The sequence below is a fragment of the Marinovum algicola genome (assembly GCF_900109145.1).
Taxonomy (GTDB): domain Bacteria; phylum Pseudomonadota; class Alphaproteobacteria; order Rhodobacterales; family Rhodobacteraceae; genus Marinovum; species Marinovum algicola.
In genome coordinates, this window is the sequence record NZ_FNYY01000025.1 from 1 (window position 1) to 57,245 (window position 57,245).

Genomic DNA, 57,245 nt, shown 5'->3' on the forward strand with positions numbered 1-57,245 from the left:
GCTCGGTCTGCCCGCACTTTCGTGCTCCCGGCGCCCCAAATCCCGGATGGTGCTACCCTATCTCCGATCTGCACAGACTGGCAGGGTTTCGAAGCGCCGATTCTATCATGCCGGATAAGGCGAAGGTCGAGGTCGCCGTTCAGGTCTCGCAGCGCTGGATCCTGGCGCGGCTGCGGAACCGGCGGTTCTTCTCTCTGGCTGAGTTGAACGCGGCGATCCGGCCCTTGCTCGACGATCTGAACACGCGGATCATGCGCGACTACGGGGCCAGCCGCGCCGATCTCTTTGCCACGCTGGATCGCCCGAACCTGATACCCCTCCCGGCGGCCCCATACGTCTTTGCCCGCTGGAAACGGGCCCGTGTCGCGCCGGACTATCACATCGAGGCGGATGGCTGCTGGTACTCGGTCCCCTTCGGCCTGATCCGGCAGCTGGTGGATCTGCGCATGACCCAGACGACCGTGGAAATCTTCCATCGCGGCAAGCGCGTGGCCAGCCATGCCCGCAATCCCGGACGGCGCAGTCATGTCACGGTGCCCGATCACATGCCGTCCTCGCATCGCCGTTATGCCGAATGGACTCCGTCCCGCATCCTGGCCAGCGCCGAAAAGCTCGGCCCATCGGTCGCCGCGTTTTGCCAGATCGTCATGGAGAACCGACCGCATCCGGAACAGGGGTTCCGCACCTGTCTGGGCGTGTTGTCATTGGCAAAGAGTTATGAGCCGGAACGGCTCGACGCTGCCTGCCGCCGTGGCGTCACGATCAAGGCGCGTTCGGTGTCCTCAATCCGGTCGATCCTGAAGACCGGTTTGGATCAGGCCTTTCTGGAGCCCGAACCCGAAGAGCTTCCGCTGCAGCACCCCAATATCCGGGGTCGAAATTACTACCACTGAGAAGGAGACAACATTGCTGACACATCCCACATCCGACCGGCTCGAAGCCCTTGGCTTTACCGGCATGGCCAAGGCACTGGACGAACAGCGCCGCGCCAGTGACGCGTTCGAAAACCTCAGTTTTGAAGAGCGGTTGGGCTTGCTCGTGGATCGAGAGGCGACCGAGCGCGATGCCAAAAGGCTGGCGACACGGCTGAGGTTCGCCGCGCTCCGGCAGGCCGCATGCGTCGAGGACATCGACATGCGCAGCCCGCGCGGCATCGACAAATCGGTCATGGCCCATCTCATCGATGGCGGTTGGATCAATCGACACGAGAACTTGCTGGTTACCGGCCCAACAGGCCTGGGGAAGAGTTGGATTGCCTGCGCGCTCGGTCACAAGGCCTGCCGTGACGATCGCCGGGTCATGTATCACCGCGTGCCTCGGCTCTTCCAGGCGCTGGCCATCGCCCGGGGCGACGGGCGCCATGCCCGCGTCCTGAAATCCATCGAACGCACCGAGCTTCTGATCCTGGACGATTGGGGCCTGTCGGTGCTCACCGCCGCGTTTTGGACGGGCCATCGCGGGGCGTAGTTCCTCTTCGGTTCAACCGAAGGAGACCCAATGTCCAGACCATCCGAATACCGCTGCGAAGAGAAGGTAGTGACGCTACTCGAGCAGGCCAAGCTGAGCTTGAATGCGCTCCGCTTCGTCCATGCGACCTATCACCATCTCGATAATAATCCTGGGTGGACTCCCTCCCACATGTCCCTCAAGCCAACCCCCACAGATGACCGCATCTGCACAGTGCTCGCGGCAGAGCTCTGCGCCGCCACGGCCACCCCCGGTGCCAACGATATCTCGATGATACATGAGGGGATCAATGGCGTGGCGGAGCACAACCTGTTTCAGCACCTACAGCTCGATGGAAGGAAGGTCCGATTCCGCTATTCGAAGCATATGGCCGAGGCAGCGCAGCCCCTCATGAAGAGCAGGTTCGTCTTTCTCGATTGCGACCTTATCGCCAGGATGCGGAGTCCATGGCAGGTGTTGTTTTACACTCGGGCCGCCATGGTCACCCGACAGGATCGTCCGATCTTCTACATTCCTCGAGTATGTCCGGTCTCTGAACCATGGAGCGATACAAAAAGAACCTGGCTCGCGGCCGCAGCTCGTGTCGGGCAGATGCTGGACCAGAAATACGTTATCATCCCGGAGTTGGATGCTCGCCGGGAGAAAGTGACTGGCGTGCGCGTGAAGATCGTCCATGGAGCCACCAAGTGGTCCAAGGGCAAGTTGTTCCCGCGCTATGCCACCGAGCCAGTCTGCGTGGTGGCGCACGGAAAGGCGTGCACCCTTTCTCGCGGAGAGCTGAAACAGCGCATTGACTGGACCAGAGCGACAGGGCCATGACCCCGCGTCTCACGCTGGAGCGCGGGAGCCGGGAGGCAGATCGTCCTGATCGGACGTCCGATCTGATTCCAACGACAGAGTGGCCCGGGAACATGCCTCCCGGGCGGAAGTCCTACTACGCGGCTTCCGACATGATGCGGGCAAGCTCGCTGTTCATGTTCGCGCCGGCCGCGATCTGCCTCTCGAGCTCAAGCACAATGGGGAGGAAGTCGGCCCCATCCGTCCTGGTCTGCACGATGCGAACCATGGCCTTCCGGGCCGCCTGAAGCTTTTCGATCGATCCTTCCATGTCCTTCTCCATCGAGGATTGCGATGGAGGGGACTTCGGTCCGAATGAATCGGTCCGGAAATCATGCTGGGGAACGAGATGCTGGGAGCGCTACCCGCGATCAGGACGGGCACGGTGAGGTGTGGGGCACTTTGTGGGGCAGATTTCGGCCAAAAGGCCCGTAAAAACGCAAAAAACCCAGCCAGGCTGGGTTTTTTAGCTTGATATTGGTGCCCAGGAGAGGACTCGAACCTCCACGTCCATACGGACACTAGCACCTGAAGCTAGCGCGTCTACCATTCCGCCACCTGGGCAGGTGTCGTGAGGCAGGCGTTTAAATCGAGCCAGGGGGAGTGTCAACGCGGAATCTGAAAGAAATGCCACAGACGCGACCGCATATCGTCTTGTCACACCAAAGAGCCGGTTATATTCCCTGTAAGCATCGAAAAACGCGAGGCTCCGATGTCCAGACTGGTGACGATCTACGGCGGCTCCGGCTTTCTCGGCCGGTACATTGCACGGCACATGGCCAAGGAAGGCTGGCGCGTGCGTGTCGCCTGTCGGCGCCCGAACGAGGCCCATTTCGTGCGCACCTATGGCGTTGTCGGTCAGGTCGAACCGGTGTTCTGCAACATCCGCGACGACAACAGCGTGCGGCAGGTGATGCAGGGCGCAGCGGCGGTGATCAACTGCGTCGGCACCTTCGACGCCCGCGGCAAGAACAACTTTGATGCCGTGCAGGCCGAAGGCGCGGGCCGCGTGGCCCGGATTGCCGCGGAAAGCGGCGTGGCGCGCATGGTGCAGATCTCGGCGATCGGGGCCGATGCCGCATCGGACAGCGATTACCAGCGGACCAAGGCCGAGGGCGAAGCCAATGTGCTGGCGCATATGCCGGACGCGATGATCCTGCGACCCTCGGTGATTTTTGGCCCCGAAGACAATTTCTTCAACCGGTTCGCCGGGATGTCGCGGATGGGACCGGTGCTTCCCGTGGTCGGCGCGGATACGAAATTCCAACCGGTCTATGTTAACGACGTCGCCCGGGCCGCCGCGATGGGCGCCATGGGCACCGCCCCGGGGGGTGTCTATGAACTGGGTGGGCCCGATGTCGGCAGCTTCCGCGAGCTGATGCAGGACATGCTCAAGGTGATCCGCCGCCGCCGGCTGGTGTTGAACATGCCGTTCTGGGCCGCCGGCCTGATGGCGCGCGGTTTCGATCTTTTGTCGACGCTGACCTTCGGGTTGTTCAGCAATGGCATCCTGACCCGCGATCAGGTGCGCTCGCTCGGCCGCGACAACGTGGTGAGCGACGGCGCGCGCGGGTTGGCCGACCTCGGCATTCGCCCGACCGCGATGGAAGCGGTGCTGCCGGATTACCTCTGGCGTTTCCGCCCCGCCGGACAATACGACGCGATCAAGGAATCCGCCGGCCGTCTGGGGGCCAAATAGGCCCGAATCGCCCGACCGGACGCAGGCGCCCCGCCAGAGGAGAGCGCGGTTGACGAGGAAAACCTGCCCCGGACAAGAAGCTGCGCGCTGCCCCCTTGCGTCAGCGGGCGGCAGCGCGTATATCGCCCTTCAACAGCGGCGCGCCGGGCCTCACCCGAAGCTCCACCGGATAAGTTCGACGGGCCGCGCGCCCGTTTTTTTGTGCCCGTCCGCCGGGCCGAACCCGCAGGAAGCCGTATGAGTGATATTCTGTCAAATACCCTGATTGCCAAAGCCGCGATCGACCGTCGTCTGGCCGAAATTATCGGTCCCGTGATTGAGGATATGGGTTTTGAACTGGTCCGCATCCGGCTGATGAGCGGCAAGACCCAGACGCTTCAGATCATGGCCGAGCGCCCCGGCGGCGGCATCGAGGTCGACGAATGCGCCGCCATCTCCAACGCGGTGAGCGCCACGCTGGACGTCGAAGACCCGATTCTCGACACCTATACGCTCGAAGTCTCCAGCCCCGGCATCGATCGGCCGCTGACCCGGCTCAAGGATTTCGAGACATTCGAGGGATATGAGGCCAAGATCGAGACCACCGAGCTGATCGACGGCCGCCGGCGCTTCAAGGGCGTGCTGGCCGGCATCGAGGGCGAGGAGGTGCTGATCAACGTCGATGGCTCCAGCCAAGGCGAGGAAACCGTGACCCTGGGCCTGAACTTTGACTGGCTGAGCGATGCCAAGCTGGTCATGACCGACGAGTTGATCCGAGAAATGCTGCGCCAGCGCAAGGCGGCGGACGTGGACGAAACCAAGTTTGACGAGATCGAGACCGAAGAAGCGGCGTCTCAAGAGGAGAAAGAATAATGGCAATCACCTCAGCCAACCAGCTTGAGCTTTTGCAGACCGCCGAGGCGGTGGCGCGCGAAAAGATGATCGACCCCGGTCTCGTGGTCGAAGCGATGGAGGAATCCCTCGCCCGCGCCGCCAAGTCGCGTTACGGCTCCGAGATGGACATCCGGGTCTCGATCGACCGCCGCACCGGCCGCGCCACCTTTACCCGCGTGCGCACCGTGGTCGAGGAGGAAGAGCTCGAGAACTATCAGGCCGAGATGACCGTCGAGCAGGCCAAACAATACATGGCCGAGCCCAAGGTGGGCGATCAATATGTCGAGGAAGTGCCGCCGGTGGAAATGGGCCGGATCGCGGCACAATCGGCCAAACAGGTGATCCTGCAAAAGGTCCGCGAAGCCGAGCGCGACCGCCAGTACGAAGAATTCAAGGACCGCGCCGGCACCATCATCAACGGCCAGGTCAAGCGCGAGGAATATGGCAACGTCATCGTCGACGTGGGCCGGGGCGAGGCGATCCTGCGCCGCAACGAAAAGATCGGCCGCGAGAGCTATCGCCCCAACGACCGCATCCGCTGCTACATCAAGGATGTACGCCGCGAGGCCCGTGGCCCGCAGATTTTCCTGTCGCGCACCGCACCGGAATTCATGGCCGAGCTGTTCAAGATGGAAGTGCCCGAGATCTACGACGGCATCATCGAAATCAAGGCCGTCGCTCGCGACCCCGGCTCGCGCGCCAAGATCGCCGTGATTTCCTATGACGGCTCGATCGACCCCGTGGGCGCCTGCGTCGGTATGCGCGGCAGCCGCGTGCAGGCAGTGGTCAACGAGTTGCAAGGCGAAAAGATCGACATCATCCCGTGGAACGAGGACCAGCCCACCTTCCTGGTGAACGCGCTGCAACCGGCCGAGGTCACCAAGGTGGTTCTCGACGAGGAAGCCGAGCGCATCGAGGTTGTGGTGCCGGAAGAGCAACTGTCGCTGGCCATCGGCCGTCGCGGTCAGAACGTGCGGCTGGCGTCGCAGCTCACCGGGCTCGATATCGACATCATGACCGAGGCCGAGGAATCGGCGCGCCGCCAGAAGGAATTCGAAGAGCGCACCCAGCTCTTCATGGACACGCTCGACCTTGACGAATTCTTCGCCCAGTTGCTGGTGTCGGAAGGGTTCACCAATCTCGAAGAGGTGGCCTATGTCGAGCAGGACGAGCTGCTGGTGATCGACGGCGTCGACGAAGGCACCGCCGAAGAGCTTCAAACCCGGGCCCGCGAGCACCTGGAAGAGCAGGCCAAGAAGGCGCTGGCCAATGCCCGCGAGCTGGGCGCCGAGGACAGCCTTATTGACTTTGACGGCCTGACACCCCAAATGATCGAGGTTCTCGCCAAGGATGGCATCAAGACCCTCGAGGATTTCGCCACCTGCGCCGATTGGGAACTGGCCGGCGGCTGGACCACCGCGAATGGCGAACGCGTCAAGGACGACGGCCTGCTCGAGCCCTTTGAAGTCTCGCTCGAGGAAGCACAGGGCCTGGTGATGACCGCACGGGTCGAGCTTGGCTGGGTGGATCCGGCCGATCTGGAAACCGCGGAAGACGACAGCGAAGACGAAGACGGTGACGACCTCATTGCCGAAGAGGACGCGGAAGCGGCCGAAGAGGCACGGGACTGAACGGTCGCGGAGGCGAGGCAATGACACGCGGCGGCAAGGACAAGGACCGGGGCGACACCGGACCGGAGCGCAAATGCATCGCCACCGGAGAGGTGTTGCCGGTGGCGCGGATGATCCGCTTTGTGGTCGGCCCCGAGGGTCAGGCGGTGCCGGATGTCCTGGGCAAGCTGCCCGGGCGCGGCATCTGGGTGTCGTCGGATCGCGCGGCGCTGGACAAGGCGGTGTCGAAAAAGCTGTTTGCCCGCAGCGCCAAGCAACCGGTCACCGTCCCCGATGGGCTGGTGGCCGAGATCGAAAGGCAAATCGCGCGCCGCGTGGTGGATCTGATTTCGCTCGCCCGCAAGGGCGGGCAGGCGGTCGCCGGCTATGAAAAGGTCAAGGACTGGCTTCAGAAGGAAGAGGCCCGCGTCCTGATCCAGGCCAGCGATGGCTCCGAAAGGGGCAAGTCGAAACTGAGCACGCCGTATGGCGGATCATTCATCGGCTGGCTGACCGCAGACGAGTTAGGATTGGCATTCGGCCGACAAACTGTGATACATGGCGCGCTGGCGTCTGGTGGACTCACGGAACGTGTAGTAGAGGAAGCCGCAAGATTGAAAAATCTGCGCGCGCATGACGACGGCGGCAACGGTCGCCGGAAAGGAAAATAGAGCTTTGAGCGATAATGACGGCAAAAAGACCCTTGGTTTACGTGGCGGCGCCCGTCCGGGCAATGTGAAGCAGAGCTTCAGCCATGGGCGGACCAAGAACGTCGTGGTGGAAACCAAACGCAAACGCGTGGTCGTGCCCAAGCCGGGCGGGGCCAAGTCCGGCTCCGGCGGGGCTGGCGGTGGCGTGGGCGGTGCTGGCAAACGGCCCGCCGGGATCACTGATGCCGAGATGGAACGCCGGCTGAAGGCGGTTCAGGCCGCCAAGGCGCGCGAAGCCGAAGAGGCGGCGAACCGCAAGGCCGAGGAAGAGGCGCGCGCCGAGGAGCGCGAGCGCCGCCGGGCCGAGATGGAGGCCAAGGAGCGCGAACAGCGCGAGGCCGAAGAGAAAGCCAAGGCCAAGGCCGAGGAAGAAGAGCGCAAGCGTCGCGCCGCCGAGGACAAGGCCAAGGCCGCAGCCGCCAAGGCCGCAGCCCCCGCCGCCGAGGCCGATCAGCCGCGCGGCGGTGCCAAGCAGGCGCCGGCCAAGAAGCCCGACCGCGAACAGGATCGTCAGAACCGTGGCAAGGGTGGGCGCGACGGCGGCCGCCGCTCCGGCAAGCTGACCGTGAACCAGGCGCTGACCGGCGGCGAAGGCGGGCGGCAACGCTCGATGGCCGCGATGAAGCGCAAGCAGGAACGCGCCCGGCAGAAAGCCATGGGTGGCCCGGTCGAACGGGAAAAGGTTGTCCGCGAGGTCAAGCTGCCCGAGGCGATCGTCGTCTCCGAGCTGGCCAACCGGATGGCGGAACGCGTGGCTGACGTGGTCAAATCGCTCATGCAGATGGGCATGATGGTCACCCAGAACCAGACGATCGACGCCGACACCGCCGAACTCATCATCGAGGAATTCGGCCACAAGGTGACGCGCGTGTCCGACTCCGACGTCGAGGACGTCATCAAGGAGGTCGAGGACAAGGAAGAGGATCTGCAACCGCGTCCGCCGGTCATCACCATCATGGGCCACGTCGACCACGGCAAGACCTCGCTCCTGGATGCGATCCGCGATGCCAAGGTTGTCGCCGGCGAAGCCGGCGGGATCACCCAGCACATCGGCGCCTATCAGGTGGAGACCGACAGCGGTGCGGTCCTGTCCTTCCTCGACACGCCGGGCCACGCCGCCTTTACCTCGATGCGCTCGCGCGGGGCACAGGTGACGGATATCGTCGTGCTCGTGGTTGCCGCCGATGACGCGGTGATGCCGCAGACCATCGAGGCGATTGCCCATGCCAAGGCGGCCGAGGTGCCGATGATCGTGGCGATCAACAAATGCGACAAGCCCGCCGCCAACCCCGACAAGGTGCGGACCGACCTGCTTCAGCACGAAGTCATCGTCGAGAAGCTCTCGGGCGATGTGCAGGATATCGAAGTGTCGGCGATCACCGGCAAGGGCCTCGACGAGCTGCTTGAAGCGATTGCGCTTCAGGCCGAGATCCTCGAGCTCAAGGCCAACCCCGACCGCGCCGCCCATGGCGCCGTGATCGAGGCTCAGCTCGACGTCGGCCGCGGCCCGGTGGCCACGGTTCTGGTGCAGAACGGCACGCTGAAACAGGGCGATATCTTCGTCGTGGGCGAGCAATGGGGCAAGGTGCGGGCGCTGATCTCGGACACCGGTGAACGGGTCGAAGAGGCCGGGCCGTCGGTGCCGGTCGAGGTGCTGGGCCTGAACGGCACGCCGGAAGCCGGTGACGTGCTCAACGTGGTGTCGACCGAGGCGCAGGCGCGCGAGATCGCGGAATACCGCGAGCAGGCCGCCAAGGACAAACGCGCCGCCGCCGGTGCCGCCACCACGCTCGATCAGCTTCTGGCCAAGGCCAAGGAAGACGAGAACGTCGCCGAGCTGCCGATCCTGGTCAAGGCCGACGTGCAGGGCTCTGCCGAGGCCATCGTCCAGGCGATGGAGAAGATCGGCAACGAAGAGGTGCGCGTGCGCGTGCTGCATTACGGTGTCGGCGCGATCACCGAGACCGACGTGGGCCTGGCGGAGGCGTCCAATGCGCCGATCCTCGGCTTCAACGTCCGGGCCAATGCCTCGGCGCGGAACTCGGCCAACCAGAAAGGCGTGGAAATCCGCTATTACAGCGTGATCTACGACCTGGTGGATGACGTGAAAGCCGCGGCCTCGGGCCTGCTGTCCGCCGAAGTGCGCGAAAACTTCATCGGCTATGCCGAGATCAAGGAGGTCTTCAAGGTCTCCAACGTCGGCAAGGTCGCCGGCTGTCTGGTCACCGAAGGGGTGGCGCGCCGCTCCGCCGGTGTCCGCCTGCTGCGTGACGACGTGGTGATCCACGAAGGCACGCTGAAGACGCTCAAGCGCTTCAAGGACGAGGTCTCCGAGGTGCAATCCGGCCAGGAATGCGGCATGGCCTTCGAGAACTACGACGATATCCGCCCCGGCGATGTCATCGAGATCTTCGAGCGCACGGAAGTCGAGCGCAAGCTCGACTGATCCGGCGCCGGATACAGAATCGACACAGGGGACAGAGCGATCTGTCCCCTTTTTTGTGCTTGGGAATTGCTTGGGAATTGGAAGGCGAAGCCCCGGCGCCGGTGTCTGCGGCTCAGAGCCAGTCGCGCAGGATCGGGATCAGCGGGATATCGGCGGGCGGCATCGGGTAATCGCGCAGCCGGTTGGGCTTGACCCAGGCCAGGGTCTGGCCCTCCTGCGCCTGCGGCACCCCCTGCCATTTGCGGCAGGCAAAGAGCGGCATCAGCAGATGGAAATTCTCGTAGGCGTGGCTGGCGAAAGTCAGCGGCGCCAGACAGGAGGCCCAGGTGTCGATGCCCAGCTCTTCCTGCAACTCCCGGATCAGCGCCGCTTCCGGTGTCTCGCGCGGCTCGACCTTGCCGCCGGGAAATTCCCAGAGGCCGGCCATGCTCTTGCCCTCGGGCCGCTGGGCCAGCAGAACGCGGCCGTCACGGTCGATCAGGGCAACGGCGGAGACAAGGATCACTTTGGTCATGGCATCGGTGTGGCTGCGGAAAGATGGGGCGGATTTGGCCCAGGGATCGGCGGAGTGCAATACCCCGCCGTCGGGTTGCCGGTGGGTCGGTCTCAGCCAGGCACCGGGTGTTCATGATCCTCAGGAGCGGTAATCGGCGTTGATGTCGATGTAGCCGTGGGTCAGATCGCAGGTCCAGACGCGTTTCTTGCCATCGCCGATGCCAAGATCGACCGCGATGGCGATGTGGTCGCCTTCCATGTGGGCGGCGGCGTCGGCCTCCTGATAGTCGGGATGCACCCAGCCGTTTTCGGCCACCAGCGTGTCACCGAAACGGATGGTGATACGGTCGCGGTCGGCCTGGGCCCCGCTCTTGCCGATCGCCATGACCACGCGGCCCCAGTTCGGATCTTCGCCGGCGATGGCGGTCTTGACCAGCGGCGAATTGGCGATTGCCATGGCATGGGTATGCGCTTCGGCATCGCTGGCGGCGCCGGTGACGTCGATCTGGACGAACTTGGTGGCGCCTTCGCCGTCGCGGACGACCTGATGGGCGAGATCCATCATCACCTCGAACAGCGCCTCTTCGAACGCCGCATTGTCGGCGACGTCGACGCCAGAGGCGCCGGTGGCGACCAGCAGCAGGGTATCCGAGGTCGAGGTGTCGCTGTCGACGGTGATGCAGTTGAAGGTCAGGTCGGTGAGATCAGCAAGCATCGCCTGCAACTTAGGTTGGGCGCAGGCGGCATCGGTAAAGATATAGACCAGCATCGTTGCCATGTCCGGCGCGATCATGCCCGAGCCCTTGGCGAAACCGGCGATCTGCACCGTCCTGCCGTCGATCTCGAGGCTGCGGGCAGCGCCCTTGGGATAGGTGTCGGTGGTCATGATGGCACGGGCGGCATCGTTGATGGCGCCCGCGTCCTGGCCCGCGATCAGCTGGTCGATCACGTCGATGATCCGGTCATGCGGCAGCGGTTCGCCGATCACTCCGGTGGAGGAGGTGAAGACCCGATCCTGCGGCAGCCCGGCGGCGCGGGCCACGGCCTCGGTGATCGCCGCGACCGAAGCATCGCCACGCTTGCCGGTGAAGGCGTTGGAATTGCCGGCGTTGACCAGGATCGCCGCGGCCTCGTCCCCGGCGCCGCCGAGTTTCTTCTGGCAGTCGAGCACCGGCGCCGAGCGGGTTGCCGACCGGGTGAAGACCCCTGCCACGGCGCTGCCCGGAGCGAGCAGCGCCAGCATCACGTCCTTGCGGCCCGCATAGCGCACCCCCGCCTCGACCGAGGCAAAGGTGACACCCTCGATCACCGGCATCTCGGGGAATTGCGCGGGCGCCAGAGGCGAAACAGGCAGGGGTTTGGCCATGTTATTGTCCGATCAGGTCGATGTTTTGCAGGACCGAGGTGTCGACATCGGCCTTGTCGGTGCGGGTGATCTCGGCCGATTCGGTCAGCTCGCCGAGCACGCCTTCGAGCGCCGCATTGCGAACCGCCTGTTCCAGCTCGGGGCGGACTTCCTCCATCTCGGGCGCTTCGGCGACGCGGGTCTCATTGAGCTTGATCACGTGCCAGCCGAACTGGGTCTGCACCGGATCGGAGATCTCGCCTTCGCCCAGCTCCTGCACCGCCGCCTCGAATTCGGCAACCATCATGCCGGCACCGAACCAGCCCAGCTCGCCGCCATTGGGGCCGGAGGGACCGGTCGAGTTTTCCTTGGCCAGCTCGGCGAAATCCTCGCCTTCGCGGGCGCGTTCGGCCAGGGCCGCGGCCTTTTCCTCGGTCTCGACGAGGATATGCGAGGCATTGAATTCCATGCCGCGATTCTCGCTTTCGTAAGCCTCGGCATAGGCGTCGGTCAGCGCCGCTTCGGTCACCGCTTCATCCATCGCCGACTGCGCCTGCTCGGCGGCGCGCAGGGCGCGCTCTTCGTTGTCGAGCGACAGTGCCACACGTTGCGACACCTCGTCGGGGCCGGCCTGCACCAGCAGGGTCTGCTGGATCAGCTGGTCCATGATGCCGTCCCAGAGCACGTCGTCGGGCAGTTGACGCAGCTGATCGGGCAGCGAAGCGCGGATCATGATCATGTGGCCGAGGGTGATCTCGGTGCCGTTGACCGTGGCCACAACCTCGTTCACATCCACCTGCTCATGCTGTTCAGCCAGGGCGGGGACGGCCAGAAAGGCCATGAGAGCGGCGGTTTTCACGCTTTTCAACATCAAGTGTTCCTTCATTCATTGCCGCGCACGAGGGCGGCGTTGACACTGGTAGGGGCGACCCTTACATCGCTTTTGTCCCGTTGGGCGCCCCGTTCCCGAAAGGCATATGGGTTGCGATGCGGACGGGCAAGGCGCGGACACAAAGATGTGCGCATTATTCGACGGAGAGAGTATGCTGGGCTTTGGAAAAATCGCCAGATCGGTGTTCGGAACACCGAACGACCGAAAGATCAAGGCGACGCGCCCGCTGGTCGAACAGATCAATGCCCTGGAAACCGAGTTCGAAGCGCTCAGCGACGAAGGGTTGAAGGACAAGACCAAGGCGCTGGCCGACCGCGCCAAGGGCGGCGAGAGCCTGGACGCGATTCTGCCGGAAGCCTTTGCCAACTGCCGCGAGGCCGCCAAGCGGGCGCTGGGCCTGCGCGCCTTCGACGTGCAGCTGATGGGCGGGATCTTCCTGCACCAGGGCAATATCGCCGAGATGAAGACCGGCGAGGGCAAGACGCTTGTCGCCACCTTCCCGGCCTATCTGAACGCGCTGACCGGCAAGGGCGTGCATATCGTCACGGTCAACGACTACCTGGCGAAACGCGACGCCGAGTGGATGAGCAAGGTCTACGGCGCCCTGGGGCTGACCACCGGCGTGGTCTATCCCTGGCAATCCGAGCAGGAAAAGCACGACGCCTACAATTGCGACATCACCTATGCGACGAACAACGAGCTGGGTTTCGACTATCTGCGCGACAACATGAAATCCGAGCTCAAGGACATGTTCCAGCGCGGCCACAACTTCGCGATCGTCGACGAGGTCGACAGCATCCTGATCGATGAGGCGCGGACGCCACTGATCATCTCCGGCCCAGCCGAGGACCGCTCGGATCTCTACCAGACCATCGACAAGCTGATCCCGCATTTGCAGGAAGATCACTACACGCTCGATGAGAAAACCCGCAACGTCACCTTTACCGACGACGGCAACGAATTTCTCGAAGCGCAGCTGCGGGCGCATGATCTGCTGCCCGAGGGCCAATCGCTTTACGACCCCGAAAGCACCACCGTGGTGCACCACGTCAACCAGGGTCTGCGGGCGCACAAGCTGTTCCTCAAGGACAAGGATTATATCGTCCGCGACAACGAGGTTGTCCTGATCGACGAATTCACCGGGCGGATGATGGCCGGCCGGCGCCTGTCCGACGGGCTGCACCAGGCGATCGAGGCCAAGGAAGGCTGCGAGATCAAGCCCGAGAACGTGACGCTGGCGTCGGTCACCTTCCAGAACTACTTCCGCCTGTATGACAAGCTGGGCGGAATGACCGGCACCGCGGCAACCGAGGCCGAGGAATTCCAGGAGATCTACGGGCTGGGCGTGGTCGAAGTGCCGACCAACAAGCCGATCGAGCGGATCGACGACGATGACAAGGTGTTCCGCACCAACGACGAGAAGTACAAGGCGATCATCGACGAGATCCAGAAGGCGCATGACAAGGGCCAACCGGTGCTTGTCGGCACCACCTCGATCGAGAAATCCGAAATGCTCAGCCAGGCGCTGACCCAGGCCAAGCTGCCGCATAACGTCCTGAACGCGCGCCAGCACGAGCAGGAGGCACAGATTGTCGCCGATGCCGGCAAGCTGGGTGCGGTGACCATCGCCACCAACATGGCCGGCCGCGGCACCGACATCAAACTGGGCGGCAACGTCGACTTTCAGATCATGGAAGCCATCGCCGCCGCCCCCGACAGCGACCCCGAGGAGATCCGCAAACGGATCGAGGCGGAACATGCCGCCGACGAAGAGGCAGTCAAAAAGGCCGGCGGGCTCTACGTGCTGGCCACCGAACGCCACGAGAGCCGCCGGATCGACAACCAGCTGCGCGGCCGCTCGGGCCGTCAGGGCGACCCGGGGCGGTCCTCGTTCTTCCTGTCGCTCGACGATGACCTGATGCGCATTTTCGGCTCCGAACGGCTCGACAAGGTGCTCAACACGCTGGGCATGAAGGAAGGCGAAGCGATCGAGCACCCTTGGGTCAACAAGTCGCTGGAACGCGCTCAGGCCAAAGTCGAGGGCCGCAACTTCGACATTCGGAAACAATTGCTGAAGTTCGACGACGTGATGAACGATCAGCGGAAGGTGATCTTCAGCCAGCGGCGCGAGATCATGGAAGCCGAGGATCTGTCCGAAATCGTCCAGGATATGCGCCATGAGGTGATCGACGAGCTGGTCGATCAATATCTGCCGCCGAAATCCTATGCCGATCAATGGGATGCCGAGGGTCTTCAGGGCGCGGTGATCAAGTATCTCGGCCTCGACCTGCCGATCCGTGACTGGGCCGAGGAAGAGGGCGTCGATCAGGAGGTCGTGCGCGAACGTCTCGAGGACGAGAGCGACAAATACATGGCCCAGAAGGCCAGCGCCTTTGGCCCCGAGACCATGCGCAACATCGAAAAGCAGATTCTGCTTCAGACCATCGATGCCAAGTGGCGCGAGCACCTGCTGACGCTCGAGCACCTGCGTTCGGTGGTGGCCTTCCGCGGCTATGCCCAGCGCGACCCGCTCAACGAGTACAAGAACGAGGCCTTCCAGCTCTTCGAATCGATGCTCGAGAGCCTGCGCGAGGACGTCAGCGAGAAGCTGTCGCAGATTCGCCCGATGACCGAAGAGGAGCAGGCCGCTTTGATGCGCCAGATCCAGGAGCAGCAGGCGGCGCAGAAGAAGCTGACCGAACAGGCGCAACCTGTGGGGGAAAACGCTCCGCCGCAGCAAACGGCGGAAGGCGCCGCGCCGGGCTTTGACGAAAGCAAGCCCGAGACTTGGGCCAACACCGGCCGCAACGAGCTCTGCCCCTGCGGATCGGGCAAGAAATTCAAACATTGCCACGGCCGCGTGTAAACGCGCCAGCGCGCCGAGAGGCTGCCAGAGGATCAAAGGCCGGGCCCGACGCCCGGCCTTTTTCGTTGTCGGGCGCCCGCCGGACCGGGCAGGACAATGCCTGAACACCACCCTGAATTGTGTCGCAAATGCGGACAATCTCGGGCAGAGGGCCAAAAAGACTCCGCTAGCCCGCCCCATCTCCGCCGCCTTCCCCAGCGATATCTGAGCCTAGGAAAAGCCCGGTTCCGGGCAAGGAGGCAGAGATGAAGGCCAAACGATCGATCAGGCGCGGGGCATCCGGGTCAGGGGCCGCGGCACCGGCGGCCAAGGGCACCGCGAAGACCAAGAGAAAATTCGCCATGCCACGGCGTATCCCGCTGACCAAATCGACGCTCGCCTTCGGCAGCGGCGTGATCATCTTCTCGGTCGGCTTCGTGCTTCAGAATTTCGGCACCCACCCGGCCTCTTCGCTCCAGGATGCAAAGCGGCCCGATGTGCAGACCGCCGAATTGCCCGACACGCTTGTCGAAAGCGCCGATCTCAGCGCCATCACCCCGACCTCGGCCGGCGTCCTGCCGGTGGACCGGCCGCTGCCCCCCCTGCCGCGCGAGTCGGTCTCCGTTCCGGCCACCGAAACCGAGCCCGGCCGGGGCGTCACCGCTCTGGCCGCGCTTCAGGACACCGCCGTGCCGGAGCCGCTTGACCCTGCGGCGCTGGAGATCGCGCCCGGCGGCGCGGCCCTGAACACGCCGGTCCTGCCCTGCGAGGTGACAATGACCGCCGATCCGGCACCGGCGGCAATGGTCGATCTGATCGTCGAGGCGGCCTGCCTGTCCGACGCCCGGTTTACCCTGCATCACAGTGGCATGATGTTTCATGCGCTCACCGATGAAAACGGCCGGAGCAGCTTGCGCGTCCCGGCGCTGGCCGAAAACGCCGTCTTTATCGCCTCCTTCGACAATTCCCAAGGCGCGGTGGCTCAGATCGAAGTGCCGACGCTGGAATTCTATGACCGCGTGGTGGCCCAATGGCGCGGTGATGCCGGACTTGGCCTGCATGCGCTGGAATTCGACGCCACCTATTTCGGTGTGGGTCACGTGTATTCCGCCAGCCCCGGCGACATGAGCGCGGCGGCCAGCGGCAGCTCCGGCTTCCTCACCCGCTTTGGCGAGAATGCCGGCGCCGATGCGCTGATGGCCGAGGTCTACACCTTCCCCACGCTGACCTCGGACAGCGCCGGGCGCATCGGGCTTTCGGTCGAGGCGGAAGTGACGGCGGCCAATTGCGGCAGGCAGATCGCGGCCCAGACTCTGCAACTCAAGCCCGGCGAAACCCTGCGCAGCCGAGATGTGACGCTCGATATGCCGGCCTGCGAGGCCAACGGAGACTTTCTGGTGTTGAAAAATCTCTTTGAAGACCTGAAAGTCGCCGCCAACTGAACGCGACAAAAGGCCTGGCCTGAATGTACAAGTTGTGTGCGGCGTTCTGCGCCGCACTATTCCTTTTTGCGGTGGCCCTGCCGTCGCCGGCGCTGGCCCAGGATGTGGTGCTCACTTCGCTTGATGGCGCGGTCGAGATCGAAGGCACGCTCAAGGGCTTCGACGGGGAGTTCTATCGCCTCGATACCGTCTATGGCGAGATCACCGTCGATGCCTCGGGCGTGAATTGCGCCGGTCCGGGCTGCCCCAATCTCGAGGCCTTCGTGGCCGAGATGCGGGTCTCCGGCTCGGCCACCATGGGCCGGGTGCTGATGCCGGCACTGATCGAGGCCTTCGCGCTGCGCAACGGGCTCCTCGCCAGCCGCAGCGAGGTGGGCGAGAACCGTTTCGACTATGCCCTGCGCGACCGCGAAACCGGGGTCGAGAAAGGCCTGTTCCGGTTTCACACCACCAACACCGACGAGGGCTTTGCCGATCTTCTGGCCGATGACAGCGATATCGTCATGTCGCTGCGCGAAGTCCGGCCCTCCGAGGTGCGCGCGGCGCGCGAGGCCGGGCTGGGCGATCTGACCGGCCCGAACCGCTCGCGCGTGCTGGCGCTTGATGCCATGGTGCCGATCGTTTCGCCGCGGAACCCGCTCAATGCGATCAGCCCGGCGCAACTGGCGCGGCTCTTCAGCGGCGAAATCTCGAACTGGCTGCAAATGGGCGGACCCGATGCGCCAGTGGTGCTGCATCTGCCGCAAGAGACCTCGGGCCTGGCGCAATCGGTGCAGGACAAGTTGATGGCGCCGGCCCGCGCCGATCTTGCGGCCGGGGTCGAACGCCATGCCGACAACACCGAGCTGGCCGAGGCGGTGGCAGGCGACGTGCTGGCCATCGGCATCACCAGTCATTCCGAGATCGGCAATGCCAAGCCGGTGGTGCTGACCGGGCGCTGCGGCTTTCAGCTCCGCGCCTCGCGGCTGGCGATCAAGACCGAGGATTATCCGCTGACGGCGCCGATGTTCCTCTATCTCCCGGCCCGCCGCCTGCCCAAGCTGGCGCGCGATTTCCTCACCTTCACCCGCTCCGACCCGGCGCAGATCGTCATTCGCCGCGCCGGTTTTGTCGATCAGGCCCCCGAGGAGGTGGCGATCAACGCCCAGGGCGACCGTTTCGCCAATGCGATCACCGCCGCCGGCGAAGAAACCTCGCTGGACGAGCTGAAGCGGCTGGTCGGCACGCTGGGCACCCGGCACCGGCTGTCCACCTCTTTCCGCTTCCGGGCCGGCTCGACCCTGCTGGACGCGCAGTCTCTGTCGAACGTGCAACAGCTGGCGCGCGCGCTGGAGGCCGGAAAATACGACACCCGCTCGGTGCTCTTCGTCGGATTCTCCGACGGCCAGGGCGCGGCATCGGCCAACCGCGCCATCGCCACGCGCCGGGCCGAGGCGGTACGCGATGCGGTGGTGTCCGCGGCGGAAACCGCCAATCTCGAGCGCGTGCATGTCGACATCGCGGCCTTTGGCGAGGCGCTGCCTCTGGCCTGCGACGAGACCGCCTGGGGCCGGCAGGCCAACCGCCGGGTCGAGGTCTGGGTGCGCTGAGCCGCGCCTGGCGGACTTCCGGTACGGCAGTCAAACGCCCGCCCCTGTCCCGGCCCCGTACCGCGCGCCTCCGCTGGCCCCGCCTTGCCGCCAAGGGACCTCTTGCCGCCTGACGCCGCCCATGGCACGGTTTCCCGAAAGCGACCGGAGGCACGGCCCATGGCCACCAAGACCAAAGCCAAAGACGACACCACGCATCTGCCCCAGACCTTCGAGCCGAGAAACCCCGGCATGGCGCTGGATCTCGACTGGGTGCTGGGCGTTCATGCCAACCGCTCGGCGATCGAGCGGCGCGCGGCCACCCTGCCGGGCCGCCGGAGCGTGAAAAAGGACCATCAGGCCGCCTGGCTGTGCCGGGCGATTTCCTGCATCGATCTGACGACGCTGTCCGGCGACGACACCGAAGGCCGGGTTCGCCGGCTCTGCGCCAAGGCGCGCCAGCCGGTGCGCGCCGATATCCTTCAGGAGCTGGGGATGGAGGGGCTGACCACCGGCGCGGTCTGTGTCTATCACGACATGGTGCCCACCGCCGTGCGCGCGCTCGAGGGCAGCAATATCCCGGTTGCCGCCGTCTCCACCGGCTTTCCGGCCGGGCTGTCGCCGTTCAACCTCCGGGTCGCCGAAATTCATGCCAGCGTCGAGGCCGGCGCGCGCGAGATCGATATCGTGATCTCCCGTCGCCATGTGCTGCAAGGCAACTGGCAGGCGCTTTATGACGAGATGCGGGCCTTTCGCGCCGCCTGTGGCGAAGCCCACGTCAAGGCGATCCTGGCCACCGGCGAGCTTGGCACGCTCAAGAACGTCGCCCGCGCCTCGCTGGTCTGCATGATGGCCGGCGCCGATTTCATCAAGACCTCGACCGGCAAGGAAAGCGTGAACGCCACCCTGCCGGTCTCGCTGGTGATGATCCGCGCGATCCGCGACTATCACCAGCGCACCGGCGTGCGGGTCGGCTACAAGCCGGCCGGCGGGATTTCCAAGGCCAAGGATTCGTTGACCTACCTGGCGCTGATGAAGGACGAGTTGGGCGACCGCTGGTTGCAGCCCGACCTGTTCCGCTTTGGCGCCTCGTCGCTGCTGGGCGATATCGAACGCCAGCTCGAACACCATGTCACCGGCCGCTATTCGGCCAGCCACCGGCATGCGATCGGCTGACCGCATGCAGCTGTCCCCGCAAACCGCGGCCTTCGCCTTCTTTGCCCTGCTTGTCATGGGCAGCGCGCAGTGGCGCCGGGGCCGCATCCGGCGGGCCGTGCGCGACCTGCCGACCCGCATGCAGCGCCTGCTGGGGCCCGAGCCGCTGTTTACGCCGCCCTCGGAAGGCGAATTGCCCGAGGGTCTGCGCCGTTATGCCGCCCTGCACCACCGCACCCGCTGGGTGCAGCGGGCGATCTGGGCGCTGGCGTTTCTCTGGCTGGGCTACACCCTCTATTCTGTTCTGAAAGGAACGCCGCAATGACCGTGAAAGAGATCTTCGACACCATGGATTACGGCCCCGCCCCCGAAAGCGCCGGCGATGCTCTGGCCTGGATTGTCGATCAGGGCAGCCGCTTCGGCATGTACATCAACGGCGACTGGACCGCGGCGCGCGGCGAGTTCCACTCCAGAAACCCTGCCAATGGCGAAACCCTGGCCGATCTGACCCAGGCGATCCCCTCGGAGATCGACGACGCCGTCGCCGCCGCCCGCGCCGCCCAGCCGGGCTGGGCCGGTCTCGGGGGCCACGGGCGGGCGCGCTATCTCTATGCCATTGCGCGGCTGTTGCAGAAACATTCCCGGCTCTTCGCGGTGCTCGAGACGCTGGACAACGGCAAGCCGATCCGCGAGAGCCGCGACATCGACATTCCCCTGGCGCAGCGGCATTTCTACTATCACGCCGGCATGGCGCAGCTGATGGCGGCCGAGCTTCCGGGCCGCGAAGCGCATGGTGTCTGCGGCCAGATCATCCCGTGGAACTTCCCGCTCCTGATGCTGGCGTGGAAGATCGCCCCGGCGCTGGCGGCGGGCAATACCGTGGTACTGAAACCCGCCGAATACACCTCGTTGACCGCCCTTCTGTTTGCCGACATCTGCACCCAGGCCGGCCTGCCCCGCGGCGTGGTCAACATTGTCACCGGCGATGGCGAGGTCGGTGAAGCCCTCGTCAGCCACCCCGGCATCGACAAGGTGGCCTTTACCGGCTCGACCCCGGTGGGCCGTGCGATCCGCACCGCGACCGCCGGATCGGGCAAGGCGCTGACGCTCGAACTGGGCGGCAAGTCGCCTTACATCGTCTTTGAGGATGCCGATATCGACAGCGCCATCGAGGGGCTGGTGGATGCGATCTGGTTCAACCAGGGCCAGGTCTGCTGCGCCGGCTCGCGGCTGATCGTGCAGGAGGGCATCGCCGAGACCTTCCACAGCCGGCTGCGCGCGCGGATGGACAAGCTGCGCATGGGCAACCCGCTCGACAAATGCATCGACGTCGGCGCCATCGTCGATCCGGTGCAATTGCAGACCATCTCGAAGATGGTCGACAGCAACACCTCGGGCGAAATCTATCGCGCCAATGTCGAGCTGCCGTCAGAGGGCTGTTTCTATCCGCCGACCTTGATCACCGGGCTGCACCCGTCCGACGCGCTGATGCAGGACGAGATCTTCGGCCCGGTGCTTGTCGGCACCACCTTCCGCACCCCGGAAGAGGCGGTGCAGATCGCCAACAACACCCGCTATGGCCTGGCCGCGACGCTGTGGAGCGAGAACATCAATGTCGCGCTCGACATCGCGCCCAAGCTGGCCGCCGGAGTGGTCTGGATCAACGGCACCAACATGTTCGACGCCGCCGCCGGCTTTGGCGGCGTGCGCGAGAGCGGTTTCGGCCGCGAAGGTGGCTGGGAAGGCATGAGCGCCTATACCCGGCCGGGCGGCAAAGCGGACAAGCTGGAAGAGGTCATCGCCTTCAAGGGCGACGCCGGCCCCAGCGATCCGCTCGACCGCACCGCCAAGCTCTATGTCGGCGGCAAGCAGGCGCGGCCCGACGGCGGCTATTCGCGCGGCGTCCATGGCCCCGAGGGCGCGCTCTTGGGGCATGTCAGCCTGGCCAATCGCAAGGATGTCAGGAACGCCGTCGAGGCCGCCAAGGGCGCGGCCTCCTGGGGGGCGACGACCGGCCATCTCAGGGCGCAGATCCTCTATTACATCGCCGAGAACCTCTCGGCCCGGGCGGATGAATTTGCCAACCGGATCGAGGCGCTGACCGGGCGCAAGGATGGCGCCAGGGAGGTGCAGGCGGCGATCAGCCGGCTCTTTACCTACGGCGCCTGGGCCGACAAGTTCGACGGTCAGGTGCACAATGTGCCGATCCGCGCCGTGGCGCTCGCCATGCGCGAGCCCGTGGGCGTGATCGGCGCGCTCTGCGACGATGCGCAGCCGCTTCTGGGGCTGGTCTCGGTGATCGGGCCGGCGATGGCGATGGGCAACCGCACGGTGATGGTGGCCTCCGAGGCCTTTCCGCTGGCGGCCACCGATTTCTACCAGATCCTCGAGACATCGGATGTGCCCGGCGGGGTAGTCAATATCCTCACCGGCAGCCATGGCGAGCTGGCCAAGACGCTGGCCGATCACATGGATGTCGATGCGGTCTGGAGCTTCTCCTCCAGCGATCTTTCGGGCGCGATCGAGCGGGGCGCGGCGGCGAACCTCAAGCGCACCTGGGTCAACAACGGCCGCAAGCGCGATTGGTTCGGCGCCGAGGGCGAAGGCCGGGCGTTTCTCGATGCGGCGACCGAAGTCAAGAACATCTGGGTGCCCTACGGCGCGTGAAGTCCGGCGCGGGTGTGGGGCGTGAGGGTGGGTTGCAAACCCACCCTACCCCTCAGCGCATGGCGGGGCTGATGAACGGGCGGTAGGGTGGGTTTGCAACCCACCTGCCCGGGCGCTCCGGCCCCTACCACTCCAGCACGACCTTGCCGGAGTTGCCAGAGCGCATGGCGGCAAACCCCTCCTGGAACTCTGCCGCCTTGAAGCGATGGGTGATCACCCCGCGCACGTCGAGCCCGTTCTCCAGCATGGCGATCATTTTGTACCAGGTTTCAAAGATCTCGCGGCCATAGACCCCCTTGATGGTGATCGCCTTGAAGACGATGCGGCTCCAGTCGACCGGCGATTTGCCCGGCGGAATGCCCAAGAGCGCGATCCGCCCGCCCATCACCAGCGCCTCGACCATCTGGTCCAAGGCGCGCTGATTGCCGGACATCTCGAGCCCCACATCAAAGCCTTCCTTCATCTTCAGGCCCGCTTTCACGTCGTTGAGGTCATGCTCGGCCACGTTCACCGGCACCACATCGGCAACCTTTTCGGCCAGCGCCAGCCGCTCGGGGTTCACATCGGTAATCACCACATGCCGCGCACCGACATGGCGCGCCACCGCCGCCGCCATGATACCGATCGGGCCGGCGCCGGTGATCAGCACGTCCTCGCCCACCAGATCAAAGCTCAGCGCGGTGTGCACCGCATTGCCCAGCGGATCGAGAATGGCGCCGATCTCGTCGTCGATCTCGTCCGGCAGCGGCACCACGTTAAACGCGGGCAGCCGCAGGTATTGTGCAAAGGCGCCCTGCTCGTTGACGCCGATGCCGCGGGTTTCCGGGTCCAGATGAAACTTGCCGGCGCGCGATTGCCGCGAATGCTTGCCGATCAGATGGCCCTCGCCGGAACAGCGCTGGCCGATGGCCAGGTCTTCCACTCGGTGGCCGATCTCAACGATCTCGCCGGCGAATTCATGGCCGGTCACCAGCGGCACCGGCACCGTCTTTTGCGCCCAGTCGTCCCAGTTCCAGATATGCACGTCAGTGCCGCAGATGCCGGTCTTGTGCACCTTGATCAGCACGTCGTCGGGGCCGATTTCCGGCACCGGCACATCCTGCATCCAGAGCCCTTCGCGCGCCTCGGCCTTCACCAGCGCTTTCATGTCGTTTCTCATGTCCGTGCTCCTTCCAGGATCAGCCAGGTCCAGGTGATGCCGGCCGAGGCAGGCTCACCCGCCCTGGCGCCGGTGTCGATGCGGTCCAGGGTCTCGAACCCGGCCGCCGCCGCCCGCGCGGCTTCCGTCTCGGTGTCCAGGGCCGCGACCCCCTGCCCCTCCGCGCCATGTCGCAGGGCCACGACGGCCCGGCCGCCGGGGCGGAGGATCTCGGTCACCCGCCGCAGGGCCGCATCGCGATCCGCCGGATCAAGATGATGCCAGACCGCGTTGAGCAGCACCACGTCAAAGCCCCGCGTCGCCAGGCCGGCCAGCTTCGGAAGCTGCGCGTCGCGCCAGCTCAGCCCCGGGTGTAGCGCTTGGCCGGCACTGCGCAGGCTCTCGGTCGGCTCCACCGCCGTCACGGCATAGCCCTGCGCCGCCAGCCAGGCGGCATCGCGCCCGGTGCCGGCACCGATGTCGGCCACCGGCGCCGGGGGCCCGGGGAAATGCGCCATCACCGGCGCCAGCACCGTGGCGCTGTCGACCCTGTCGTAGCGGTCGATCAGCGCCGCCCCGTGCGCGGCATAAAGCGCCAGGGCCTCTCCGGCCAATCCGCTCATGGCAGCACCCCCACCGCCCGGCCGGCGCGCTCGAAGGCGCCCAGCGCCTCATCCAGATCGGCGCGGGTCAGCGCAGCGTTCATCTGTGTCCGGATCCGGGCCTGCCCCTTGGGCACCACCGGAAAGAAGAAGCCCGAGACATAGACCCCCTCGTCGAACAGCCGCGCCGCCATCTCCTGCGCCAGACGGGCCTCGCCCAGCATCACCGGCACGATGGGATGTTCGCCGGGCAAGAGGTCAAACCCCAGCCGCTCCAGCCCGGCGCGCCAATAGGCCGTGTTCTCGAACAGCCGCGCCCGCAGGTCGTCACCCTGCGCCACCAGATCGAGCGCGGTGATCCCGGCGGCCACCACCGCCGGCGGCAGCGCGTTGGAAAAGAGATATGGCCGGCCGCGTTGGCGCAGCAGGTCCACCACCGGTTGCGACGCCGCGACATAGCCGCCGATCGCCCCGCCCAGCGCCTTGCCCAGCGTGCCGGTGAGGATATCGGCAGAAACCCCGGCATGGGCCGGGGTGCCAGCGCCCCCGGGACCCATGAAGCCGGTGGCGTGACAATCGTCGACCATCAGCACCGCGTCATAGCGGTCGGCCAGCGCGCGAATCTCGCCCAGCTTCGCCAGGTATCCATCCATCGAGAACACGCCATCGGTGGCGATCATCACATGCCGCGCGCCGCCCTCGCGGGCCTCTTTCAGCTTGGCCTCGAGATCCGCCATGTCGGAATTGGCGTAGCGGAACCGCCGCGCCTTGCACAGGCGGATGCCGTCGATGATGCTGGCATGGTTGAGCGCGTCCGAGATCACCGCGTCTTCCGGCCCCAGCAGCGGCTCGAAGACCGCGCCATTGGCATCGAAACAGGCGGCAAAGAGGATCGCGTCGTCCTGGCCGAGAAAGCTGGCGAGCTTCTGCTCCAGTGCACGGTGCAGTTCCTGCGTGCCGCAGATGAAGCGCACCGAGGCCATGCCGTACCCGTGGCTGTCGAGCGCCTGTTTCGCCGTCTCGATCAGCGCCGGGTGATCGGCCAGCCCGAGGTAATTGTTGGCGCAGAGATTGATCATCTCACGGCCCTGCACCTGCATTCGGGCACCCTGCGGGCCGGAAATCGGCCGTTCGACCTTTTTCAGCCCGTCTGCCTCGATCTGTGACAGCGTGTCGGTGAGATGTTCCAGAAATGCCTGCGCCATGGTGCGACTCCTTTCGTCACCCCTTCTAGCACAACAGACGACTATCCGAAATAGCGGATTTTCGGATTAGCGGAATAAATCCAGTATACCGGATATCGCCGACGGGGGTTGCACCCCCTACCCGCTGTCCTGCACCACCAGGAACACCTTGGCATCCCCATCCACCGCGCGGATGCAATGGCGCAGATCGGCGGCGTAGCGCGCGCTGTCGCCGCAGGCGAGCCGCGCGCTTGCCTCGTCAGAGGTGATCTCGACCGTGCCGCTGATCACGCTCAGGATCTCGACCGTGCCACGTTTGTGCGGCTGGCTGTCAAGCCGGCCGCCCTCGTCAAAGCGCAGCTCGTAAAGCTCGTTGCGCCCGGCCTCCTCGGGCGGCGAGAGGATGCGGATGCGACAGCCCGCGCCCATATTGTCGATTGTCGGGATCTGGTCTGCGCGCAGCACCTCGATGCGGTTGGCCTGCGCCTCTTCTTCCAGCAGCCCGGCAAAATCCACCTGGAGCGCGCGGGTCAGGTTCCACAGGGTGGCGATGGTGGGCGAGCTTTCGCCGCGTTCGATCTGGCTCACCATCGACCGCGACACGCCCGAAAGCTTCGACACCGCGTCGAGCGACAGGCCCTGCGCCCGGCGGGCCTCCTTGAGCCGTGCCGGCAGCAGCGCCAGAATATCGTCTGATGTATCCGTCATGGCGGAATAGTGGGGCGAAACCTGTGGCAGTTCAAGCGGGCAGTGACCCCACGTTCTGCTGACAGCGGCGGCGGCGGCCGACATACTCCGGCCAGAATCGGAGAGAGGAAAGCACATGTCTGAAGATATCGTCATTCTCGGCGGCGCCCGCACCGCCATCGGCACCTTCGGCGGCGCGCTGGCCGCCACCCCGCCCATCGCCCTGGCCACCCAGGTCACCAAAGCGGCGATGGCGCGCGCCGGGGTCGAGCCCGGCCAGATCGGCAACGTGGTCTTTGGCCATGTCATCAACACCGAGCCGCGCGACATGTACCTCAGCCGCGCCGCCGCCATCGAGGCCGGTATCCCCGAGACCACCCCGGCGATGAACGTCAACCGGCTATGCGGCTCGGGCGCCCAGGCGGTGGCCTCGGCCACGCAATCCTTGATGCTGGGCGATGCCGATTTCGCCGTTGCCGGCGGCGCCGAGAGCATGAGCCGGTCGCCTTTCATCAACCCGTCGCAGCGTTTCGGCCAGAAAATGGGCGATATCCGCACGCTCGACATGATGCTCGGTGCCCTGCATTGCCCCTTCGGCACCGGCCACATGGGGGTGACGGCGGAAAACGTTGCCGCCGAGCACCAGATCAGCCGCGAGGATCAGGACGCCTTTGCGCTGGAAAGCCAGCAGCGGGCCGCACGGGCCATCGCCGAAGGCCGCTTTGCCGAGCAGATCACCCCGGTCGAGGTGCGGGTCAAACGCGACATGGTGGCCTTTGAAGTGGACGAACACCCCAAGAGCACCACCGCCGAGGCCTTGGCCGGGCTGCGCGCAGTGTTCCAGAAGGATGGCAGCGTCACTGCGGGCAACGCCTCGGGCATCAACGACGGCGCGGCGGCAGTGGTTCTGGCGCGGAGCGCGGCGGCCGAAAAGGCCGGGCTGCGCCCCAAGGCCCGGGTTCTGGGATATGCCCATGCCGGGGTGCGGCCCGAGGTCATGGGCATTGGCCCGGTGCCGGCGGTGCGCAACCTGCTGGAGCGCACCGGCCTCACGCTCGACGCCTTTGACGTGATCGAATCGAACGAGGCTTTTGCCGCGCAGGCGCTGGCGGTGAACAACGAGCTTGGGCTCGATGCCGCCAAGGTGAACCCCAATGGTGGCGCCATCGCGCTGGGCCATCCGGTGGGGGCGACCGGGGCGATCCTGGTGGTCAAGGCGCTCTACGAGCTGGAGCGGACCGGCGGCAAGACCGCGCTGATCACCATGTGCATCGGCGGCGGCCAGGGCATCGCGCTCGCCATCGAACGCGTCTGAAGCGGGGACCGGCGGGGGAAACCCCCGCCCTCCGCCTGGCGACACCGCGCTACGGCCGCCGCACCGTCGCCGCCACCGAGGCCCCCGCCCCGTCGATCACCGACAGGCGCGAGAATCCGGCCGAGGGCAGCATCACCGGCAACACCCGGTCGCGGGTGGCGGTGACGCGCGGCGCGCCATCCACCAGCAGGGTAAAGGGCGGCGTACCGTGGCGCAGCTTGATCGTCACCTCCGCCCCGCCCAGGACCGCGCCATCGGGCGGATAGGCCAGCTCCAGCCGACTTGCGCCGCTGCGATACTGCCCGTCGCGGGCGCGAAAGCGCCGCAGCGGCTGCGGCAGATCGGCATTGCGGACCAACAGCGTCGCCGCCGGCGGCGGCGGCAGATCGGCCGGCGCGGGCTTCAAGAGCTGGAAGGCTTCGAACAGCACCGGCGCCGCGATCTCGCCGCCAAAGGCACCGGGCACCGGCGTGCCATCGGGCCGGCCCAGCCAGACGCCCGCCACATGCCGCCCGTCATAGCCCAGCGCCCAGGCGTCGCGGTGGCCATACGAGGTGCCGGTCTTGTAGGCCAGCCAGTCGCGCGGCGCGCCGGGGGGCGGCGCGATCTCCGACAGGATTTGCCCCACCTGCCAGGCCGCGACCGCGCCGGTGACATCCGCTCCCGGGGCGGCGGCGGCGCCCTGGCGCCAATGCAGAGGCCGCGCCGCCCCGCCCCGCGCCAGCGCCGCGTAAAGCTGCACCAGATCCTCCAGCGTCAGCCCGAGCCCGCCCAGCGCGATGGCCAGCCCCGGCCGTCCACCTTGCAAGGCCGGTTCCGCGCCGGAACGGCGCAGGGCAGCCATCAGATGCGCCGGACCCAAGGCTTCGGTGATGCGGACAACCGGGATGTTGAGCGACATCTGCAAGGCGCGCGCCACCGTCACCTCGCCACGAAACCGACCGTCGAAATTCTGCGGCACATAAGGCCCGAAGCGCACCGGGCTGTCGTCTATCAGCGTTTGCGGATGAGCCAGCCCGCGATCAAAGGCCAGCGCATAGACCAGCGGTTTCAGCGTCGAGCCGGGCGAGCGCAGGGCGCGGGTCATGTCGACAAAGCCATCGCGCGTCTCGGCCGCGCCCAGCCCGGCCGATCCAACCGAAGCCAGCACCTCGCCGGTCGCGTGATCGGCCACCACCAGCGCGGTGGAGAGGTGATCGCCCTTGCCCTGCACCGCCCGCGCCGCCAGCGCCTCGAGCCGCGCCTGCACGGCGCGGTCCACCGTCAGTTCATGCACCGGGGCAAAGGGCGCGGCCTCGCGCGCGCGGTCGGCCAGATGCGCCGCCAGCACCGGGAAATCGCGGCGCGCGGCCGGCACCGGCTCGCGCCGGGCGGCCGCTGCGGTCTCGGCGTCGATCACCGCAAAGCGCCGCATCCGCGCCAGCACCCGATCGCGCGCCGCCAGCGCGCGGGCCGGGCGTTTGTCCGGGCGGCGGCCTTCGGGGCTTTGCGGCAGTGCCACCAGCAGCGCGGCCTCGGCCGGGGTCAGCCGGCGCGGTTCCTTGCCGAAATAGCCCAGCGTCGCGGCGCGGACCCCCTCGAGGTTGCCGCCATAGGGCGCATGGGTGAAATAGAGCGTCAGGATCTCGCGCTTGGTCAGCCGCCGCTCCAGCGCCAGCGCCAGTCGCGCCTGGCGCAGCTTGCCCGAAAGCGCGCCGGTGCCGCTATCTTCCAGCAGCCGGGCCACCTGCATCGTCAGGGTCGAGCCCCCCGAGACCACCCTGCCATGGCTCAGCGCCTGCCAGACAGCGCGGGCCACCGCCCTGACATCGACGCCGGGATGCCGCCAGAACCGCTTGTCCTCATAGGCGATCAGCATGGCGACCAGCTTCGGATCGATCTGGTCCAGGGTCACCGAAAACCGCCAGCGCCCGTCCTCGACCGTATAGCCGCGCAGCAGCCGCCCGTCGCGGTCGCGGACCTCGACCGAGGTCTCGGCCAGCACCGGCGGCAGCACGGTGGCGGCCACCCAATCTTCGAAACCGTCCCGCGCAGCGGCCCCGCCCCAGAGCAGCAGCACCAGCGCAAAGAGGCCGAAGCGCCTCATTCCGTCACCGTCAGCCGCCCGGATGCCGTGCGCGCACGGTATTGCGGGCGGTACATGTCCTCGACCACCGCCGCCGGGTGGTGGAAATCGCCGGGCGAGATGGCGCGGACGACATAGGCCAGCTCGAAGGCCTGCGCGCCGTCATGTTCGACCGCCGCAAGAAAGCGGTCGGCCCGGAATTCGGCATGTCGCGCGGGAACCGGATCGAGCCAGTCGAGGGCGCGAATGTCGCCCGAGCGCAGCAGGTTCGGATTGTCGATCTCGAAGCCCGCCGGCAGCGGGTCGTCGATCATCAGCCGCGCGCCGGTCTCTTCCGCCGGGATCACCCGCAGCACCGTCACCAGCCGCGTGCCCATGGCCACCGGACCGGTGACCGGCGCGCCCTCCATGGTGAAATAGCGCCGCTCGAGCCGGTAGCCGTAACCGCCCGCCGCGACCGCACCGGCAGGGGTGCCAAAGGTGGTAAGGGTGACATCGGTGGGCTGATCGCCGCCGTTGGTGATGCTGCGTGGCGCCGCACCGCCGTCGAACCGGCGCACCAGCGGGCCGGTGACCGGCTCGCCGTCCAGCAGGATGCCGGAGACCGCGGGCTCGGTCACCATGGCATGGGCGGCCAGCAGCGACCAGGCCTGCTCCTGGGTCGAAAGCTCCGGCCGGGCGGTCGCGATCCGCTGTACCAGCGCGGCGCGATCCACCGCCGAAGAGCCGGCGGCCACCGCCAGCGACAACAGCCCCGCCGCATCGCGCAACCCGGTGCCGTAATCGGCCCGGTAGAGCGGCGGCTCGGCTTCGGAGGGCGGGGTCAGCTTGTCCATCGCGATGCGGAACATGGCATCGGCGCGGGTCTGATCACCATACATCGCCAGCGCCGCGCCCAATTGCGCGGCGGCCAGCGGCGTGGCGAAATCTCGGCCTTTCACATCGGCGTAATAGCGCAGGTCGCCCATTGCCGCGCTGCCTTCGCGTGCCAGCACCATCAGCGCATAGGCGATATCCTCGCCCCCGGTGTCAAAATCGGGGGCGTAGTTCACCCGGTTGCCCAGATTGTCCATCGCCTGGCGAAAGGCCTGATCGGGCACGGCAAACCCCTGCGCCCGCGCGCGGCTCAGGAAATCGGTGACATAGGCGTCGAGCCAGAAATCGCCCGACTCGGCCTGCCAGAGACCGAAAGCGCCATTCGGCGCCTGCCGCGTCAGGATGCGGGCAACGGTCGAATCGATGCGCGTCTGAATGCGGGTCGTTTCGGTCAGGCCCATCGCCTCGGCCACCGAGGACATGTAAAGCAACGGCATCGCCTGGCTGGTGATCTGTTCGGTGCAGCCATAGGGATAGCGGTCGAGCGCAGCGAGCATGCGCGGCGCATCGAACCGCGCCAGCGGCCCGGCGGAGACCAGCGCCGAGGCACCGCGCGGGCGCAGCCCGGCAAAGACATTGTCGTCAAAGCTGAAGGTCTCGCCGGGGGCCAGGCTGAAGCGGCGGGTTTCCGAGATCTCGGGATCGTTGTTGCGCACCGCCACGGTCAACCGCTTGCGCAGCACCTGCCCCGCCGGGGTGGTCAGCGCGACGGTGATCGCGTGGTCACCCGCGGCCTGCGCGGTGAGTGGCACGACAACCCGCGCCTTGGCCTGTTCGCCCAGCATCAGGCTTTCGGGAATCGCCCCGGTGTCGAGGCCGAGGCCCGCACCGGTGACCGCGAGGTCGATCCGCCCGGCCGGCCCCTCGGCGTGGGTGATTTCCAGCAGCATCCGGCTGCTGTCACCTGGGGCCAGGAAGCGCGGCAGGCTGGCACTGACCACCACCGGATCGCGCACCAGCACATCGCGTTCGGCCTGCCCCACCCCGGTGGGCGACCAGGCCACGGCAGCCAGCCGGACGGTGCCGTTGAACTCGGGGATGTCAAAGGTCAGCTCGGCCCGGCCTTCGGGCCCGACCTGCACCGGTCCGGAGAACAGCGCCACCAGCTCTTCGGTCGGCGGCGGGCTGTCATAACGGCCGGCCTCGCCGGCATCGCCGCCGGAGCGGACCCGCCCCATGGCGCCGTCGAGCCCGTTGATCAGCCGGCCGTAGAGGTCGCGCATCTCGACGCCGAGCTTGCGCTGACCGAAGTAATGGCCTCGGGGATCGGGGCTTTGGAACCCGGTGATGTTGAGAATGCCCAGGTCGGTCGCGGCAACGGTCACATAGGCGGTTTCGCCCTCGGCGATGCCATCGACCTGCACCTGTGCCCTCAGCGGCCCGCGTGGCGCCGAGGTCTCGCCGGTGATCAGCGAGACATCGAGTGCCCGCGCGCCGGGATCGATGCCGGCATGGGCCAGGCCGAGCGCCCGGGCCGGGGCCTGCCCGGAGGGGGCATCCATCGGCCGGATCACCGTGGCCGTGACATAGGCACCGGCGCCCCAGTCGTCGGTCACCGGCAGGGCGACGGTGTTCTCGCCCTCGCTGACCGCGATGCTCTGCATGTCGATCACCCGGTGCGACATCACGGTAATCAGCGCCGTGCCGGCATACCGCGGCACCAGCCGCAGGGTGGCCGTCTCGCCCGGGCGATAGGCCGGCTTGTCGAGCGACAGCTCCAGCATATCCGGCGTTTCGGTGGCATCGGCGGGCGCATACCAGCCGGCCCAGAAATCGGTCGAGGCGGCGACATAGCCGTCGTCGCCCTGACGTTCGACCACCAGCTCGTAATTGCCCCAGTCGACATCCGCACCGATCTCGACCGGGATGGCGCCCAGCGTGACCTCGCCGCTGGCGGCCTCGGTGCGGGTGACCACCGGCTCCCAGTTCCATTCGCCGTGCAGGCGATACCATTCATAGCGCGTGCGCACCCGGTTCAGCGTCCATTTCACCGGCAGCGCGGCAGGTTGGCCCCGGGCATCCAGCCCGATCAGCCGGAATCGCGCCTCGCCGCCCTCCTGAACCACACCGTCGAATTGCGGCTTGATGCCGATCACCGGGCCGGCGGCGGCCAGGGCGCGGGTCAGCCGGCGTTCCACCGGCCGGCCGGAGCCTTCGGAGAGGGAGACGACGACCTGCGCCTGCATCGGCAGGTCTGCCGCCGCGCCGTCGATCTCGGGAAAGCTCAGCGGCGTGGTCAGCCGCCCCGCCGCATCGGTGCGCAGATCGCCCTCAAGGTAGCGCGTGCGCGGATCGAACGCCACATCATGCCGGCCAAAGCGGTAGCCCTCCCAGCCGTCGATGGCCTCGGCGCGCGAGAGCCGCACCCGGACCTCGGCCGGCAGATCGGCCCCCGGCGCGCCAAAGAGATAGCGCGCATCGATGGTCAGCTCCGGGCTGTCGGCCAGGGTGACCCGGCCTTCCGGCAGCGAGAGGTCGAAATCGATCCGCTCGGGCAGGAAATCCTCGACCAGCACGCTCCGCGTCGCCAGGGCGGGCGCTTCGGGGTCGGAATGCAGCGCGATCCGCCAGGTGCCGCGCGGCACGGTGGTGCCCAGCGGCATCTCGAAGACATGGCCGCCGGCCCGGGGGGCCTGCGACAGGTGGCGGGCGTATTCCACCCCGTCAGGACGGGTCAGCACCGCCACCAGCGGCAGGCCCTCGATGGCCCTGGCCCGGGCATCGCGTGCCAGCGCGGTGGCATAGATCACCTCGCCGGCGCGATAGGCGCCCCGGTCGGTGGCCAGAAAGACATCGACCGGGCCGGCCGGAGCACGCCCTTCGACGCCGCGGTCCGAGAGATCGAAGGCCGGATCCGTCAGCGACAGAAAGGCGATGTCGTCGGCGGTCTTGGCCACCAGCAGCGCCGGGGCGGCGCCCTGGGTGCCGCGGGTCAGCCCGGGGTCGAAGCGCACATGACCGGCCGCGTCGGTCCGGGCTTCGGCCAGCACCCGGTTGGCCTGGGAAACCAGCTGCACCGCCACGCCGTCGCGCGCGCGCGCATCGCCGAGACCGCGAATGAAGACATGCAGCCCGTCGGTGCCGGACAGGCTTGCCAGCCCCAGATCGGAGAGCACGAACCATTGCGTCGCCGAATTGTCGGAATATTCATCCTCGCCCGGCACCCGCGCGGTAAGCGCATAGATCCCCGGCGGCTGATCGGCCAGCACCGCGCCCATCGGCAAGCGGGTGGTCACATCGCGATTGAGCTGCTGGTCGACCTCGCCGGTGCCCTGCCAGATGGTTTCGCCCACCTCCCGCTCGAACCGCCGCTCGGTGTAATAGCCCATGGGCGCGCCGAAATAGCTGTCCTGGATGGCGCGCAGGAGGTTGCGGTCCGACACCCGTCGCAGCGTGAGATCGACCTCGGAGAGATTGACCGTCTCGATCGGCAGCCCGGCATCCTGCGACCGTGGCAGCACATAGGCCCGGCCCTTGAAGGTGACGGCCGGCGCGCGGTCGCGGATATATTGCGTGAGGGTCACATCTCTGGTCAGCCGTTCGCCGGACGCGGCCGGAAGCCCGGCGCGCAGGGTGATCGCATAGCGCGTGCCATGCGCCACGCCGCCGACACAGATTTCCCGCTCGGTGGCGCTGACCACGAGGCCGGGATCGGGCAGCCGGACATATGGCGTGTAATCCAGCCCCGCGCGCAGCAGATCTTCGGAAAAGGCGGCGCAGATGCGCGGCTCGGCGCGGTCGCTTTCGACCCGGTGATCGGTGACGCGAAAGCCGTATTTTCCAATCGCGTCATCCAGCGCGGCCACCACGTCGGCGCGCGGCAGCAGGGCCTCGGCCAGCCGCAATGTCGGCACCATCTCTTTCCCGCGCCCGGCCGCTTCCAGCGCCTCGGCCAGCACCAGCAGCGCCGCGACGCGGCCCGCCTCGGCCGGCGCGCGCAGATAGCCGTTGACGCCGGCCGCCACCGCGCTGTCGGCCAGCTGCCGCTGCTCCGAACTGCGGTCCGCGGCCGCGCCAATGGCCAGCGCCAGGCGGGCATATTCGACCCAGAGATCGGCGGCATCGCTCTGCGCCAGTGCCGCGCCGGTCCAGTGCAGCGCATTGCCGAGATCGCCTTCGGCCTCTTTCTCGCGGGCGGCGGTCAGCAGCACCTCGACCGTCCACTTGCCGCCCATGTGCCTCTGGCCCAGGCCCTCGGCCTGCGCCAGCGCCGCATCGAGATCGGCTCTCGGCAGAAAGGCCAGATCGCCCGCGCGCGGTTCGGCCCGCGCCATAACCTCGGGATCGGTCGGCACCACAATGGCGGAAATCGCCCCTTCATAGGCCTGCCGCTCGCTTACCGAAGTCTTGGGGAAACAGGCGTTGGAGCGGCTGTTGAAGGTAAAGGCGGCGCAGGCGCTGTCGGACAGGCAAATCCGCTGGCAGGCCTCCAGCGAGGTATCGAAAAGCGCCTGAAGATCGGAGCCGAAGAAATCGATGTCGCGCGATACGACCACACGCCGGTCAGGCAGGATATCCTCGGCCAGCGCCGGCACGGCAAGGGTTACAAGCGACAGAGCAAAGAGAAAGCGGCGCATGAAAAGACCTCCGGGCTAAATGCCACCAGTGTCTCATGTGCCGGCTCGACCTGGCAACGATTCCCGCCCTGGCGTCAATGCTGCGTCAATTGCCGCTCCCGGCGCGGCTTAAACAGATCTTCACCCCTTGCCGCCAAGGTGCCGCCAATGAGCCGAAGAACGACCGGAGCCGGGCGATGACTCTCGCCAGCAAACTTGCCGAGGAACGCCGCGCCCGCCTTGCGGCGGAGCGCCTGCTCGAGCTCAAGCAGGCCGAGCTTTTTGCCGCCAATCGCAAGCTTGGCCATCATGCCCGCGCGCTGAGCGAGGAGATCGTCGAAAAGCGCGCCGAAATGGCCACGGTGCGCGACGAGAACCAGCGGGTGAAATCCGACCTCACCCGCGCCACCGAAAACCTCGAGGTCGCCGAACGCCGGCTGGGTCAGGCGGTGGAAACCATCGAGGACGGATTTGCCTTCTTCGACGCCAATCACTGTCTGATCTTTGCCAATTCCGCCTATCTCTCGGTGTTCGACGGGATCGAGGAAATCCAGCCCGGCATCTCCTTTGCCCGTGTCCTGCAATTGCTGACCGAAGAGGGCATCGTCGACACCGACGACCTTGCCCCGGCCGACTGGCGCGCGATGATGCTGGGGCGCTGGCAATCGCCCAGTCCCGAACCGGTGACCCTCAGGCTCTGGAATGACAATTACATCCGCGTGCATGACCGGCGCGGAGAGGCCGGCGACGTGGTGAGCCTTGTGCTCAATATCACCGACACCATCCGCTATGAAAAAGACCTGCGCCGGGCGCGCAACCGGGCCGAGGCGGCGAACCGCGCCAAATCGGCCTTTCTCGCCAATATGAGCCACGAGATCCGCACTCCGATGAACGGCGTGATCGGCATGGCCGAACTGTTGACCGATACCGAGCTGAGCGAAGAACAGCGGCTTTACGTCAACACCATGCGCAGCTCTGGCGAGGCGCTTCTGGTGATCATCAACGACGTGCTCGATTATTCCAAGATCGAGGCTGACAAGCTCGAGCTGCACCCCGAAACCTTCGATCTCGAACGCGCGATCCACGAGATCGTCATGCTGCTGCAACCCACGGCCCGCGACAAGGGGATCGACCTGCTGGTCGATTACGACATCTTCCTGCCGACGCAATTTTTCGGCGATCCCGGGCGCATCCGCCAGGTGCTGACCAATATCATCGGCAATGCGGTGAAATTCACCCTCAGGGGCCATGTGCTCACCCGCGTGGTGGGGGTGCCGCGCGACGATGGCACATCGGCCATCCATGTCACGGTCGAGGATACCGGCATCGGCATTCCGCCCGACCAGCTTGGCCATGTGTTCGGCGAATTCAACCAGGTCGAGAGCGAGCGCAACCGGAAATTCGAAGGCACCGGGCTGGGGCTGGCCATCACCAAGCGGCTGATCGGCCTGATGGGCGGCGAAGTCTGGGTCGACAGCGTGCAGGGCCAGGGCTCTAGCTTCGGCTTTACCCTCACCTTGCCCTGCCCCTCGGGCGAGACCGTGCAACCGCCGGTGATGCCGCGCCATCTGCGCCGGGTGCTGATCGTCGATGACAAACCGGTCAACCGGCTGATCCTGGAAAAGCAGCTTCAGGTCATGCTGGTGGAAACCGCGAGCTGCGCCAATGGTCGCGAGGCACTTGACCTGGTCAGCCAGGGGGGCGGGTTCGACCTCGTGCTGACCGATCACAACATGCCCGAACTTGACGGGCTCGAGCTTGCCGAGGCGCTGCGCGCGGCCGGGCAGGAGGCGCCGATCGTGATGCTCAGCTCGAACACCGGCTTTGCCGAGCAGGATCCGGCCGCCAGGCATTTGCATGCCATCCTGCAAAAACCGGTGCCGCGTGCCCGGCTATTCGAGGTGCTCAGCGGTGTCACCGAGGCGCCGCTAGTCGCCGCACCTCCGTCCTTACCAAAACTGCCGCCGCCGCCGGCCGCGGAAAAGTCGGAACCGGAGCCGCCCGAGGCGGTCAGGCTGCGAGTCCTCGCCGCCGAGGACAACCGGACCAATCAGTTCGTTTTCCGCAAGATGGTCAAATCCCTGCCGGTCGATCTGCATTTCGCCAACAATGGCGTCGAGGCGGTGGCGCTTTTTCGCGAGCTTCGGCCCGATATCGTCTTTATGGATATTTCGATGCCCGAGATGGACGGCAAGGCGGCCACCCTGGAAATCCGCAAGCTCGAGGAGGGCGGCGGGCACCGCACCCCGATCATCGCCTGCACCGCCCATGCGATGACCGGCGACCGCGAGGCGCTGATCGCGGCGGGGCTCGACGATTACATCACCAAGCCGCTGAAACGCGCCGCCATCGAGGATATGCTGACAAAATACACGCCCCGGAAGGCGACGATGCGCGCCGGCTGAGGGGTGTCGGCCGCGCAGGGGCGGGCCGACACCCGCCCGGCCTAGCCCCTGTCGTCGTGCAGGAACGCAGGGCGATCCGGTTCCGACAGCTCTTCGTTGTAACGATAGCCGCCGAGATCGAAGCCGAGCAGGTCGTCAGGCGCGGTGAGCCTGGTCTGCACCACATAACGCGCCATCGCGCCGCGCGCTTTCTTGGCAAAGAAGCTGATGATCTTGGGCTGGCCGTTCTTCATGTCATAGAACTGCGGCGTCACCACCCGCGGCTTCAGCGCCTTGAGATCAACCGCGCCGAAATATTCCTGGCTGGCGCAATTGACCAGCACCGCGCTGCCGGTGGCCTCGGCCTGGGCGTTCAGCGCCCGGGCGATCCGGTCGCCCCAGTAGTGATAAAGATTGCTGCCGCGCCGCGTCTTGAGTCGCGACCCCATTTCAAGCCGGTAGGGCTGGATCGCATCGAGCGGGCGCAGCACGCCGTAGAGCCCCGACAGCACCCGCAGATGATCCTGGGCATAACGCAGCTCGTACGGCTCGAGCGACCGCGCCTCGAGCCCCTGATAGGTGTCGCCGGCAAATCCGAAGACCGCCGGGCGGGTGGCCTCCGGCGCGGGCTCGGCGGCGAAGGCCTTGAATCGGTCGCGGTTGAGCCGGGCCAGATCGTCGCTGAGGCCCATCAGCCCCTTGAGGTCGCCCAGGGTCAGGTTGCGCGCGGTCTTGGCCAGCCGCAGCGCCTCCTCCTGCATCGCAGGCGCGGTCGTCTCGACATCGACCTCTGACCAATCCAGCCGCTTGGCCGGGGAAATCACCACAAGCATCGCATCCCTCCGTTTCGCCCGGACTTAGGATGCTTCGCGCAAAACGTCCAGAAAGGCCGCGCCAAAACGTTCGCTGCGCCGTTCGCCCAAGAGCCGCTCGAGCTCTTCGGGCAGCGAGGGCCGCCGTTCGGCCACCTTGGCCAGCAGCGAAGCCGAGCAAGACAGCGGTTTTTCGGTGCCACAGGCGCCGCGCGCCAGATCGGCCTGGACCTGCATCAGCCGGTCATAGACCGCGCCGGCGTCGCGCCCGGCCAGCTTGCGCCGGGTCGGGTGCATCTCTTCCGCCGCGCCGGTGATGACGGCGAGGAAATCGGCGCCGTAGCTGTCGAGCTTCTTGGCGCCGACGCCCGAGATCCGCGCCATCTGGTCGAGGTTCGACGGCTTGGTCTCGGCCATCTCGATCAGGGTGCGGTCGTTGAAGATGATATAGGCCGGCACGCTTGCCGCCTCGGCCAGCGCGCGTCGTTTGGCCTTGAGCGCCGACAGGAGCGGCGCATCCTCTTCGCTGACCATCGCCTTGACCGCCGGGCGGCGTTTCGCCTGGGCCCTGGCAATCGTGTCGCGGCGCAGGGTGATCGCGGCCTCGCCACGCAGGATCGGCCGCGCGGCCTCGGTCATCCGCAACGCGCCGTGGCGTTCGGGATCGGGGCGCATCAGGTCATGGCCCATCATCTGCCGGAACACCGCCTGCCAGCCGCGCTTGTCAAACTCGCGCCCGACGCCGAAGGTGGGCAGCTGCTCGTGGCCCTTCTGGCGCACCTTGTCGGTCTCGTTGCCCATGACGATATCGATCAGATGGCCGGCGCCGAACCATTCGCCGGTCCGCAGCGCCGCGGAGAGCGCCTTGCGGACCGCTTCGGTGGCATCAAAGGTCTCGACCGGGGTCTGGCACAGGTCGCAGTGGCCGCAGGTTTCGGCGTCTTCGCCGAAATAGCCCAGCAGGGTCTTGCGGCGGCACTCCAGCGCTTCGGCCAGACCCAGAAGCGCGTTGAGCCGGCCGTGATCGGCGGCGCGGCGTTCCGGCGGGGCAAGGCCCTCGTCGATCTGGGTGCGGCGCAGGCGGATGTCGTCGGGGCCGAAAAGGGTCAGCGTCTCGGCCGGGCCACCATCGCGGCCGGCGCGGCCGATCTCCTGGTAATAGGCCTCGATGGATTTCGGCAGGTCGGCATGGGCCACCCAGCGGATGTCGGGCTTGTCGACCCCCATGCCAAAGGCCACGGTGGCCACCACGATCAACCCGTCCTCGCGGGCAAAGCGGCTCTCGACGATGCGCCGGTCCTCGGCCTCCATGCCGCCATGGTAGAAACAGGCGGTGTGGCCATCCTCGGACAATGCGCGGGCCAGCCCCTCGGTCTTGGCGCGGGTGCCGCAATAGACGATGCCCGACTGGCCGCGGCGGGCGGCGGCAAAATCGAGGATCTGGCGGCGCGGGCTGTCCTTGGGCTGAAACGCCAAGTGGATGTTGGGCCGGTCGAAGCCGCGCAGGAAACGCGCCGGCTCCTCGCCGTCGAACAGCCTTGTGACGATCTCGTCCTGGGTCTCGCGGTCGGCGGTGGCGGTGAAGGCGGCCAGCGGCACGTCGAGCGCGCGGCGCAGCTCGCCGATGCGCAGATAGTCGGGGCGGAAATCATGGCCCCACTGGCTGACGCAATGCGCCTCGTCGACGGCGATCAGACCGACACCGATGCGGCGCAGCATCTGCATGGTGCCGCCGGCGGCCAGACGTTCCGGGGCGAGGTAGAGCAACTTCAGCGTGCCGGCTTCGAGCGCTTGCCAGACCGCCTCGGTCTCCTCGGGGGTGTTGCCCGAGGTCAGCGCGCCGGCCGCGACGCCGGCCTCGCGCAATCCGCGCACCTGGTCGCGCATGAGCGCGATCAGCGGCGAGATCACCACGGTCACGCCTGGGCGGAGCAGCGCCGGAAGCTGGAAACAGAGCGATTTGCCGCCGCCGGTGGGCATGATCGCCAGCACATTCTGGCCGGCCGCCACAGCCTCGACGATCTCCCCCTGACCGGGGCGGAATCCGTCGAATCCGAACACGTCCCGCAATAGCGTGGCGGCGTCGTCCATGGGGCAAAACCTGCTAGATTTGTGTCAAACTGCTCTTATCCCAACAATCACACATTGAGATTCGGTGAACAAGGCCCCGACACCGCCCCGGACGTGATCCGGGGCGCGCCGCGATCGGGTCTCAGATCAGGCCGAACATCTCGGGCAGGATGAAATCGCGCAGCGAGATCAGGATGATGAAAGCCACCAGCGGCGCCAGGTCAAGCGGGCTGGTGTCCGGCAGGATGTTGCGGATCGGGCGATAGATCGGCTCGAGCAGGCGGTTCAGCCCGTACCAGATCTGCGAGACCAGCGGCTGACGCAGGTTCAGCACCTGGAAATTGATCAGCCAACTCATGATGATATGGGCAATCATGATAAAGAACGCCACATCGAGGATGAGCTTCAGGGGCCCGTAAATCGCGTACATCTGCTTTATGTCTCCGCCTTTTCGCGCAATCTAGGTAAGGCCGGCACGATCAAAGCACAAGTGTCGCCGCGTCACGGCTTGCCGCCCGTCGCGCCGCGGCGCACACCTGCGGCTGGAGGTGGCCCGCATGTATCCGTTCATCCGCATGTTCAAAGAGTTGTACCTGTTCCGCAAGGCGCCGCGCCTGCCGGTGACCGGCACCCATGTGTCGCGCCACCGCTGCTGGCCCTGGGACATCGACTTCTGGATGGAGCTGAACAACGGCCGCACGCTGACGCTCTACGACCTCGGGCGTATCCCGCTGGCCCAGCGGACCGGCTTCATGGCGGTGCTGCGACGGCGCAAATGGGGGCTGACCGTGGCCGGCTCCTGCACCCGCTACCGCCGGCGCATCCGGCCGTTTGAGAGCTTCGAGATGCGGTCGCAGGCGGTGGGGGTGGATCACCGCTTTGTCTACCTCGAACAGTCGATGTGGAAAAACAACGGCGAATGCGCCAGCCATGCGATGTACCGCACCGCGGTGACCGGCCCCAAGGGGATCGTGCCGCCGGCCGAGCTTCTGGCCGAGATCGGAGCGGAGGGGATGCCGGAGCTGCCGGATCATATCAAGGCCTGGATCGCGGCCGAGGATGCCCGCCCCTGGCCACCGATGTCCGAGGGCTGAGCCGGGATGGCGGCGGTGTTTCCGGGCGGTGACTGCCGTGGCCGGAGCAAGTAAATCTTGCGCCACGCCGCGCAGTCGGGCTTAACCGCCGCAAACCACGGGGGCATCATGGACGCGACGAAACGCAAACGGATTTGGGGCTGGTTCTTTTTCGACTGGGCGAGCCAGCCGTTCAACACCCTGCTGCTCACCTTCATCTTTGCCCCCTACGTCAAGGAACTGATGGGTGACGGCAGCGCCGCACAGGCGGCCTGGGGCTACGGCATCGGCGGTGCCGGGCTGGTCATCGCGCTGCTGGCGCCGGTTCTGGGCGCATTGGCCGACACCTCGGGCCAGCGGATGCGCTTCATCTGGCTGTTTTCGCTGATGTATGTGCTGGGCTCGGCCGCGCTCTGGTTTGCCGCGCCGGGGGATTTCAACCTCGTGCTGATCCTGCTGGCCTTTGCCATCGGGCTGATCGGGATGGAATTTGCCACGATCTTCACCAATTCCATGCTGCCGGATCTGGGCAGCCCGCAAGAGATCGGCCGGATTTCGGGCAACGGCTGGGCCTTCGGCTATTGCGGCGGGCTGGTGGCGCTGGTGCTGATGCTGGCCTTCTTTGCCGAAAGCGCCGAGACCGGCCGCACCATGCTGGGCCTCGCCCCGCCCTTCGGTCTCGACGGCGAGGCGCGCGAAGGCACCCGGTTTGTCGGGCCGCTGACGGCGCTGTGGTACGTGGTCTTCATGATCCCGTTTTTCGCCTGGGTGCGCGACCCGAAGCCCACGGCGCGGCACCCCGGCGCCCTGCGCCGCGCGCTGCATGACCTCGGGCGGACGCTGCGGCGGCTGCCGCAAACGCCGTCGCTCTTTGCCTATCTGGCCAGCTCGATGTTCTACCGCGACGCGCTCAACGGGATGTATGTCTTTGGCGGCATCTATGCCGCCGGCGTGCTGGGCTGGAGCGTGGTCGACGTCGGCATCTTCGGCATCCTCGCAATCATCTCGGGTGCGCTGTTTGCCTGGCTCGGCGGCAAGTGGGATGCGCGCTTCGGCCCCCGGCCGGTGATCACCGCCGCCATCCTGGCGCTGACCTGTGCCGCGGTCTCGACGGTGCTGGTCTCGCGCCAGTCGATCTATGGCGTGGCGCTGGCCGAGGGCTCGGCCCTGCCCGACATCGCCTTCTACGTGATCGGCGCGGTGATCGGCGCGGCGGGCGGGGTGATCCAGTCGGCCAGCCGCACGATGATGGTGCGCCAGGCCGACCCGGCGCGGATGACCGAAGCCTTCGGGCTCTATGCGCTGGCGGGCAAGGCGACCTCCTTTCTCGCGCCGCTTCTGATCGGCGTGACAACCCAGATCACCGGCTCGCAGCAATTGGGCGTGACCCCGCTCATCGGGCTTTTCCTGATCGGACTTTTGTTGCTACGCTGGGTAAAACCAGAGGGAGACCGAGCAGCATGGTCCGACATCCGTTCCGCCTAGCCGGCGCCACGATTTTATGTGCTCTCCTCGCCGCTTGCGGCGGCTCTGACGGCACAAGGACCAAGGCGACGCTGGCCAGCGCCCCGCAGCCGACGATCGGCGATTCCCTCGGCGTGCTGTCGAGCAAGCAGGCCAAACAGCTGTTTGGCGCGCAGCGCGCCGGATCGGATCAGCGCACGGCAGCTTATGGCAGCTATGCCAAGGGCTGCCTGGCGGGGGGCGTGCAATTGCCGGAAACCGGCCCGACCTGGCAGGCGATGCGCCTGTCGCGCAACCGCAACTGGGCCCACCCGGAGATGATCGATTACGTCCGCAAGCTCTCGGCCCGCGCCGCGCAGTTTCCGGGCTGGAACGGGATTTACGTCGGCGACATGTCGCAGCCCCGCGGCGGGCCGATGCTGACCGGCCACACCAGCCACCAGATTGGCCTCGACGCCGATATCTGGCTGCGCCCCGCCGCCAATCTCGGCTTGTCCCAGCAGGCGCGCGAACAGATCTCGTCGATCTCGCTGCGCCGCTCGAATGGCGCCTTTACCAATGACGACTGGACGCCCGAGCATCACGCCCTGCTGAAAGCCGCCGCCTCGGATCCGCGGGTGGCGCGGATCTTCATCTTTCCCGGCGCCAAGGTGCGGATGTGCAACGACGAAACCGGCGACCGCGCCTGGCTGCGCAAGATCCGGCCGTGGTGGGGGCATCACTATCATTTCCACGTGCGCCTCTCCTGCCCGCCCGGCGCCAGCGGCTGCGTGAACCAGAACCCGCCCCCCCCCGGCGACGGCTGTCAGGAGGCGCAGGGCTGGGTTGATCGTATCCTCAACCCGCCGCCGCCGGACCCGAACGCCCCGCCGCCCAAGCCCAAACGCGAATTGGTGCTCGCGGATCTGCCCTTGCAATGCGCCAGCGTGCTGGAGGCGAAGTAACCCCGATGACACGATTTCTCAGGGCGGCCTGCCTCGGACTGGCAGGGCTCGCCAGCGGCTGCATCGCGGCCGAAACCCCGCCCACGGCGCGGCATCTTCAGAGCTTTTCCTGGCAAAGCGACGCCGAAGGCTTTGGCGGGATGTCGGGGTTCGAGCTGGCCGAGGATGGCGAAAGCTTCGTCGCGATCTCGGACCGGGGCCGCTTTGTCGAAGGCCGGCTGATCCGCGAAAACGGCCGCATCACCCGGGTCGAGGGCACCGCCCCCCAGCCGCTGATGAACACCGGCGGCAACCCGATGCACCGCAAGGTGGCGCAGGATGCCGAGGGGCTGGCCATTGCCGCCGACGGCCGGCGCTACATCTCTTTCGAGGGCCGGGCCCGGGTCTGGGCCTATCCGACGATGGCGCGGGCGCAGGCGCTGCCCAGCCACCCCGATTTCGACGGCATGCAGAACAATTCCGCGCTCGAGGCGCTGGCGGTGGACAGCCGGGGCTGGCTTTACACGATGCCGGAACGTTCGGGCCAGTTGACCCGCCCCTTCCCGGTCTATCGTTTCAACGGCACCCGCTGGGATCAGCCCTTTGCGATCCCCCGGATCGGCGGCTTTCAACCCACCGGCGCCGATATCGGCCCCGACGGCATGTTCTATCTGCTCGAGCGCGAATTCACCGGCCTCGGCTTTCGCTCGCGGGTCCGGCGCTTTCCGCTTTCGGAAACGGCGCTCGGCCCGGGCGAGGTGCTGCTGGTGAGCCATCTCGCGCGGCACGACAATCTCGAAGGCCTCGCCGTCACCCGCGCCGCCACCGGCCAGATCAGGCTGACCATGATCTCGGACGACAATTTCAACCCGTTCCAACGCAGCGAGATCGTCGAATACCTGCTGCCCTGAGGCAATCGCCCGGATCCGACCCGGCATTCCCCGCGCCCGAAGACCACCCGCCCCGGACCCCGATCCGGGGCCCCCTGGCCCGCGGCGCGCCCCGCCTGCCCGGCTTCCCCTTGACCGAGGCGCAGCACCTCTATATGCCCCGCCCGTTCCCGTTTCGGGAGCCAAGTCGCCGCAACCTTGCAAAAACGGGCATCAGACATGAACCGCACCCATCTTCCCGGCATTCTTGCCATGGCCGCGATCGTCGTGGCTTCGAACATTCTCGTTCAATTCCTCATTCTCGACGGGCTCCTCACCTGGGGCGCCTTCACCTATCCGCTGGCCTTTCTCGTCACCGATGTGATGAACCGGGTCTATGGCGTCCGCGCCGCGCGCAAGGTCGTGCTGGCAGGCTTCGTCACCGGCGTGATCTGTTCGCTTGTGGGCAGCCAGATCATGTTGCAGGGCGACGGCTACACCTATGCCGCCGTGCCGCTGCGCATCGCCGTGGCCTCGGGCCTTGCCTTCCTCGTGGCGCAGCTCACCGATATCGCCGTCTTCAACCGCTTTCGCGCAGGCCGCTGGTGGCGCGCGCCACTGGTCTCGACGCTGGTCGGCTCGGCGCTGGACACCGCGCTGTTCTTTACCATCGCCTTTTCCGCCTCTGTCAGCCTGTTCGACGCCGAGGCCGATGCCGCGATCAACTGGGCCTGGGAGGCTGTGCCCTTCCTGAACACCGGCCCGCTGGCACCGCTCTGGGTGACGCTGGCCTTTGCCGACTGGCTGGTGAAGCTCTCGCTGGCGCTGATCGCATTGATCCCGTTTCGGGCAATCGTCGCACGGCTTGGGCAAAATCGCGCTCTGGCCTGAAAAAACCTTTTGCGATTTGGCCTGTCCGTGCCATGATTCGAGTACGGACAACAAACAGAAAGGAGGTGCTTCAGTGTCTAGAGAGGTATTGGAGAAAGGTGTCGGAACAGTTCGGGGAGAGGCCCTCTGAGGCAGCCCTTGGGGGAGTTTCACCCCGAATTGGTAGGACCTAACCGGCCCCACCTCCTGACATTCTCGAAGGGCCATGCCGCCGGGCATGGCCCTTTTCGATTCAAATGACTGGCGGGACCGGCGCGCGACCCCGGGGAGGTCCCGGACCAGGTCCGGGGCGTACTCGGCTCGCGAGGCCCCGCGCCGCTTGCGACCTTGCCGTTCGCCCTCAGCCTGCCATATTCACCCGCATGACCCTGCACATCAACGATCAGATCGAAATCGCCGACTGGGAGCTGACGGAGCAATTCATCCGCGCCTCGGGCCCCGGCGGGCAGAATGTGAACAAGGTCTCGACGGCGGTGGAACTCCGCTTCGAGGCCGCCCGCTCGCCCGCCCTGCCCGATCCGGTCAAACGCCGGCTGCAACGCATCGCCGGCCGCAAATGGACCCGCGACGGCGCGCTGATCATCCAGGTCGACGAAACCCGCTCCCAGGCCCGCAACCGCGAGATCGCCCGCGAACGGCTGGCCGAGATGGTGCGCAAGGCGCTGGAACGCCCGAAACGGCGCATCCCGACGCGGGTGTCGCAGAACCAGAAACGCAAACGCGTGGATGCGAAAAAGAAGCGCGGCGAAGTCAAGGCGCTCAGGGGGAAGGTCGAGGAATAGCCCGGCCTACACCACCACCTCGATCCGCTCCTGCTCGCCCACGCCGAACACCCGCTTGTAGCGCTGGATCTCCGTCTCCGGCCCCATCGCCTTTTCCGGGTTGTCCGAGAGCTTGACCGTCGGCCGCCCCTCGGCCGAGACCGCCTTGCAGACCAGCGAAAAGGCGTCGAGCCCGCCGTCCGGCACCAACCCGCGGAAATCATTGGTCAAATTCGTGCCCCAACCAAAGGACACCCGCACCCGACCCGAAAATTGCGCGTGCAATGCCGCGATGTTCTCCACGTCGAGCCCGTCGGAAAAGATCACCAGCTTGTTGCGCGGGTCCTCGCCGCGGGCGGTCCACCAGGCGATCGCCGCCTCGGCGGCCTTGGCCGGATCGCCGCTGTCGATGCGGATGCCGGTCCAGCCGGCCAGCCAATCCGGCGCCTTGTCGAGGAAACCTTGGGTGCCATAGGTGTCGGGCAGGATGATGCGCAGGTTGCCGTCGTGCTCTTCGTGCCAGTCGGCCAGCACGTCGTAAGGCGCCCGCGCCAGGGCCGCGTCATCCTCGGCCAGCGCGGCATAGACCATCGGCAGCTCATGGGCATTGGTGCCGATCGCCTCGAGATCGCGGTTCTTGGCGATCAGGCAGTTCGAGGTGCCGACAAAGCTCTGCCCCAGCCCTTCGGTCATCGCCTGCACACACCAATCCTGCCACAGAAAGGAATGCCGCCGTCTTGTGCCGAAATCGGCGATCCGCAGATTGTCGATGGCGCGCAGGCCTTCGACCTTTTCCCAGAGCTTGGTCATCGCCCGTGCATAGAGCACCTGCAATTCGAACCGCCCCATGTCATTGAGCACCGCCCGCCCGCGCAGCTCCATCAGCACGGCAAGCGCCGGGATCTCCCAGAGCATGACCTCGGGCCAGGCGCCTTCGAAGGTCAGCTCGTACTGGCCGTCGCGCTTTTCCAGGTGATAGGGCGGCAGGCGCAGGTTTTCGAACCATTCCATGAAATCCGAACGGAACATCGACCGCTTGCCATAGAACATGTTGCCGCGCAGCCAGGTGCTCTCGCCGCGCGACAAGGACAGCGAGCGGATGTGATCGAGCTGTTCGCGCAATTCGCCCTCGTCGATCAGCTCGGCCAGGCGCACCGATTTCGTCCGGTTGATCAGCGAAAAGCTGACCTGCGTGTCGCGCTTGTTGCGAAACACCGACTGGCACATCAGCAGCTTGTAGAAATCGGTGTCGATCAGCGAGCGGACGATCGGGTCGATCTTCCATTTGTGATTCCACACGCGGGTGGCGATATCGACCATCTCGACCGTCCTTCCCTCAGCGCAGCGTGACGCCGGCGTTCTGCATGTTGGTTGTCGCCGCCGCCAGCGACCCATCCAGATCGATGGCGCGGCAGTGATCGCCCACCACCGTGACGCCAAAGCCGAGATTGGCCGCATCCACCGCCGAAAAGCCGACGCAGAAATCCAGCGCCAGCCCCACCATCACCAGCTCGCTGATCCCGCGCGTGCGCAGATAGCCTTCGAGCCCGGTTGGCGTCGCGTGATCGTTCTCGAAAAACGCCGAATAGCTGTCGATCGCCGGCCGGAACCCCTTGCGAATGATCAGATCGGCGCGCGTCGTTTCGAGTTTCGGGTGAAACTGCGCCCCCTCCGAGCCCTGAACGCAATGATCCGGCCAGAGCACCTGCGGCCCATAGTCCATCTCGGTCATCGCGAAGGGCGCCTTGCCCGGATGCTGGCTGGCAAAGGAGGAATGCCCCGCCGGATGCCAGTCCTGGGTCAGCACCACCGCCTCGAAGTCCGCCATCAGGGCATTGATCGGCGCCACGATCTCGTCGCCGTCCCCGACCGCCAGCGCCCCGCCGGGGCAGAAATCGTTTTGCACGTCGATCACGATAAGAGCGCGCATCAGGCGGCCTCCTGTAGTCCCGGTTTCGCCGCAGCTTAGAATCGGCATTGCGGAATTGCCATGGCCCATCCTTGCCGCTATAGCCGCCGCTTCGCGATGGATCGGAGGTGCGGATGGCACGGCTTGGCATAGATTTCGGAACCTCCAACACCGGCGCCGGCATCCTGCGGGATGGTCGCCCCGCCGCCCTGCCGCTCGAAGCGGGCGCGCAGACCCTGCCGACGGCGGTCTTTGTCGATTTCACCGACAAGCGCTTTGTCTATGGCGAGGCCGCGGCGCGGGCGATGATGGAGGGGCAGGACGGCCGCTTCATGCGTGGGTTGAAAAGCATCCTCGGCACGCCGCTGGCACGCGAAAAACGGCGGTTTCTCAACGAGCGGATGACGCTGATCGAGGTGATCGGCCGGTTCCTGGCCGAGATTCGGTGCCGTTCGGAACGGATCACCGGTCAGAGCTTCGAGGCCGCGATCTCCGGCCGGCCGGTCAGGTTCCACTCCGAATCCGAGGACAAGGACGCCCAGGCGGAGATCGACCTGCGCGAAGCCTATGCGCTGGCGGGCTTTCGCGCGGTCGATTTCCTGCCCGAACCGGAAGCGGCGGCGCTGGCGGTGGCCGGCGAGGGCCGCATGCTGATCGTCGATATCGGCGGCGGCACCTCGGATTTCACCCTCTGCGAACGCGCGCGCGGCCAGACCCGGGTGATCGCCAGCCGCGGGCTGCGGCTCGGCGGCACCGATTTCGACCGCAGCCTGAGCCTCGCCCATGTCATGCCGCTGCTGGGCCACGGGGCCGAAATCGGCGCCGAGCTGGGCGCCAAGACCCATGCCGCCCCGCGCGCATTGTTCCACGATCTGGCCAGCTGGGAAAAGATCGCCTTTGTCTATGATGCGGCACTGCTGCGCGAGGTGAAACGCTGGATCCGGCTGGCCCGCGACCCCGTGCTCTTCGAGCGACTGGCCGAGGTGCTCGAAATGCATCTGGGCCATGACATCGCCTATGCGGTCGAGGCAGGAAAAATCGCCGCCAATGACTCCGAGCGCGGCGAAATCGCGCTCGACGTGGTGCAACGCGGGCTACGGATCGATCTCTGGGGGGTGCAGTTGCAGCACGAACTCTCCTCCGCTGCCGCGCGCATTGGCGACATGGCGCTGGCGACGCTCAAGGACGGCGGTTGCCGGCCCGACCAGGTCGACATGGTGGTCTTTGTCGGCGGCTCCAGCCAGCTGTCCGGCGTCCGGCAGGCGCTGGCAAGGCGGCTGCCGGAGGCGCGGCAGGAAACCGCCGAGGTCTTTACCGCGGTGGTGCACGGCCTGGCCTTCGCGGCGCGGTAATCGCAGGACCGGGCGCCGGCGATCTTGCCTGCGCCGCCCGGTCTGCGTACATGCAGCCCATGTACACCGTTGCCGCGCTCTATCACTTCACCCGCTTCGAGGATCCCGCCGCCGTACAGGGCCCGCTCCGGATGCTCTGTCAAGATCAGGGCATCACCGGCACGCTCTTGCTGGCGCAGGAGGGGATCAACGGGACCATCGCGGGCCCGCGCGCCGGCATCGACGCGGTGCTGGCGCATATCCGCGCCCTGCCCGGCTGCGCTGATCTCGCGCATAAGGAAAGCCGCGCCAGCGCCCCGCCCTTTGCCCGGATGAAGGTGCGGCTCAAGCGCGAGATCGTCACCATGGGCCAGCCCGACGTCGATCCGCGCGCCCGCACCGGCCATTACGTCGATCCCGCCGACTGGAACGAGTTGATCCAGAGCCCGGATGTGGCGGTGATCGACACGCGCAACGATTACGAGGTCGCCATCGGCACCTTTGACGGCGCCATCGATCCCGGAACCGCCAGTTTCCGTGACTTTCCCAAGTGGTGGCAAGACAACAAGCACCGCTTTCACAACAAGAAGGTGGCAATGTTCTGCACCGGCGGCATCCGCTGCGAGAAATCCACCAATTACCTGCTCGGCCAGGGGGTCGAGGATGTGTTCCACCTCAGGGGCGGCATCCTGAAATATCTCGAAGAGGTGCCCGAAGCGCAGAGCAGCTGGCAAGGCGAGTGTTTCGTCTTCGACGGCCGGGTCTCGGTGGGTCACGGTCTCAGGGAAGGCCCGCATCTGCTCTGCCATGCCTGCCGCCGCCCGATCCTTCCCCAAGACCGCGCCCGCCCGGAGTACGAACACGGCGTGGCCTGCCACCATTGCGTGCGCGAGACCTCCGACGCCGACAAGACCCGCTTTCGCGAGCGCCAGAAACAGATCGAACTGTCCCGCAAACGGGGCGAGAAACACCTCGGCGGCGATCACGGCGTCTGATCCTTTTTCTGTTGGCAGATACCGCGGGTGAATCGCCGCGCGCGGCGATGGGACAGCGCCCCCGTCCTTGCCATCCACCAAACGAACGGTCATATTCGCATATGACATTATGTTTGGGAGGACGTCGTCATGGCACTCACCCGCAGAGAGATGCTGGCCGGTCTCGGCGCCGGTCTGGCCCTGGCCGGCCCGGTCTGGTCGGGCACCACCCTTGGCGCAATGCGGATCGACACGCTCAGCGATGGCAACCTGGCGCTGCCCGGCGATTTCATCTTCGGCCCGATGCCGCAACAGGCGCTGACGCCGATCCTGCGCAAATACGATCTCGATCGCGACAGCCTGACGCCGGGCTGCAACCTGACGCTGCTGCGCGATGACGAGAGAACCGTGCTCTTCGACGCTGGCGCCGGTCCGGATTTCCAGCCCTCGGCCGGCAAGCTGCAAGCTGCCTTTGATGCCCTCGGCCTGTCGCCGGACGACATCACCCATGTCGTGGTTACCCATGGCCACCCAGACCACATCTGGGGGCTGCTCGACGATTTCGGCGATCCGCTGTTTGCCGAGGCCACCCATCTGATCGGCGCGACCGAGCTGGATTACTGGCTGGACGACACCACCGTCGACACCATCGGCCCGGCGCGGCAGGCCTTTGCCGTCGGCGCGAAACGGCGGCTCGAGGCCCTGGGTGACCGGATCACCACCTTCACCGATGGCGCCGAAATCCTGCCCGGCGTTTTGGCCCATGCCAGCTTCGGCCACACCCCGGGCCATATGTCCTTCGAGCTGCGCAGCGGCACTGACGCGATGATGGTCGTCGGAGATGCCATCGGCAATCACCATGTCGCCTTCGAACGACCGAGCTGGCCCTCCGGCTCGGACCAGGACGTTGACACCGCCGCCGCCACCCGCCTGCGCCTGCTCGATCGGCTTTCCACCGAGCAGATGCGGCTGATCGGCTTTCACCTGCCCGGCGGGCTCGGCCGGGCCGAGGCCCATGGCGACGGCTATGTCTTCCTGCCGGAGGCGACGTGATGCGGATCGCCCTGGCCTTGGCCCTGCTCGCCGCGCCCGCCCTTGCCAACGAGGAGATCGCCGATCAATACCCCGGCTCGCTGCTCTATTCCAAACCGGTCGAGTTCATTCCCGGGGTCTGGTCCGCCATCGGCGCCACCGCCCCACCGACCTATGAAAACGCCGGCCACAACAACAATCTGAGCTTTATCGTCACCGGCGCGGGGGTGGTCGTCATCAACAGCGGCGCGGCGCACCAGCTGGCTCGGGCGCTGCATGACGAGATCAGGAAAGTGACCAACCAGCCGGTCATCGCGGTCTTCAACGAGAACGGCCAGGGGCATGCGGCGCTGGGCAATTCCTACTGGGCGGCGCAGGGCGTGCCGATCATTGCCCACGAAGATGCGGCGCGGGAGCTGGAGCACTCCGGCGGCCAGATCCTGAGCGGCATGATGCGCTACAACCGCGACCGCGGCGAGGGGACGGAGATCACCCTGCCGACCGAGACCTTCGCCGAGACATACATCCTCGAAAAAGGCGATTTCCGCATCGAAGCGCGCTATCTCGGCCCGGCCCACAGCCCCGGCGACATCGTGATCTGGCTGCCCGAGCAATCGCTGGTGATCTCGGGCGATATGGCGTTTCACGAACGCCTGCTGCCGATCTTCGAACATACGATCACCGCCGATTGGCTGGACACCTGGGACAGGGCGTTTGAACCGCTGGGCGCGACCTATGTGATCCCCGGCCACGGCCATCCCACCAACATGGCTCAGGTGCGGCGCTACACGCGCGACTACTTGGAATTCCTGCGCGGGCAGATCGGCGCCCATATCGACGCCGGCGGCGGGCTGGCCGAGGCTTATTACGTCGACCAGTCGCCCTTTGCCCATCTCGACACCTTCGAAGAACTGGCGACCAAGAACGCCGGCCGGGTCTACGAGCAGATGGAGTGGGAGTGAGCCGGCTCAGAACGCCAGCGCTTCTGCGACGATCTCGCCCAGAAGCGTCTCGACCGCGTCCATCGGGCCGGCGGGATAGCTGCGATAGCCGATCTCGACCTTGCCGGCGCGGTCGGTGACAAAGACGCTGTAGGGACAATAGGCGATATTGGCGGGATCGGCCTCCATCACCTGCCGCGAGACCTGCGCCGAACAGAACAGAAAGGCATCCGCCGCATCAAACAGCGGCGCGCCGCCCACGTCCTGACGGGTGCGCGCCAGCATCTCGCCGATGTGGCTGCGGTAATCCACCACCAACCCCTGATTGACGATGGCGTTTTCGACGCTGAACAGCGCATCCTCGTAGCTGCCGTCATAGACATGGGTGATCACTGGCGCTTCGGCCATGGCGGCGCCGGCCAGGCTGGCGGCAAAGGCCAGCGGAATCAGGCGGATCATCTGTAGTGCTCTCCTCAAAGTCGGGCCCCGCCCCGGGGCAGAGCCCGCCCCGGTCCGGTTTCAGCCGAACATGTCACTGGTGATCGCGTCATACCAGCCGAGACTTTCCTCGTAGGTCGCCTTGCGCGTCGCCGCGTCTTCACCGGTCTGGCTGACAAAGCCGTCGATCCGGGCGATCTTTTCTTCGGTCGCCTCATAGGTGGCGCCGACCTTGACGCCATCGTCCGCATCGATCAGCGACCAGCAGGTATTGGAGAACCGCGCCGGAAAGACGCGGCTTCCGGTCAGCGCGCCGCGCACCGCATTGGCACAGACCTTGGCCTGCGAATTGGCGGAAAAGCCCGATTTCGGCATGTCGCCCTGCGCCGCCGAATCGCCCAGAACGTGGATCTCGGGATCGACCTTGGACGACATGTCGACGGCATTCACCGGCGCCCAGTTGCCCTCGGTCACCCCCGCCAGATCGGCGATATGGCCGGCCTTCTGCGCCGGGATCACGTTGCAGGCCGCCGCCTCGATCACTTCGCCATCGATGTCCACCGTCATCTCGGCCGGGTTCACGGTGACATTCTCGCCGCCGAAATCCGGGCCGATGCGGGTGATCATGCCCGGGTAATGCGCCTCCCAGCCGGCCTCGAACAGCCCCTGCTTGGAGAAATTGGCCTTGGAATCGGCGATGATGATCTTGGCGGTCGGATTGCTCTGCTTGAGCACATGCGCCACCATCGACACCCGCTCATAGGGCCCCGGCGGGCAGCGGTAGGGGTTGGGCGGCGCGACCATCACGAAGGTTCCGCCTTCGGGCATCGCAAGGATCTGCGCCTTCAGCAGCTCGGTCTGAGAGCCGCCCTTGTAGGCATGCGGCATGGCATTCTGCGACGTGAGGTCCCAGCCGGCCACCGAGCCCGCGACGAAATCGATGCCCGGCGAGAGGATCAGCCGGTCATACGGCACCCGGCCGCCGCCGGCGAGCGCGACGGATTTGGCGGCGCGGTCCACCCCGGTGGCCCAGTCGTGCACCACGTTGATCCCATAGTCGCTGGCCAGGGTGCCATAGGAATGCGCGATGCTCTCGATCGTCCGAAAGCCGCCGATGTAGAGATTGGAGAAAAAGCAGGTGTAATAGCTTCGCGATGGCTCGATCAGCGTGACGTCGATCTCGCCGGCGCTGTCCTTGGCGATGTAACGTGCCGCCGTGGCGCCGCCGGCGCCGCCGCCCACGACGACAACCCGAGGCTTGCCATGGCTCCCCGCCCGCACCATCGGCGCGCGAAGCGTCGCGGCCGCCGCGGCGGTGCCGATAAAGGCCCGTCTGTTGAATGACATGTCCGTCTCCTCCCATAAAGCAGGGCCGCCCTATGGTGCGAGCGTCCCGAAATATGCGGCCAGCGCCGCAATCTCCTCGTCGGACAGGCGCCCGGCGATCATCTGCATGGCGGGATGGGATCTCTGGCCCGATTTATAGCCGTGCAGGGCGACGACGAAGGCCTCTTGCGGCCATCCGACGATCGCGGGAATGGCGTCGCTGCCAGAGGCCTGATGGCAGGTGGTGCATTCCGATGACAGGTATTCACCATACTCCGGGTCGCCCTCGATGGCGAGGATTTCGCCGATCTCCGTCTCCTCTTCGGCCGTCACCGCCGCCGCCCACCCGAGACAGAGCGCCAGGGCGACGGTCAGCGGGCGGGGGGCGACGGGCATGACTTCACTCCTCGGCGAAGGATTTCAGGTATTCGACCACCGCAGCCTGATCCGCCTCCTTGCGCAGGCCCGAGAAGGACATCTTGGTGCCTTGCAGATAGTCGCGCGGTTTGGCCAGAAAGGCTTTGAGGTCTTCCTCTGTCCATATCAGACCATCTTCGCCGGCCTGCTTCAACGCTTTCGAATACGAGAATCCGTCGATCGCGCCGGCCGGATGGCCGACAATGCCGTTCAGCGCGGGGCCGGTGCGGTTCTTGGCCCCTTCGCCGACCTGATGGCAGGACTTGCACTTCCGGAACACCCGTTCACCGGCCGCCACCAGTTCGGCATCAAGCGCGGCCGGCACCACGGCTTCGGCCTCTTCGACGGCTTCGGTCTCTTCGACCGTGGCCTTTTCGACCGCAGGCGGGTCTTCGGCCGCCCCGGCCTGATCCGGCGTCACGTCCAGAACGGTGGCGCGCATGGTGATTTCGACGCTGTCCTTGCAGTTCTCCATGCAGGGCTCGGCCCGCCATTGCGCATATTCCGCCTCGGCCCGGTCATCGACGATGAAGCCCGCGGCGTTGGGCATCTCGACTTCGAGGAAGTTCTCGTGGCTGAGGGTGAAATCCTCGTCAACGATATCGTTGGAATAGAGGATATAGGCGGTGATCGCATAGACCTCGTCATCGCTCAATGTCTGCGCCGCGCCAAAGGGCATGGAGCGGTGGACATAATCCCAGACCGTCGAGAGATAGGGCCAATAGCTGCCCACGGTCTTGACCGGGTCTTTCCGGTCCAGCGTGTCCCAGCCGCCGGCCAGCGTCGGCCAGTTGCCGACGCCCTCGGCAAAATCGCCATGACAGGCGGCGCATTGCTCGGCAAAGACCTCTTCGCCGGTCCAGACATCGCCGGAACCTTCGGGCAAGCCGGTGCCATCGGGCAGGATATCGACGTCCCAGGCGGCGATTTCCGCTTCCAATGCCGGGCGGCCGAGGCCGAGGCGGCTGTCTGTCAGGCCCTGGGCCGCTGCCATCTTCATCACCGGGGCCTCTGGCGCGCTGGCGGCGGCCCCGGCCTGCGGCACGTCCGCCGGCTCTGCCAGCCCGGCTTGCTCGGCCACTTCGGTCGCGGCCGGGATCACCTCGGCCGCCGGGGCGCCGCCACCGGGGATTTGAAAGGCGATCGTGGGCGCCGTGGCGGGCATCGGGGTGACAAAGCGGTCGGCCAGGGTGATGGCCAGACCGGCGGTCGCGGCAATGCCCGCGCCCGCGCCGACAAACAGAGCGGCTTTAGGAAACTTCGACATTTTCGGCCACCCCGTTGGATTTGACATGCCAGGTCTGAATGCAGTTGTTGTGATAGATCGAATTTTCGCCGCGCACGTCGCGCAGCTGGGACTTGGTCGGCTGGACATAGCCGGTCTCGTCCATCGCGCGGGCCTGCAACAGCATCTCGCCACCGTCCCAGTCGGTATCGAGATAGAAGCGCACCAGCGCCTTGTTTCCGCCCTCCTGCGAAAGCCGTGCGGTCTCCCAGCTCTTGCCGCCGTCCCGGGAGACGTCGACGCGGGTGATCCGCCCGTGCCCCGTCCAGGCCATGCCAGTGACAACCAGCGGCCCGGGTCCGTGAGTGATGGGCATTTGCGGCGAGGGCGAGGTGATGACCGACTTGGCGTCCATCACCCATGTCCATTTGCGGCTGGTCCCGTCGGCCAGCGTGTCGGTGTATTTCGAGGTTTCTTCGCGGCTTTCGACCGGCTGATCGAGCACCTCGATCCGGCGCAGCCACTTGATCCACATGTTGCCTTCCCAGCCCGGCACCACCAGGCGCACCGGGTAGCCATGCTCCTTGCGCAGCGCTTCGCCATTGGCCTTGAACGCCACCAGAACGTCATCCAGCGCCTTCTCCAGCGGGATCGAGCGGCCGTTCGACGAGGCATCGGCGCCTTCGACATAGACCCATTTGCCCGCCGTCTCGCCCGACAGCCCGGCCTCGTTCAGCAGGCTGCGCAGCGGCACGCCGGTGTATTCCATGTTGTGAATCATGCCATGGGTGAACTGCGCGCCATTGAGCTGCGCGCCGGCCCATTCCATGCCGGTGTTGGCGGCGCATTCGCAGAAATAGACGTGGTTCTCGCGCGGAAAGCGCTCGAGATCGGCATAGGTGAAGACCAGCGGCCGATCGACCAGCCCGTTGATCATCAGGCGGTAATCCTCCTTTTTCAGCTCGATGGCGCCCGAGTGATGCCGTTCGAAGGCGCAGCCCTGCGGCGTGATCGTGCCGTCGAGCGCGTGGATCGGGGTGAAATTGATCGAGCTGATCGTATCGGCGGTGAGCCATTCGACATTGCGGCGGATCACGTCGCTCTCGAATTCGATGGGCAGGCCATAAGGCACCTCGTCGACGCCCTGGCCGAGCCCGGACGCCCAGTCCTGTACTTCGGTGATCAGCGGATCGGGGGTGGCGGCGCGGGCGGCCCCGGCGGTGACGGCACCGGCGGCGGCGGCCACGCTGCCGCGCAGGAAGGCACGGCGGGATGATTTCAGGATGTCAGACATATGGCCCTTCTCCCTTGGTTGCGGTTTGCCGCTTGGACGGCGCGATTGGAAAACGCACTGCCCGAGGGCAGTACGGCATGTTCTGTGCGCCCGGGGTCGGGCGGTCAGGCAGGTCTTCTGTGCCTTCAGACGCCGGTCACGGCGACGCTGGTATTCGGATCAAGCCGGACAGTTCCCAGCTTGGAGATATGGGCCTCGACCACATCCCAGATCGGCGGGCCTTCGGTGCCTTCGTTCACAGAGGCCCAGCCGGCGACAACGTAGTTGCGCGCCGGGTCGATGGCCTCGCCGGTCGAAAGCAGCGTCATCTCGGAGATGCGCTCGCCCTGCGGTTTCGAAATGTCGATCCGGTAGCCCATGCCGCCAACGCGCACCATATCGCCGCCCTGCTGGTAATAGGGATCCGGGTTGAAGATGTTGTCGGCCACGTCCTCGAGCACGATTTTCAGGAATTCGCCCGTCATTTCGGTGCGGTAGGCGTTGGGATAGGTCATCGAGGTGACGTTCCAGATATCCTCGCGGGTGATCTTCTGGCCGGGGATCAGCGACGGCCCCCAGCGCACGCCCGGAGACAGCGCAATCTCGGCGTCGCGTTCCGACAGCAGCGCATCGCAGATCAGGTCGTCCCACGACCCGT

Annotated in this window: 46 protein-coding genes, 1 tRNA gene and 1 pseudogene (1 of these 48 running past the window's edge); 26 read left to right on the forward strand and 22 right to left on the reverse strand. The window is 66.3% G+C overall.

The features are described 5' to 3' along the window. Positions 1-113: 113 nt before the first annotated feature. From BMW90_RS22455 to BMW90_RS22465, 3 genes and pseudogenes are all read left to right on the forward strand, one after another. Positions 114-893 (forward strand): annotated as a pseudogene (locus tag BMW90_RS22455) (Mu transposase domain-containing protein); the annotation flags it as partial. A gap of 13 nt (positions 894-906) precedes the next feature. Next, the gene (locus BMW90_RS22460) at positions 907-1,467 is read left to right on the forward strand and encodes an ATP-binding protein (RefSeq protein WP_275937323.1); all 561 of its coding nucleotides are present in this window, start codon (positions 907-909) and stop codon (positions 1,465-1,467) included. A gap of 30 nt (positions 1,468-1,497) precedes the next feature. After that, positions 1,498-2,286 (forward strand): hypothetical protein, encoded by a 789-nt coding sequence (locus BMW90_RS22465; RefSeq protein ID WP_074839497.1) that lies wholly within the window; start codon positions 1,498-1,500, stop codon positions 2,284-2,286. Between the two features lie 115 nt (positions 2,287-2,401). Here BMW90_RS22465 and BMW90_RS26810 read toward each other — a convergent pair whose 3' ends face one another. Further along, on the reverse strand, positions 2,402-2,575 hold the full coding sequence (locus BMW90_RS26810) for a hypothetical protein (protein ID WP_170850608.1): 174 nt from the start codon (positions 2,573-2,575) through the stop codon (positions 2,402-2,404). Between the two features lie 207 nt (positions 2,576-2,782). Then, positions 2,783-2,868: transfer RNA gene (locus BMW90_RS22470), tRNA-Leu, on the reverse strand. A gap of 148 nt (positions 2,869-3,016) precedes the next feature. Here BMW90_RS22470 and BMW90_RS22475 point away from each other — a divergent pair. The 5 genes from BMW90_RS22475 (at position 3,017) to infB (ending at position 9,642) form a co-directional block, all read left to right on the forward strand. Next, positions 3,017-4,003 carry a complex I NDUFA9 subunit family protein gene (locus BMW90_RS22475; protein WP_074839500.1) on the forward strand — a complete coding sequence of 329 codons (987 nt, stop codon included), beginning with the start codon at positions 3,017-3,019 and terminating at the stop codon, positions 4,001-4,003. Positions 4,004-4,252: 249 nt separating this feature from the next. Next, positions 4,253-4,855: a ribosome maturation factor RimP gene (rimP, locus tag BMW90_RS22480; RefSeq protein ID WP_074839569.1), complete on the forward strand. Its 603-nt coding sequence runs from the start codon at positions 4,253-4,255 to the stop codon at positions 4,853-4,855. Next, positions 4,855-6,507 (forward strand): transcription termination factor NusA, encoded by a 1,653-nt coding sequence (gene nusA / locus BMW90_RS22485; protein WP_048533436.1) that lies wholly within the window; start codon positions 4,855-4,857, stop codon positions 6,505-6,507. The genes rimP and nusA overlap by 1 nt, the downstream gene beginning before the upstream one ends. Positions 6,508-6,527: 20 nt before the next feature. After that, on the forward strand, positions 6,528-7,157 hold the full coding sequence (locus tag BMW90_RS22490; RefSeq protein ID WP_048533437.1) for an RNA-binding protein: 630 nt from the start codon (positions 6,528-6,530) through the stop codon (positions 7,155-7,157). 4 nt (positions 7,158-7,161) lie between these two features. Then, positions 7,162-9,642 (forward strand): translation initiation factor IF-2, encoded by a 2,481-nt coding sequence (infB, locus tag BMW90_RS22495; RefSeq protein ID WP_048533438.1) that lies wholly within the window; start codon positions 7,162-7,164, stop codon positions 9,640-9,642. 112 nt (positions 9,643-9,754) lie between these two features. On the opposite strand, the gene BMW90_RS22500 is transcribed toward infB, so the two are convergent. From BMW90_RS22500 to BMW90_RS22510, 3 genes are all read right to left on the reverse strand, one after another. Next, positions 9,755-10,156 carry a (deoxy)nucleoside triphosphate pyrophosphohydrolase gene (locus BMW90_RS22500; protein ID WP_048534043.1) on the reverse strand — a complete coding sequence of 134 codons (402 nt, stop codon included), beginning with the start codon at positions 10,154-10,156 and terminating at the stop codon, positions 9,755-9,757. 120 nt (positions 10,157-10,276) lie between these two features. Beyond that, positions 10,277-11,503: a bifunctional glutamate N-acetyltransferase/amino-acid acetyltransferase ArgJ gene (argJ, locus tag BMW90_RS22505; protein WP_074839503.1), complete on the reverse strand. Its 1,227-nt coding sequence runs from the start codon at positions 11,501-11,503 to the stop codon at positions 10,277-10,279. 1 nt (position 11,504) lies between these two features. Beyond that, complete coding sequence (locus tag BMW90_RS22510) at positions 11,505-12,353, reverse strand: peptidylprolyl isomerase (protein ID WP_083416165.1); 849 nt, start codon at positions 12,351-12,353, stop codon at positions 11,505-11,507. Positions 12,354-12,525: 172 nt separating this feature from the next. On the opposite strand from BMW90_RS22510, the gene secA reads away from it, so the two are divergent. The 6 genes from secA (at position 12,526) to BMW90_RS22540 (ending at position 22,051) form a co-directional block, all read left to right on the forward strand. Beyond that, positions 12,526-15,240, forward strand: a complete 2,715-nt coding sequence (gene secA / locus BMW90_RS22515) for a preprotein translocase subunit SecA (protein ID WP_074839507.1) — start codon at positions 12,526-12,528, stop codon at positions 15,238-15,240. 341 nt (positions 15,241-15,581) lie between these two features. After that, positions 15,582-16,661, forward strand: a complete 1,080-nt coding sequence (locus tag BMW90_RS22520; RefSeq protein ID WP_139211523.1) for a translocase — start codon at positions 15,582-15,584, stop codon at positions 16,659-16,661. Between the two features lie 23 nt (positions 16,662-16,684). Then, the gene (locus BMW90_RS22525; RefSeq protein WP_074839510.1) at positions 16,685-18,250 is read left to right on the forward strand and encodes a phosphate ABC transporter substrate-binding/OmpA family protein; all 1,566 of its coding nucleotides are present in this window, start codon (positions 16,685-16,687) and stop codon (positions 18,248-18,250) included. 159 nt (positions 18,251-18,409) lie between these two features. Continuing rightward, the gene (deoC, locus tag BMW90_RS22530; RefSeq protein WP_048533442.1) at positions 18,410-19,405 is read left to right on the forward strand and encodes a deoxyribose-phosphate aldolase; all 996 of its coding nucleotides are present in this window, start codon (positions 18,410-18,412) and stop codon (positions 19,403-19,405) included. A gap of 4 nt (positions 19,406-19,409) precedes the next feature. Then, positions 19,410-19,709, forward strand: coding sequence for a hypothetical protein (locus BMW90_RS22535; protein ID WP_048533443.1), 300 nt, complete (start codon positions 19,410-19,412; stop codon positions 19,707-19,709). Continuing rightward, positions 19,706-22,051, forward strand: coding sequence for an aldehyde dehydrogenase family protein (locus BMW90_RS22540; RefSeq protein ID WP_074839512.1), 2,346 nt, complete (start codon positions 19,706-19,708; stop codon positions 22,049-22,051). Before BMW90_RS22535 ends, BMW90_RS22540 begins: the two co-directional genes overlap by 4 nt. A gap of 124 nt (positions 22,052-22,175) precedes the next feature. Here the strand turns inward: BMW90_RS22540 and tdh are convergent, their stop codons facing one another. From tdh to BMW90_RS22560, 4 genes are all read right to left on the reverse strand, one after another. Beyond that, a complete protein-coding gene (gene tdh, locus BMW90_RS22545) occupies positions 22,176-23,210 on the reverse strand; it encodes an L-threonine 3-dehydrogenase (RefSeq protein ID WP_074839515.1) in 1,035 nt (344 codons plus the stop codon). After that, positions 23,207-23,812, reverse strand: coding sequence for a class I SAM-dependent methyltransferase (locus tag BMW90_RS22550; protein WP_074839516.1), 606 nt, complete (start codon positions 23,810-23,812; stop codon positions 23,207-23,209). The genes tdh and BMW90_RS22550 overlap by 4 nt, the downstream gene beginning before the upstream one ends. Beyond that, a complete protein-coding gene (locus BMW90_RS22555) occupies positions 23,809-24,996 on the reverse strand; it encodes a glycine C-acetyltransferase (protein WP_048533446.1) in 1,188 nt (395 codons plus the stop codon). Before BMW90_RS22555 ends, BMW90_RS22550 begins: the two co-directional genes overlap by 4 nt. A 117-nt stretch (positions 24,997-25,113) precedes the next feature. Beyond that, entirely contained in the window at positions 25,114-25,683 is a 570-nt protein-coding gene (locus tag BMW90_RS22560) for a helix-turn-helix domain-containing protein (protein ID WP_074839519.1), read from the reverse strand. Positions 25,684-25,798: 115 nt separating this feature from the next. On the opposite strand from BMW90_RS22560, the gene BMW90_RS22565 reads away from it, so the two are divergent. Further along, entirely contained in the window at positions 25,799-26,977 is a 1,179-nt protein-coding gene (locus tag BMW90_RS22565; protein ID WP_074839521.1) for an acetyl-CoA C-acyltransferase family protein, read from the forward strand. A 49-nt stretch (positions 26,978-27,026) separates the two neighbouring features. Here BMW90_RS22565 and pbpC read toward each other — a convergent pair whose 3' ends face one another. Beyond that, complete coding sequence (pbpC, locus tag BMW90_RS22570) at positions 27,027-29,063, reverse strand: penicillin-binding protein 1C (RefSeq protein ID WP_074839524.1); 2,037 nt, start codon at positions 29,061-29,063, stop codon at positions 27,027-27,029. After that, positions 29,060-34,495 (reverse strand): alpha-2-macroglobulin family protein, encoded by a 5,436-nt coding sequence (locus BMW90_RS22575; RefSeq protein WP_074839527.1) that lies wholly within the window; start codon positions 34,493-34,495, stop codon positions 29,060-29,062. The genes pbpC and BMW90_RS22575 overlap by 4 nt, the downstream gene beginning before the upstream one ends. A gap of 176 nt (positions 34,496-34,671) precedes the next feature. Between BMW90_RS22575 and BMW90_RS22580 the strand changes: the two genes are divergently transcribed. Further along, positions 34,672-36,879 (forward strand): response regulator, encoded by a 2,208-nt coding sequence (locus BMW90_RS22580; protein ID WP_074839575.1) that lies wholly within the window; start codon positions 34,672-34,674, stop codon positions 36,877-36,879. A gap of 41 nt (positions 36,880-36,920) precedes the next feature. Here BMW90_RS22580 and yaaA read toward each other — a convergent pair whose 3' ends face one another. The 3 genes from yaaA to BMW90_RS22595 form a co-directional block, all read right to left on the reverse strand. Beyond that, positions 36,921-37,691, reverse strand: coding sequence for a peroxide stress protein YaaA (gene yaaA, locus BMW90_RS22585; RefSeq protein WP_074839530.1), 771 nt, complete (start codon positions 37,689-37,691; stop codon positions 36,921-36,923). Between the two features lie 24 nt (positions 37,692-37,715). Further along, positions 37,716-39,761, reverse strand: coding sequence for a DNA helicase RecQ (recQ, locus tag BMW90_RS22590; RefSeq protein WP_074839532.1), 2,046 nt, complete (start codon positions 39,759-39,761; stop codon positions 37,716-37,718). Positions 39,762-39,882: 121 nt separating this feature from the next. Then, positions 39,883-40,170: a YggT family protein gene (locus BMW90_RS22595; protein ID WP_048533453.1), complete on the reverse strand. Its 288-nt coding sequence runs from the start codon at positions 40,168-40,170 to the stop codon at positions 39,883-39,885. Between the two features lie 127 nt (positions 40,171-40,297). Between BMW90_RS22595 and BMW90_RS22600 the strand changes: the two genes are divergently transcribed. From BMW90_RS22600 to arfB, 6 genes are all read left to right on the forward strand, one after another. Next, positions 40,298-40,834, forward strand: a complete 537-nt coding sequence (locus BMW90_RS22600) for an acyl-CoA thioesterase (RefSeq protein ID WP_048533454.1) — start codon at positions 40,298-40,300, stop codon at positions 40,832-40,834. A gap of 108 nt (positions 40,835-40,942) precedes the next feature. Continuing rightward, positions 40,943-42,298: an MFS transporter gene (locus BMW90_RS22605; protein ID WP_074839535.1), complete on the forward strand. Its 1,356-nt coding sequence runs from the start codon at positions 40,943-40,945 to the stop codon at positions 42,296-42,298. Further along, the gene (gene mepA / locus BMW90_RS22610) at positions 42,274-43,221 is read left to right on the forward strand and encodes a penicillin-insensitive murein endopeptidase (protein ID WP_074839538.1); all 948 of its coding nucleotides are present in this window, start codon (positions 42,274-42,276) and stop codon (positions 43,219-43,221) included. The genes BMW90_RS22605 and mepA overlap by 25 nt, the downstream gene beginning before the upstream one ends. Before the next feature lie 5 nt (positions 43,222-43,226). Then, positions 43,227-44,111 carry an esterase-like activity of phytase family protein gene (locus BMW90_RS22615; RefSeq protein WP_074839540.1) on the forward strand — a complete coding sequence of 295 codons (885 nt, stop codon included), beginning with the start codon at positions 43,227-43,229 and terminating at the stop codon, positions 44,109-44,111. A 198-nt stretch (positions 44,112-44,309) separates the two neighbouring features. Continuing rightward, positions 44,310-44,960, forward strand: coding sequence for a queuosine precursor transporter (locus BMW90_RS22620; protein ID WP_074839543.1), 651 nt, complete (start codon positions 44,310-44,312; stop codon positions 44,958-44,960). Between the two features lie 362 nt (positions 44,961-45,322). Further along, positions 45,323-45,742, forward strand: a complete 420-nt coding sequence (gene arfB / locus BMW90_RS22625; protein WP_048533459.1) for an alternative ribosome rescue aminoacyl-tRNA hydrolase ArfB — start codon at positions 45,323-45,325, stop codon at positions 45,740-45,742. A gap of 6 nt (positions 45,743-45,748) precedes the next feature. Here arfB and pncB read toward each other — a convergent pair whose 3' ends face one another. Together pncB and pncA are read right to left on the reverse strand one after the other, a co-directional pair. After that, entirely contained in the window at positions 45,749-47,041 is a 1,293-nt protein-coding gene (pncB, locus tag BMW90_RS22630; RefSeq protein WP_048533460.1) for a nicotinate phosphoribosyltransferase, read from the reverse strand. 16 nt (positions 47,042-47,057) lie between these two features. Next, the gene (gene pncA, locus BMW90_RS22635) at positions 47,058-47,651 is read right to left on the reverse strand and encodes a bifunctional nicotinamidase/pyrazinamidase (protein ID WP_074839545.1); all 594 of its coding nucleotides are present in this window, start codon (positions 47,649-47,651) and stop codon (positions 47,058-47,060) included. Between the two features lie 113 nt (positions 47,652-47,764). Between pncA and BMW90_RS22640 the strand changes: the two genes are divergently transcribed. From BMW90_RS22640 to BMW90_RS22655, 4 genes are all read left to right on the forward strand, one after another. After that, the gene (locus BMW90_RS22640) at positions 47,765-48,982 is read left to right on the forward strand and encodes an Hsp70 family protein (protein WP_074839547.1); all 1,218 of its coding nucleotides are present in this window, start codon (positions 47,765-47,767) and stop codon (positions 48,980-48,982) included. A 59-nt stretch (positions 48,983-49,041) separates the two neighbouring features. Beyond that, complete coding sequence (gene trhO, locus BMW90_RS22645; protein WP_074839550.1) at positions 49,042-49,956, forward strand: oxygen-dependent tRNA uridine(34) hydroxylase TrhO; 915 nt, start codon at positions 49,042-49,044, stop codon at positions 49,954-49,956. Between the two features lie 129 nt (positions 49,957-50,085). Then, on the forward strand, positions 50,086-50,988 hold the full coding sequence (locus tag BMW90_RS22650) for an MBL fold metallo-hydrolase (RefSeq protein WP_074839552.1): 903 nt from the start codon (positions 50,086-50,088) through the stop codon (positions 50,986-50,988). After that, entirely contained in the window at positions 50,988-51,929 is a 942-nt protein-coding gene (locus BMW90_RS22655; protein ID WP_074839555.1) for an MBL fold metallo-hydrolase, read from the forward strand. The genes BMW90_RS22650 and BMW90_RS22655 overlap by 1 nt, the downstream gene beginning before the upstream one ends. Before the next feature lie 6 nt (positions 51,930-51,935). On the opposite strand, the gene BMW90_RS22660 is transcribed toward BMW90_RS22655, so the two are convergent. From BMW90_RS22660 to soxB, 6 genes are all read right to left on the reverse strand, one after another. Next, the gene (locus tag BMW90_RS22660) at positions 51,936-52,367 is read right to left on the reverse strand and encodes a DUF302 domain-containing protein (protein WP_139211524.1); all 432 of its coding nucleotides are present in this window, start codon (positions 52,365-52,367) and stop codon (positions 51,936-51,938) included. A 60-nt stretch (positions 52,368-52,427) separates the two neighbouring features. Beyond that, positions 52,428-53,693 carry an NAD(P)/FAD-dependent oxidoreductase gene (locus BMW90_RS22665; RefSeq protein WP_074839557.1) on the reverse strand — a complete coding sequence of 422 codons (1,266 nt, stop codon included), beginning with the start codon at positions 53,691-53,693 and terminating at the stop codon, positions 52,428-52,430. A gap of 30 nt (positions 53,694-53,723) precedes the next feature. After that, positions 53,724-54,068, reverse strand: a complete 345-nt coding sequence (locus tag BMW90_RS22670) for a c-type cytochrome (RefSeq protein ID WP_139211525.1) — start codon at positions 54,066-54,068, stop codon at positions 53,724-53,726. A gap of 4 nt (positions 54,069-54,072) precedes the next feature. Continuing rightward, complete coding sequence (locus BMW90_RS22675; RefSeq protein ID WP_083416167.1) at positions 54,073-55,356, reverse strand: c-type cytochrome; 1,284 nt, start codon at positions 55,354-55,356, stop codon at positions 54,073-54,075. Further along, positions 55,340-56,608 carry a sulfite dehydrogenase gene (gene soxC, locus BMW90_RS22680; RefSeq protein ID WP_074839558.1) on the reverse strand — a complete coding sequence of 423 codons (1,269 nt, stop codon included), beginning with the start codon at positions 56,606-56,608 and terminating at the stop codon, positions 55,340-55,342. The genes BMW90_RS22675 and soxC overlap by 17 nt, the downstream gene beginning before the upstream one ends. Before the next feature lie 125 nt (positions 56,609-56,733). Then, positions 56,734-57,245: the final stretch of a thiosulfohydrolase SoxB gene (gene soxB, locus BMW90_RS22685; protein ID WP_074839561.1), read on the reverse strand. It continues 1,186 nt past the right edge of the window; only the last 512 of its 1,698 coding nucleotides appear in the window; its start codon lies beyond the right edge, outside the window; its stop codon occupies positions 56,734-56,736.

What these genes read in the sequence shown, in the direction of transcription:
- pncA (WP_074839545.1), bottom strand. Translation starts at nt 47,651, where the DNA reads ATGCGCGCTCTTATCGTGATCGACGTGCAAAACGATTTCTGCCCCGGC.
- BMW90_RS22520 (WP_139211523.1), top strand. Translation starts at nt 15,582, where the DNA reads ATGCCACGGCGTATCCCGCTGACCAAATCGACGCTCGCCTTCGGCAGC.
- BMW90_RS22675 (WP_083416167.1), bottom strand. Translation starts at nt 55,356, where the DNA reads ATGTCGAAGTTTCCTAAAGCCGCTCTGTTTGTCGGCGCGGGCGCGGGC.
- trhO (WP_074839550.1), top strand. Translation starts at nt 49,042, where the DNA reads ATGTACACCGTTGCCGCGCTCTATCACTTCACCCGCTTCGAGGATCCC.
- nusA (WP_048533436.1), top strand. Translation starts at nt 4,855, where the DNA reads ATGGCAATCACCTCAGCCAACCAGCTTGAGCTTTTGCAGACCGCCGAG.
- BMW90_RS22620 (WP_074839543.1), top strand. Translation starts at nt 44,310, where the DNA reads ATGAACCGCACCCATCTTCCCGGCATTCTTGCCATGGCCGCGATCGTC.
- tdh (WP_074839515.1), bottom strand. Translation starts at nt 23,210, where the DNA reads ATGAGAAACGACATGAAAGCGCTGGTGAAGGCCGAGGCGCGCGAAGGG.
- BMW90_RS22560 (WP_074839519.1), bottom strand. Translation starts at nt 25,683, where the DNA reads ATGACGGATACATCAGACGATATTCTGGCGCTGCTGCCGGCACGGCTC.
- BMW90_RS22510 (WP_083416165.1), bottom strand. Translation starts at nt 12,353, where the DNA reads ATGTTGAAAAGCGTGAAAACCGCCGCTCTCATGGCCTTTCTGGCCGTC.
- BMW90_RS22650 (WP_074839552.1), top strand. Translation starts at nt 50,086, where the DNA reads ATGGCACTCACCCGCAGAGAGATGCTGGCCGGTCTCGGCGCCGGTCTG.
- BMW90_RS22600 (WP_048533454.1), top strand. Translation starts at nt 40,298, where the DNA reads ATGTATCCGTTCATCCGCATGTTCAAAGAGTTGTACCTGTTCCGCAAG.
- BMW90_RS22500 (WP_048534043.1), bottom strand. Translation starts at nt 10,156, where the DNA reads ATGACCAAAGTGATCCTTGTCTCCGCCGTTGCCCTGATCGACCGTGAC.
- BMW90_RS22605 (WP_074839535.1), top strand. Translation starts at nt 40,943, where the DNA reads ATGGACGCGACGAAACGCAAACGGATTTGGGGCTGGTTCTTTTTCGAC.
- BMW90_RS22550 (WP_074839516.1), bottom strand. Translation starts at nt 23,812, where the DNA reads ATGAGCGGATTGGCCGGAGAGGCCCTGGCGCTTTATGCCGCGCACGGG.
- yaaA (WP_074839530.1), bottom strand. Translation starts at nt 37,691, where the DNA reads ATGCTTGTGGTGATTTCCCCGGCCAAGCGGCTGGATTGGTCAGAGGTC.
- BMW90_RS22540 (WP_074839512.1), top strand. Translation starts at nt 19,706, where the DNA reads ATGACCGTGAAAGAGATCTTCGACACCATGGATTACGGCCCCGCCCCC.
- BMW90_RS22655 (WP_074839555.1), top strand. Translation starts at nt 50,988, where the DNA reads ATGCGGATCGCCCTGGCCTTGGCCCTGCTCGCCGCGCCCGCCCTTGCC.
- BMW90_RS22640 (WP_074839547.1), top strand. Translation starts at nt 47,765, where the DNA reads ATGGCACGGCTTGGCATAGATTTCGGAACCTCCAACACCGGCGCCGGC.
- BMW90_RS22555 (WP_048533446.1), bottom strand. Translation starts at nt 24,996, where the DNA reads ATGGCGCAGGCATTTCTGGAACATCTCACCGACACGCTGTCACAGATC.
- BMW90_RS22575 (WP_074839527.1), bottom strand. Translation starts at nt 34,495, where the DNA reads ATGCGCCGCTTTCTCTTTGCTCTGTCGCTTGTAACCCTTGCCGTGCCG.
- deoC (WP_048533442.1), top strand. Translation starts at nt 18,410, where the DNA reads ATGGCCACCAAGACCAAAGCCAAAGACGACACCACGCATCTGCCCCAG.
- pbpC (WP_074839524.1), bottom strand. Translation starts at nt 29,063, where the DNA reads ATGAGGCGCTTCGGCCTCTTTGCGCTGGTGCTGCTGCTCTGGGGCGGG.
- mepA (WP_074839538.1), top strand. Translation starts at nt 42,274, where the DNA reads ATGGTCCGACATCCGTTCCGCCTAGCCGGCGCCACGATTTTATGTGCT.
- BMW90_RS22565 (WP_074839521.1), top strand. Translation starts at nt 25,799, where the DNA reads ATGTCTGAAGATATCGTCATTCTCGGCGGCGCCCGCACCGCCATCGGC.
- BMW90_RS22580 (WP_074839575.1), top strand. Translation starts at nt 34,672, where the DNA reads ATGACTCTCGCCAGCAAACTTGCCGAGGAACGCCGCGCCCGCCTTGCG.
- BMW90_RS22490 (WP_048533437.1), top strand. Translation starts at nt 6,528, where the DNA reads ATGACACGCGGCGGCAAGGACAAGGACCGGGGCGACACCGGACCGGAG.
- BMW90_RS26810 (WP_170850608.1), bottom strand. Translation starts at nt 2,575, where the DNA reads ATGGAAGGATCGATCGAAAAGCTTCAGGCGGCCCGGAAGGCCATGGTT.
- recQ (WP_074839532.1), bottom strand. Translation starts at nt 39,761, where the DNA reads ATGGACGACGCCGCCACGCTATTGCGGGACGTGTTCGGATTCGACGGA.
- soxC (WP_074839558.1), bottom strand. Translation starts at nt 56,608, where the DNA reads ATGTCTGACATCCTGAAATCATCCCGCCGTGCCTTCCTGCGCGGCAGC.
- BMW90_RS22615 (WP_074839540.1), top strand. Translation starts at nt 43,227, where the DNA reads ATGACACGATTTCTCAGGGCGGCCTGCCTCGGACTGGCAGGGCTCGCC.
- BMW90_RS22475 (WP_074839500.1), top strand. Translation starts at nt 3,017, where the DNA reads ATGTCCAGACTGGTGACGATCTACGGCGGCTCCGGCTTTCTCGGCCGG.
- BMW90_RS22660 (WP_139211524.1), bottom strand. Translation starts at nt 52,367, where the DNA reads ATGATCCGCCTGATTCCGCTGGCCTTTGCCGCCAGCCTGGCCGGCGCC.
- BMW90_RS22535 (WP_048533443.1), top strand. Translation starts at nt 19,410, where the DNA reads ATGCAGCTGTCCCCGCAAACCGCGGCCTTCGCCTTCTTTGCCCTGCTT.
- BMW90_RS22465 (WP_074839497.1), top strand. Translation starts at nt 1,498, where the DNA reads ATGTCCAGACCATCCGAATACCGCTGCGAAGAGAAGGTAGTGACGCTA.
- BMW90_RS22670 (WP_139211525.1), bottom strand. Translation starts at nt 54,068, where the DNA reads ATGCCCGTCGCCCCCCGCCCGCTGACCGTCGCCCTGGCGCTCTGTCTC.
- BMW90_RS22525 (WP_074839510.1), top strand. Translation starts at nt 16,685, where the DNA reads ATGTACAAGTTGTGTGCGGCGTTCTGCGCCGCACTATTCCTTTTTGCG.
- secA (WP_074839507.1), top strand. Translation starts at nt 12,526, where the DNA reads ATGCTGGGCTTTGGAAAAATCGCCAGATCGGTGTTCGGAACACCGAAC.
- arfB (WP_048533459.1), top strand. Translation starts at nt 45,323, where the DNA reads ATGACCCTGCACATCAACGATCAGATCGAAATCGCCGACTGGGAGCTG.
- BMW90_RS22595 (WP_048533453.1), bottom strand. Translation starts at nt 40,170, where the DNA reads ATGTACGCGATTTACGGGCCCCTGAAGCTCATCCTCGATGTGGCGTTC.
- BMW90_RS22665 (WP_074839557.1), bottom strand. Translation starts at nt 53,693, where the DNA reads ATGTCATTCAACAGACGGGCCTTTATCGGCACCGCCGCGGCGGCCGCG.
- pncB (WP_048533460.1), bottom strand. Translation starts at nt 47,041, where the DNA reads ATGGTCGATATCGCCACCCGCGTGTGGAATCACAAATGGAAGATCGAC.
- argJ (WP_074839503.1), bottom strand. Translation starts at nt 11,503, where the DNA reads ATGGCCAAACCCCTGCCTGTTTCGCCTCTGGCGCCCGCGCAATTCCCC.